Source organism: Novispirillum itersonii subsp. itersonii ATCC 12639 (assembly GCF_000381985.1).
In the GTDB taxonomy this organism is placed as follows: Bacteria; Pseudomonadota; Alphaproteobacteria; order Rhodospirillales; family Rhodospirillaceae; genus Novispirillum; species Novispirillum itersonii.
This window is the reverse complement of the sequence record NZ_KB907338.1, coordinates 457090-512694: the sequence shown is the minus strand read 5'-3', so window position 1 is coordinate 512694 and position 55605 is coordinate 457090. Positions and strand designations below refer to the sequence as shown.

Genomic DNA, 55605 nt, shown 5'->3' with positions numbered 1-55605 from the left:
AATCGACCGCTCCTCAATCCGGTCAAAAGCATGTTCCGACAGTTTGACATTTTCGGTCTTTTCTGACCGCTCACGAACAATTCTTTCGGCATCCGAGGCCCGCAGGGCCTGCCAGTTCACCGGGCGCCGGAACGGGATCGGATCAGGCATTCATGGTCTCCGTTATGCCGGAGACATGTATCAATATGATACATCCGTCCGGCCCGTCAAGCGCGGGAAATACTGACAGGACACCCCCGGCCCGCAACACCAACAAGGGAGTCTGCGCGACGGTATCGCCCTAAAGTCAGAAAAGCTACTGCAAGTAGCCCCTTCCCAGAAAGTCACTTTTTCCGGCATTGTCGTCAAATACTTCCCGCCGCTGCCGGAGCCTGCCCGCATGGACCCCATCACCCTTGCCCTGCTCTCCGTCGCCGGGGCTGTGCTGAAGGACGCGGTCGGCGAGTTCGCCGGGGATGTGCTGAAAGATCTGGCGAAAGATCTGTGCAAGGAACAGGCGCGGTCACTGGCGGGCAAAGCCGCCGGGCAGATTGCCGACACCATCAGCGCCACGCCACAGGGGCGGCGGCGGCTGTGGGCCGCCCGGCTTGTGGTGCGGATTGCCCCGGCCAAAGCCATCAGCCTGCTGCGTCCGGTGGCAGAAAAACAGGCAGCGGCCCTGCGGGCCAATGATGCGCTGCTGGCCGACCTGCGGGCCCTGCCGAAGCAGATTGTGGCCCCCGCAGTCACCCTGCCCGCCCCGCCACCGGGGCAGAGCGCCGCCCTGAAGGCCGGGGAACGCCACCTTGAAACCCGGCTGGACTCCTCCGGGTCCGCCCCGCTGACCGACGCCCATCGCCACCAGACCCGCCTGACCTTCACCACCCGCCTGACCGGCTTCCGGGGGCGGGAGCAGGAGTTTGCCGCCCTGACCGCCTTTGCCGGTGATGCCGCCGCCTTCCGCTGGTGGCTGGTCACCGGCAACGGCGGCGCGGGCAAGTCGCGGCTGGCGCTGGAGCTGTGCCTGACGCTGGCGCAGCAGGGCTGGCACACCGGCTTTCTGCGCGGCAGCCCGGCCCCGCTGGCCGCCGCCCTGACCGCCAGCGACGGGGGGATTGCGTCGGAAAAACCGGTGCTGCTGGTGGTCGATTACTGCGAACAGCACGCCGAAGACCTGCGCCGCCTGATCGCCTGCCTGCACGCCCGGCGCGGCGATGATCTGCCCACGGTGCGGCTGCTGCTGCTGGCGCGTGACCACCGCCAGTCGTGGTATGAAACCACCCTGACCGGCCACACCGACGACCGGCAGGCGGTGGAGGCCAGCCGCCATGCTGCCCCGCTGGCGCTGCCCGATTATGACGCCACGCAGGCATGGGCGATGGCGGAAGGCTATATCGCCAGCGTCGCCCGGCTGGCGGAGACCGCTGCGGCACCGGTGGAGCGCGACACCTTCCTGACCCACGCCCGCGCCGCAGACCCGGCCCTGCGCCCGCTGGCGGTGCTGCTGCTGGCCGACGGCCCGGCGCATGGCATCCCTCTGGCCAGCGGCACCCCGGCACCGCTGATGACCCTGCTGGAAGACCACCTCGCCCGGCTGGAACAACGCTACTGGCAGGGCGTGAACGTGCAGCACCGCACCCTGCTGTGCGCCGCCACCCTGTTCCGGGGCCTGCCGGCCACACTGCTGACCACCCCGTGGCCGGGGCTGGAAAAAGCATTGCCCTACGGCGAAGACTACGACCCGGCCCAATACCGCCACCTCAGCGGCTCCGGCGATGCCGATACGGTGCTGGCCCCGCTGCAACCGGACCTGCTGGGCGAATATTACGTGCTGGCAACCCTGCACCGGCGGTCAACCGGGGCCTTTGACCTGCAATCCCTGCTGCTGACCGCCCGGCCCGAGCCCCCGGCACAGGAAGGGGCAATCCTGTTCGCCCACCTGTGTACCCGCGACTTCGCGGCAATCAACAGCCCCACAGCGCAGGGACTGATCCCGGCACAGGCCGCCGCAGACCTGCTGCTGGCAATCCACCCCAAAACCCGCGATCTGACGCTGCTGAAGGCGAGGGTGACGGCCAATGCGATAGGCTTTTATGCCAACGCCGAAAGGCCGGATCTCTGCCAGGCGTTCCTGAACGCGCTGACCGACGCCCGCACCGCTCACCCCGAGGATACAGACCTGCGGCTGGCATGGGCAGTAGGCACGTACAATATGATCAACGCGCTCGGCGCTGCCGGGGATCTCCCCGCCGCCACGGCCCTGCTGAACACGCTGACCGAAGCCCGCACCGCTCACCCCGAAGATGCAGACCTCCGGCTGGAATGGGCGCGGGGGGCTTTCAATATGATTACTAGCCTCGGCAGTGCCGGGGATCTCTCCGCAGCCACCACCCAGATGAACGCGCTGACCGACGCCTACACCGATCATCCCGATGAGGCAGAGCTGCGACTGAGATGGGCGCGGGGAGCCGTCAATATGATCAATGCCCTCGGCACTGCCGGAGACATCCCCGATGCCGCCGCGCTGATGGACGCGCTGACCAACGCCCGCACCGCTCACCCCGAAGATGCAGAGCTGCGGCTGAGATGGGCGCAGGGGGCCGCCAATATAATCATTGACCTCGGCACTGCCGGGGATCTCCCCGCCGCCGCCGCCCTGCTGAACGCGCTGACCGAGGCCCGCACCGCCGCGCCCGAGGATACAGAGCTGCGGCTGGCATGGGCACGGGGGACCGTTAATATGATCCTTACCCTCAGCTCCGGTGGAAACATCCCCGCCGTCACGGCCCTACTGACCGCACTGATCAGTGCCCATACCGCTGCCCCCGAGGATACAGACCTACGGCTGACATGGGCGAAAGGGGCTGTCAACGTCGCAGTCGCTTACGCAAAGTCCGGCGACTTCCCCGAAGCCCTGACCCGTCTTGACGCCCTTCTGTCCACCCCCGGTCTGCCGGAGGAGTTTCTGGCGCAGGTTCAGGACTTTCGTCAGAAGATGCTGAGCCTGCTGACGGTTCAGAACGCCTGAAACCTCCCCCCCCTTCCCGAACACAAGGAGCCTGAAGCTCCTTGAGGCCCGAGGTCAAGGAGCCTGAGGCTCCTTGTGGGGTATGGGGCAAAGCCCCACGGGGTGGGGTATGGGGCAAAGCCCCACGGAAGAGCCCCCCTTAAGGACACAGCCCGATATGGCAGGGCGGGCATGCAGCACCACCCTTTCCGGTTGCGCCCTCAAAGGGAGGCCTTTACTGTCTCCGCACATCCTGAAGCTGCTTATTGCCGCACAGATCCCGCTTATTTCTCCGCGAGCCTGCCCCAATGCCAAAAGACAGCACGCCCCCGGCAGCGTCAAAGCCGCGTACTCTTCTGAAGAATGGCAGGACCGTGATTGTCTGTGGGGCAATGATCTGGGTCGGGAGAGAGGTCTATCAGGCCGGGCAGCATAATGCCCCCGGTGCGACACGCTATCCGATGGCGGTGGAATACGCGCTGGCAAAGTCCTGCGCCGAAGAAACCGACATATGGATGACAGCCAGACAGAAGCAGAAGCTGGAACAGCAGTGCCTGTGCGCGGTGGAACGGGTCGAACACACGGTATCCTTCACCGCGATGAAGGATGATCCGGGCATTTTTGCCGCCGCTTTCAAAAAGGCCGGCAAGGCCTGCTCGTAAACAGGACCGCCAGCAGGAGGAGCCGCCCCGCATGCCGGAGCAGCCCCCCCCCTTGCTCAGCCGCTCAGCCCGACCGTCACTTGCCCTTCGGCGGGTTGTTGCCACGCCCCAAGCCCGACACCCTGCCGGTGGTGCTGGGGCCATTGGGCGGGCGCGGGGTGGACGGGGTCGACGGGGTGGACGGGGTGGACGGGGCTTTTGCCATTTGAAATTCTCCTTGCTGAGACCGCCCCGCCGCACCGGCAGCGGGGACAAGACCATGGATACACCCCGTACCGGGACATTTTGGGACATGACCACCCCTGAGTTGCAAAAAGAAATCAAACGGCTGCTTGACCGCCTGAACTGGCCGCAGAGTCAGGCGGCGCGGATTGTCTACTGCGCGCAGAACGAGGATGACGACGACGAAAGCATCAGCCGGTTCTGTGAGACATTCCGCAAAAAGCTGAACCGCCCCGGCACACCACCGGAGTGGCTGCGGGAAGTCCTCTCCATCCTGTCAGAGCAACCGGAAACGCGGAGAATTGCTCTTTCTGCCCAGCTCGATGCCCCGTCCCCGCTGCCGGAGGCGGTGCGCCGCGCAGTGCGGCAGACCGGCCACGCAATGGCACGCCAGATCAGGATGACGGACGAAGAGGCCTGATCCCCCCTCACTCCATCCACCCCATGGCTCTGGCGCGGGCTTTGTGGCGGGCGGCGGCTTCGGCGCGGGTTTCCGGGCGCAGGCGGCGGCCGGGGGGATGGGGGGTGTCTTCGGCCTGCCGGGCGGCAAGGGTCTGGCGGTGTTCCGCCAGTTCTGTGGCGATCAGGGCCCGCACCTCGCCGGGCAGGGGCAGGCGGAAGCCGTTGCTCCACTGGCGGGTGACGCGGTGCATGGCCAGATCCAGCAGGTCGGGCGGCAGGTCGCCCAGCCCGTCGGCGTAAACGTCGGTCAGGGTCGCCCAGTCAGGGGCCTGTATCTTGAAGGCGTCGGCCAGCCGGCGCATGTGGCCGACCACCACGGCGACCGCCTGCCGCCGCAGGGTTTTTGGTTCTTCCGGCAGCGGGGTGGCATCGGGGCGGGCCGACAGCACGACCGGCAGAACAGTTGCGATAGTTTTCATGGTCAGTCCTCCGGCCACAGGCCAAGGGTGGTCAGGATGATGCGGTCAGCCTCGGCCCCGGTGACGGTGGCGGGGGCTTTCCTGCGGGGTGAGTGTGGGGCAGCGGCAGCGGCAGCACTCCAGCCGTCGCCACCGGTGCAGGTGGTCAGGTGTTCGCACAGGGCGGCCTGAAAGTAGGCCAGTGACACCGGGGCCGGGCGGCCCTTCTCGCGGATGGCGGTCAGCCGCCCGCGCAGATAGTCGCGCACGGTGCCGCGCATCTGCCCCTCTGGCAGGCCAAGGCGGGCGGACAGGGCCAGCACCTGCGCGGCGGCGGCGCGGTCAGCGGGGCTGCACAGCGCACCGGGGGCCGGGCCGCAGCCGGGCCACAGGGCCTGTCGCTCCTGCCGGAATGCGGAGACCAGCGCCGCCTCGTGATCGACGGTCCATGACAGACTGCTGTCGGTGGGGGGGGGCAGCAGCAGCCAGCGGTTTCCCCCCTCCTGCGACCTGCGTTCCTGCGACCTGCGTTCCTGCACCTCGCGTTCCTGCGTCCTGCTTCCCTCCCTCCTTCGCTTCCTCCTTCCTGCTTCTCTTCTGCTCCTGCTTCCCTCCCTCCTTCTCTTCCTCCTTCTCTTCCTCTTCCCTCTGCGGCGCGAGTTCCGCTTTTTGGGCCGTTAAAGGGGGGTGCAGTTCCGTACTCGGGGCAGTTAAAGGGGGGGTCAGTTCCGTACTCGGGGCAGTTAAAGGGGGGGGCAGTTCCTCCGTTTCGCCGGACCAGGGCTCCGCCCGGCCGGAGCCGGGCATGCCGACATAGCCGTACAGCTCAACCGGCAGCGGATGGACGTAGCTGGGCTTTCGCGGGCGCTGATACTTCACAAAGTTGCGCACCACACCAAAAGACCGGCCTTCCGCCTGATAGGCCCGCACGAAACCGGCCTTTTCCAGCTCTGTCAGCAGGGCCGGAAAGCTAACGGAATCAGCGGGGAAGATCCGGGCCTTCAGCGTCACCGGCTTCCATTCAAACACGCCGTGATCATCGGCATAGGCCCACAGGCCGCGCAGGGCTTCCCGCGCGGCGAAGGACAGGGCCATATAGGCTTCATCGGTAAAGATGCCGGGATGCTGAGAGCGGATCCGGGCCATGATGGTGACTCCTCATGCAAACACTGAAACAAAGACAACGGGCCAGACCGGACAGACCCGCCCGCTAAACCCCCAGCGCGAATACCGGGCCATCCCCGGCCCCCCGGCGCGGGGTGGCGATCAGCGCCAGCACCACCGCGTCGCCCCGGTCGGGGGAGCGGCCAATGCGGCTTTTCAGGTCTTCCTTGCGCTCCACCTGAATTCCGGCGGCGGACAGGCCCCACGTCGGGGCGCACAGGTCAGCCCGCAGCTGCGGGTCAGGCGGCAGCGCCAGCGGAACATCCGCCTGCGGGTCGAGCGCCTCGCGCAGCCGCCACCACAGTTCCGCCCGCAGGTTAAGAAAGCTGAGCTGACCATCCCGCGTCACCCCGACCGAGCGCGCCGCCCCGTTGATGCCCAGCGCCTGCACCCCGTTGGACACCAGAAAGTCATACGGGCTGCTGCCCCACCCGACGATGTCGATATGCACCGGCGCCGCATCGCACCGCGCCGCCATCACCTGCCCGGCCAGCGTCGGGCCGTCGGGGCTGGCCGTGCCCGGCAGGCACAGCAGCCGGTCAAACCATGGGCCATGACGGCGGGCGATGATGCTTTGATCCCGCCCGCCGCGCGCCACATCAACCCCCATGCTGTCCATCGGGCCTTTGGTGTCGCGGGGCTGCCAGCGGTCCTGCGCCGCCAGCACCCATGCGGTGGGAATCACCTGCCACGGGTCATCTTCCACCCCCGCCGAAAAGTCGCCGTCCAGCATCTGCGACCGCAGCGGCTCCGGCAGCGATTGCAGCGTGGACAGATAGCCACTGTCCATCAGGTACGGGTTATCGGTGATGCGCGACGGCACAAAGGTGCGGCTGCGCGGGGTGATGATGGCGGTGGCGGAAAAGTCTTTCGGGTCAAACTCATAAACCGGGCTGTCGCCATCCAGCACAAAGGGCCGGGCATCGGGCACCGCCACGTCGCGCCCTTTGACGGTGCCAAACCAGCGGATCTCGCCGGGCCGCGCCGGGGCGGGGTGGGTGCGGTCAAGCCACGGGGCGAAATACTGGATCACCCACTGCCCTTCCGCCGTGGTCGGCGGGTTAAAGGTCAGCAGGGTGGTACACTTCTGCCCCGGTACCGTGGTGCGGTTCCAGCCCATCAGAAACCGCGCCTGCGATTCCAGAAAGTTGGTGGCCTCGTCCAGCACCAGCAGGTCTTTCGCCCGGCCCTGATGGCGGGTCTCGTCCCCGGCGTGCGGGGTCGAGCCAAACTCAAGGCGGCAGCCCCGGCGGCCATGCAGGTCAAGCCGCCACAGGCTGCGGCCATTATAGCCGTCGCGCCCGCCCAGCAGCTCCGTCAGGCGTTCGATGATGCCGTTTAGCTGGGTGGCCTCGCGCCGGAACAGGGCCGACACCCGGTGGCGGGTCAGGGCCAGCCCGCAGGCCAGATCGGTCTTGCCGCCGCCCGCCGCCCCGCCATAGCCGATCACATCCGCCGCACTGGTGTAGGCCACGGTCTGCGGCCCCGGCAGCGGCTGCCACAGCGGCGGGGCGACACCGGCCAGCAGGGCATCCAGCTCCGCCAGTGCGTCGGGGGGCAGGCGGGCCAGCACCGCCGCCAGCGCCTGCGGGTCGGTCGGCAGGGCATCAAGAAGACCGGCGGGCAGCAGGGATCGCAGCGCGGTCATTCCTCGCCCTCCCCGTCTTCTGTCAGGTCGTCGGCCTCTTCGCCCGGTGCCGCCGCCGCATCAGCCGCCACCGCCACCAGCAACCCGGACAGGCGGCGGGCGCGTTCCATCTCCGACAGGGTTTCTGACAGCACGCCGCCGCCATCGGCGCTGCTGCGCCACAGGCCAAGGTGGTGCCCCAGCAGGGTCAGCAGCGGCGTCTTCGGGGCCAGCTTCAGCACAAAATGGCCCTTGCTGTCCCACGCCCAGCCGATAATCGCCCGGCGGGCAGACAGCGGCAGGGCGGCAATATCATCGGGGCTTTGCACCCGCGCCAGATCGGCGGGGTCAAAAAACACCATCGCCATCACCTCGCCCAGCACCGCTTCCGGCGTCAGGCCCAGCCCGGCGGCGACGGTAGGGGTCGGGGCCGGGATGGGGGTGCCGGTGGCGGTGGGGGGGCTGTTGGGGGGCTCCATCTCTGAAGGGTCCATTTGGGGTCGGTCCTCTGTACGCTGATAACCAAAGCGGTTATGATACGGACAGACCCACCCCCCGACCTAACCCCACCGAGTTACCGTCAAGCCACCCCCATGAAAGAACCCCGCCCCATGGCACCCCCATCCCCGGCCCCGTCCCCCCCGGCCCCCGGCCCCCGCAACCGCATCCGCCCCCTGCGCGAGGCACAGGGCTGGACCCAGCGCGATCTGGCCGCCAGACTGGGCTGCACCGGCATGACCGTCTGCCGGTACGAGCAGGACGATGACCGCCTGTACCCGTCGCTGATCCGCCAGCTTGCCGGGATCTTCAACTGCACCCCCGCCGAGGTGGCCGGCTTCGATCATTCCCCTTCCGGAACAACTGCACCTGCGGATGTAGATAAAGCCCTGCTGGAACAGGCCCTGATCACCGCCCATAGCTGGCTAAGCCGCCAGAACGGCCCGGTGGACGTGCCCGACTGGGCCGCCCTTGCCGTCACCCTCTACCGCTCCGGCCCACGCTGAGCGCGGCCTGATTCGATGGCGGAATGAATAATCTGCGACTGTAGGTGAAATGGGGCCTCAGGCAGAAGAACCGCCCGGCGGGCGGTGGGATGCCCCCTTTTTCCAGAAAAAGGGAGCGCCAAAAAGTGGGGATTAGGGGGTGGGGGCTTCTTGATATAGAATCGAAGAATTAATTTTTTTCCAATGCCAAGAATCTGAACACTCAGGCCTCATGTCAAATTTAAATATAGAATTTTTAATACCTACATTATCAATATCTCCATAAAATTTTAATTTAGAATTTGAAAAATCACACCCAATAAATAATGATTTCTCATCAAATTGAATTATAGCATTTAAAAAATAAAAGCCAAGAGCTGAGAAATTTGAATTAATCGCATTAATATTTGATTTAAAAAAATCACATCCAACAAAATCTATCTTTCCATTAAATTCACTTTCAAAATTTGAGTATTTAAAATTTCTCGTTAAAAAATGAGCATCTTTCAAATACGCCCCCGAAAAATCCCGCCGATACGGCTGATGCCCCTCCTCCACATCCCCCCACGGAAAATACGGCCCCACCGACCCCAGCCGGTCCATCGCCAGCTTCACATCCGGCCTGACCGTCTGCGGCTCGCCCTCCCCCGGTGGCTTCGCGTTACGGACAAAGGCGCACAGCACATCCAGCACCATAATCCGGTCTTCGGGATGGGTGCTTTCCGTCGCCACTGCCCACAGCCCGGCGATGCCGCCCATGCGGATTTCCAGCTTGTCATCGCCCAACTGTTTAACCGCTTCGGTGAAGCGTTTGCTCAACTGGTCGCGGCGGGTCAGCTCCATCTGTTCCCGCGTCAGCCTGATCTGATCGGTCTGGCGATCCAGCGCCCGCGTCTGGTTGCGGTTCTGCTGATCCGCCGCCTTCACCCGCCGCCAGCCGAACCATGTCAGCAACCCGGACCCCAGCAGCACCATGGCATCACGGAACAGCCTGTAGGCATTGCTGTCAAACACCAGCCAGCTCGCCAGCAGCAGCCCCAGCAACACCCCGGCCAGCAGGGCCCCGCCAAAGGGCAGCAGCACTTCCCGCTGCCGCCGCGTCATCCGTATCCCCAGCCACCGCCGCTGTCCGCTCATCCCGCACCCTTCCCTCCGGTGGCCACATCCCCTGATCTGCAGAGAAGCCATCCAGATCGTCAACCGCTTGATCTGACACAAGGTACTATCTATGGTGAAAGATAAGAATGCAATTCACCCTTTAACATACGGCAGATCATGGGCCTTCAGCAGCGCATCACCAACCTTCTTCAGACGATTACCCACGGCCTGCAGGAACGCGAAGAGATCATCGCCACCTCCCTGCTCGGCGCCCTTTGCGGGGCCAATACCTTTCTCTATGGACCACCGGGGACCGCCAAAAGCCTGATCTCGCGACGCCTGGCCTGTGCGTTTGCGGATCCCACCTATTTCGAATACCTGATGAACCGGTTCAGCACCCCGGAAGAAGTGTTCGGCCCGGTCTCCATCAAAGCCCTGAAAGAAGACCGTTACACCCGTAAGACCGATCATTACCTGCCCAAGGCGGAGTTCGGCTTTCTCGATGAAATCTGGAAAGCCAGCCCGGCGATCCTTAATACCCTGCTGACCCTGATCAACGAGCGGATCTACCGCAACGGAGAGGAAATCCAGAGCGCCCCCCCTGAAAGCCCTGATCGCGGCCTCTAACGAGATCCCGAAGCCCGAACAGGGGCTGGAAGCCCTGTATGACCGCTTTATCCTGCGCCTTCTGGTCGGGCCGATCGTCAGTCAGGATGCCTTTGAAACCCTGCTGGCCAGCCGCCCGAGCGAAGCCGCGGTGACGGTTGACCCCGACCTCGTCATCAAACCTGAGGAATGGGACCGCTGGCGGGCCGAGATGCACGCCGTCACCCTGTCCCCCGAATGCCTGACCATCATCCGCCTGATCCGTCAGAAACTGGCCGATCAGTTTGAAACCCTTCAGGTTTACGTCTCTGACCGCCGCTGGCAACGGGCCGCCCTGCTGATGAAGGCATCTGCCTACTTCAACGACCGTACCACCACCAACCACAGTGACGCCGTTCTGCTGCAACACTGCCTGTGGACCCAGGGCGACAACCGGGATGCGGTTGCAACAATCGTCGCTGACGCAATCCGTGATACAGGATTTTCCAGCGATGTCGATTTCATGAAAGCAATTCACCAAAAATCAGCAATCGACAAAGAGATACATAATGAACTTTTCCACACATCAGACATATACGAGACCGTAACACTGGAAGATGGAAAAGAATATTTTGAATTTAAAATCAAATACAGAAATGGAACAATATACAATCAATACATTCAAAAAGAACATATATATAAAAATAGCGTCCCCACTCTTGACGAAGATTTGAATCAAAATGATGATTTTTTATTGGATTTTAACAATACAGCTACAGCAAAAATTAAAAAATCACCTTATAATCATTACTCAACACCCACCTTTCAAGACAATTCAGACACATACGTGCTGCCCATTCTTTTCCACAAAGGAGATAAAAAGAAAGATGTCAGCCCCCGCCTGAAGGAGAGCCTGCGCAACAACGTCGAAGACATCCGGTCCCGACTGGAACAGGCCTTAACGCAGGTCCGGATCAATGCAGAGGGATACGAAACCGCACTGACGTCGCCCTTTATCACCACACCCCAGAGGGATCTGGCGTTAACCGGCATCAACAAACAGATTGAGTCTCTTGAGCAGCATATTGCCGACTGCCAGCGGCTGGAGCAGTTATGCGCATAACCCTCCCCTCCGGCCTTACGTGGGACCCGGAAGCGGAGATCCCCGCCCGCCTGCGCGCCCGCATCGGCCAGAAACCCGACATCACGCCCCTGCTGGAACAGGAAGCCGCCGCCCTGCGGATGCAGGCCCTGCGCGTTACCGCTGACGGCTTTCCGTTTGAGGGTGCCGAGCGGGACTATGCCGCAGCACTCCCCCTGCTGACCACTGCGCCCTGCCCGGAGGAGGTTGTGCAGACAGCAGGAAAACAGTATCTGGCCCTGAGGCAGGCCCTGCGCCTGCCCGATGAAAAACACTTCTGGCAGCCTGAAAAAAAGCCGCAAAAGACTGCGCAGCCAGAACAGACCGACCGGGGCCGGGCCACCCTGCTGGCAGAACAGTGGCGCCGCACGCTGGATCAGGCCCGGATGGAGTGGGAACTGGAGCAGATCCGGCAGCTGCGGGAGTCATTTCTGAAATGGCTGGAAACCACCCTCGACCTGCTGGATGAGCTGCAGGGGTACGCCGACGATCTGGGCCTTGACCCCGGCATCCTGCTGGATCTGTCTAAGGGCAGCCTGACCCGGCAGCAGATCGATCAGTTCCGCCGGTGGGCAGGCTACCTGCGCTCTGACCCCGGTGTCCGCAGCCTGTGCGACATGCTGGGCAGACTGCGGCAGGCGGAACAGATCACCCGGATGGAACGGGCGATGATCAGCCGGACAGTGGAAAGCCACCACGCCGATCCCCATGCCCGGGAAGAGATTGTTGGTATCCGGCTAAGCCGGGATATTGAGCATGCCCTGCCGGAAGAACTGGCCCTGCTGTCAGACCCCGATACCGCGCTGCTGTTTGATCTCAAGTTTGTTGAGGCCCGCCTGATGTGTTTTGACATGCAGGGGCTTCAGGGGATCCGCCAACAGCAGGAAGTGGAAGAGGAAAACCCCGTCACTGAAGACGGAACGATGGGGCCGATGATCCTGTGCATCGACACCAGCGGGTCGATGGCAGGATCGCCGGAAACTATCGCCAAGGCAGTGGCGCTGTTTCTGGCCAGCAAAGCCCGGGAACAAAAGCGCGCCTGCCACCTGATCACCTTTTCCACCGATATCAGGACCTTTGATTTTTCTGAAGGGATGGGAATGGACGCCCTGCTGGACTTTCTGGCCCTGTCCTTCCACGGTGGCACAGATGCCGGGCCAGCCCTGTCACACGCACTGAAAACGCTGGAGACGGACACATTTCAGGCTGCGGACGTTCTCATGATTTCCGATTTTGTCATGGCAGGCCTTCCGGGACCGACGCAGACGGCGATCAGCACACAGCGGACCCGGAAAACCCGTTTCTACGCCCTGACCATTGGCAATCACATGCTACAGACACCGCTGCGGACCCTGTTTGATGCAGAATGGATCTATGACCCGGACAAACGGTCTGTGCAGGCCCTGACCCAGATCGCAGATATATTTCTCAAAGGCCCCGGATCAGACCTGTAGCCCCCCCAAAGTCCGGCCGCCCGGCCCACGCTGAACAGTCGGAGCAAGACAACCGACAGGGATCAGAAGGCACCTGCCCTACTGAATACTTTTCCCTTTCGGTATACCTGAAGGGGGATGCCCAGTTTTGTGGAAGCACTTATTGAAATATCCAACACTGCCCCCATCCCCAAGACCAGTAAAATTAGAGCCCGATAAATCTGAATTCACTATAGAATAGCCATGATCTCTTTTTCTTATCAATTTACCATCAATAATTCTAGATTTTAGAATAGATAAATTAATATTGGATAAATCAGAATTTGATACAGATAAAAACTCAATATCATTAAAATTTAAAATAGAGTCAGATAAATTGCATCCCTCAAAATAAATCTTATCCACTTCAAATTCATTAATTATTATGTTTCTTAAATCCATACCAACGAATCTGTATTCAAATAAATACGCTCCCGAAAAATCCCGTCGATACGGCTGGTGCCCCTCCTCCACATTGCCCCACGGAAAATATGGCCCCACCGCCCCCAGCCGGTTCATCGCCAGCTCCACATCCGGCCTGATCTTCTGTGGCTCTGCCTCCTCCGGTGGCTTCGCATTCCTGACAAAGGCGCACAGCACATCCAGCACCATAATGCGGTCTTCGGGATGGGTGCTTTCCGTCGCCACTGCCCACAGCTCGGCGATGCCGCCCATGCGGATCGCCAGCTTGTCATCGCCCAACTGTTTAACCGCTTCGGTGAAGCGTTTGCTCAACTGGTCGCGACGGGAGAGTTCAATCTGTGCTGTCTGCGCCTCAATCGCCTTGGTCTGATTTTTGTTTTGCTCATCAGCCGCCTTCATCCGGCGAAAGGTGAAGTACAAAGCCAGCGCGGCACCGACAAAAAGCACGATATCTTTGACATTCCGGTACGGCGACGTGTCCGGATCTGCGTTCAATAGCCATGACACGCCTGCCGACAGCCAGCCCTGATCAATGCCCCCGCTCATCCCGCACCCTTCCCGATGACGTCGCAGGAACAACGGATAGCTGAAGCAGAGCATATGGAACAACCAAAAACGGGATCAAAGGGCCAATGGCCCTTTGCGGGGCTGACGGGGTGGAACCCCGTCCCTTCTCGCTTGCTGGCAAAGCCAGCGGGGCAGCGCCCCGTTTCTACCCGTTTGCTGGCAAGTCCAAGGCCCGCCCCCCTTACCGCAGATAGCGGATATGCGGCCTGCCGGTCTGGGGGTCCTGCTCCACGGTGGCCTGTACGCTGAACACGTCGCGCAGCAGGGCTTCGGTCAGCACTGTGGCCGGGGGGCCGTCGGCGACGATGTGGCCGTGGTGCAGCACCAGCAGGCGGTCGCAGAACATTGCGGCGTGGTTCAGGTCGTGCAGTGACAGCACGCTGGTGATGCCCAGCCCGGCAATCAGGCGCAGCAGGCCGATCTGGTGCTGGATGTCCAGATGGTTGGTCGGCTCGTCGAGTATCAGTTCGTGCGGGGTCTGGGCCAGTGCCCGGGCGATCTGGGCCCGCTGTTTTTCGCCGCCGGACAGGCTGTGCCAGCCGTCGCGGCGTTTGGCTGTCATCCCGGCGCGGTCAAGGGCGGCCTCCACCGCCTGCGCGTCGGCGGGGCCCCAGCCTGCCAGCGGACGGCGGTGAGGAAAGCGCCCCAGCCGCACCACATCTTCCACCGTCAGGTTGGCGGTGGTGCCGGCGTGCTGCTCGACAAAGGCAACCCGCCGGGCGACGTCGCGGCGGGGCAGGCGCCGCAGGTCGGCCCCATCCAGCAGCACCCGCCCGCCTGCCGGGGTTTTCAGCCCGGCCAGCAGCCGCAGCAGCGATGTCTTGCCCGATCCGTTCGGCCCCAGCAGGCCCAGCATCTGGCCCGGCACCACAGAAAACGTCAGCCCGTGCAGCACGGTCCTGCGCCCGATGCCCCACGTCAGGGAGTCTGCCTGAAAGCTCATGATGCGCGCTGCACCCGATAGAGAATAAGCGAAAACACCGGCACCCCGACCAGCGCCGTCACCACGCCGACCGGCAGAATCTGCTGCGGCACCAGCACCCGCGATGCCAGATCGGCCAGCACCATAAACAGCGCCCCGGCCACCGCGCAGCCGGGCAGAAGCCGCCCGTGCAGCGGCCCGACGGCAAAGCGCACGGCGTGGGGCACCACCAGCCCGACAAAGCCGATTGACCCCACCATGCTGACGATGGTGGCGGTCATCAGGGCGGTGATGGCAAACAGCACCATCCGCGCCCGCCCGGTGTTGACCCCCAAGGCCGCCGCCGCATCATCGCCAAAGGAAAACGCGTCAAGAATGCGCGCATACAGCAGGCACCCGGCCAGCCCCAGCGCCACCGCCGCAGAGACCAGCATAAAGTCCGGCCAGCGCACCCCGCCAAAGCTGCCCAGCAGCCAGAACATCACATCCCGCGCCTGCTGGGCATTGGCCGATGTGGTGACAATATAGGCGGTGACGGCATTAAACAGCTGCGACGCCGCCACCCCGGCCAGAATGGTACGGTCAGCCCCGCTGCGGGTGCCGTCTGACAGCAGCGCGACAAAGGCAAAGGCGGCAAACGCCCCGGCAAAGGCCCCGGCGGACAGCGACGCCGCCCCCAGACCGGCCCCGAAGCCAACGCCCAGAATCACCACCGCCACCGCCCCGGTGGAGGCCCCGGCGGAAATCCCCAGCACATAGGGCTCTGCCAGCGGGTTGCGCAGCAGCGACTGCATCACCGCCCCCGACAGCGCCAGCCCGGCCCCGCAGCACGCCGCCACCAGCGACCGGCTGAGGCGGTAATCCCAGATCACGGTTTCATGAATGCGGTTCAGCGGCTCGGCGGTCCAGCCCAGCGCATTGGTGATGGCGTAAAAGGTGGTCGTCAGCGGTATCCGCAGGTCGCCCACCCCCACATTCAGGCCCACCGCCAGCAGCAGCAGCCCCAGCCCGGCCAGCAGAAAAACCCCGAACGGCAGCGGGGCCGCGCCTGCCGCCCTCACTTCAGCAGGCCCTTTTCTTTCAGCTGCCGGGCCACCTGTTCCGCCCCGTACAGGGTGCGCACCGTGGGGTTCATCGCCTGCCCGTCCATCACCACAATGGCGTTGCGGGCCACGGCAGGCATCTGGCTGACGGCCGGATCTGTGGTCAGAAAGCGGATCTTGGCGTCGGGCCGGTCCAGCGCCCAGCGGTTGCGGTCAAGGGCGGCCACCACGATCACATCCGGGTTGGCGGCAATGATCCCTTCCCACCCCAGCGTCGGCCATTCGGCATCGGCGGTGATGGCGTTGGTGCCGCCCAGCATGGCGGCAATGGCACCCGATGCGCTGTTCCGCCCGCCCAGATAGGCATCCGCCGACGGTGACGGGCTGGAAAACCAGAACAGATACCTCAGCGGGGCGCCATCAGGCCGGGTCAGGGCCCGCACGGCGGCCTCACGCGCTTTCAGGTCGGCGATCAGGGCCTGCCCCCGGTCGGCAACATCAAAGATGCGGGCCAGCTCGTCGATTTCGCGGTACAGCAGGCCGGGGTTCCACAGGGTGTCGCGGCTGCCGTACACATCCTTCGCCCCGGCGGTGGACAGGCAGGTGGACGGCGACAGATAGGCCGGGATGCCGACCTTTTCAAAGTCTTCCCGCTTTGCCACCTTGCTGCCCGGCCCCATCAGGCTGGGCAGGGCGGCGGCGACAAAGTCAGGCTCTTCCGCCAGCAGGCTTTCAAAGGTGGGGAACTCGACCGTCAGCAGCTTGACCCGGGCATTGTCCTTCGCCAGCTCCGGCAGGACGGCGCTGGGCCAGAAGGCGGTGGCGGCCATGCGGTCTTTAAGGCCCAGCAGCAGCAGAATTTCCGCACTGTTCTGCCCCAGCCCGACCGCCCGCTGCGGCGCCCTGGGGATGGTGACGGTGGCTCCGCAGTTTTCCAGCGTCAGCGGGTAGACGGTGGGCGCGGCGGCGGCGGGGGTGGCGGCGGCCACGCACAGCACGGCGGCAACAGCGGCAAAAACCGGACGGAACATCGGGGGAGTCCTGACTGGAGAAGGCGGATGAAAACGATTACCCCCCTGATAACTGCAACTGATTCTGATTACAAGACGCAATCCCCCCTCTTCCCCACCCCTCTGGCATAGTCCATCGGGGGGATACCCTCTGCTGGCAACCCCCGGTACATTAGGACCAGAGGATTGACAGAACCGGCGGCACGAACCGGCGGCATCAAAACGTCTTTGTCCAAAGAGGGGTCCCGTCCATGTTTTTCCGCCGTACCGAGCCCACCGTAGCCGCCACCACCGACACCCCTGCCGCCAACACCCCCGCCGTGCCGGAGAAGGCAGAGGCCGCCGCCGGGGTGGCCCCGGTTGCCGTCTACCGGACCGATGCGGCGCTGACCGGGCTGACCGGCGATGCTTTCCGGCCCGGCGGCCAGACCGCGCCGCTGGCGGTTGCCTTTGTGTCCCCGCACGCCGATTTTGCCGCCGTCACCGCCGCCCTGAAAAAGCTGGCCGGGGCCACCCCGGTCATCGCCCTGTCCTCCGCCGGGGAGCTGTGCGGCAATGCCGCCAACGGCGCAGCGGCAGACCCGCTGTACTGCCCGGCCACCGGCACGGGGTCAGGCGTGGTGGTGCAGGTGTTCGGCCCCGGCCTGATCGCTGCCGTCAGCATCCACGCCATTGACCTTGGCCGGGGCGGCATCGCGCGGGAAGAGCGCGTCGCCGCACTGGCCGACCGCCTGAAGACGGTCAGCCCGCCTTTTCCCGTGCGCCCCGCCGATACCGTCGCCCTGACCTTTATCGACGGCCTCGCCTCGGCCGATCATTACTTCATGGAGGCCGCCTATGCCTCCGGCCGCTTCCCCTGCCTGTTCATCGGCGGGCTGGCGGGCGGCAAGCTTGACTTTAAGGATACCTGGCTGTTTGACGGGCAGCGGGTGCTGCAAAACCACGCGGTGGTGGCGTTCCTGCGGATTCATCCGTCAAAGCGCTATGGCGTGCTGAAAAGCCAGAACTACGAAAAGACCCCGACCTCGTTTGTGATCATTCAGGCCGATGCCGAGCGGCGCACCGCCTCTGCCGTGCTTGACCCCGCCAGCGGCGACGTCATCACCATGGTCGATGCCCTGTGCCGCGCCCTGAAGACCACCCCCGGCGAGATTGAAACCAAACTGGCCGGATACGCCTTTGGCATCGAGATCGACGGCGAGATGTTCGTCCGGTCGGTCGCAACGCTGGATGCCGCCAGCGGGGTAGTGACCTTTTACTGCGACATCAACGCCGGGGATCAGCTTTTTCTGCTGAAGGCGACTGACTTTGCCGCCCAGACCCGTAAGGATCTGGCCGCTTTTCTGCACGGGCGCGGCGCGCCGGTCGCCGCCCTGCTGAATGACTGCATCCTGCGCCGCCTGAAGAACGAACCGGCCCTGAAAGACCTGAACGGCCTGTGGGCCTGCCCGACCGCAGGCTATTCCGCCTTTGGCGAGCTGTTTGGCATCTCGATCAATGAATCGCTGTCGGCGCTGGTGTTCTTTGACGCCACCGATGGCTTCCATGACCCGTTTGTCGAGACCTTCGCCATCCATTACGGGCGGTATCAGAACTACTTCAGCAAAAGCCAGCTGCGCCGGGCCCAGCTGATGAACGGCATGCGCAAAGACCTGATTGCCCGGCTGGTGGACCAGCTGGCGGTCACGCGGGAGATGGAAGGCGTGGCCGCCCGCACCGGCGACATCCGCCATGCGATGGAAGACGTGCGCCACACCCTGACCACCGGGCGCAGCCAGATGGGCGACGGCCACGGCGGTGACGGCGACGCCGCCGCCCTGACGCGGGAATTCGACACGCTGGGTCAGGCCACCTCAGACCTGCGCACCATTGTGTCGGTGATTGACGGCATCACCAGCCAGACCAACCTGCTGGCCCTGAACGCCACCATCGAAGCCGCCCGCGCCGGAGAAGCCGGAAAAGGCTTTGCCGTGGTGGCGAACGAGGTGAAAACGCTGGCCGCCAACACCAAACAGACCCTTGGCCGCACCCAGCAGGCAATCACCGGCATGGAAGCATCGCTGGAAACACTGGGCAGCATCATCGACACCATCCGCAGCCGCTTTTCCAGCGAAGAGGCGCTGTACCAGCAGACGGTGGACCAGATCGAGACGGTGTTCTCCGGCTCCGGGGTGCTGGAAACCACTCTGGCGGAGCTGTCAGCCCTGGCCGACCGCCAGCATCAGGCCATGCAGCGCATCAACCGCGACCTCGACACCCTGAAGAAACTGGACTGAGGGGGCAACTGTCCCCCAGATTGATAGGCTGAAAACACCAAAGCCCCGCACAGGGCGGGGCTTTGGCAACACTGCACAAGGCTTGTTATCGCCGGGCTGCACAGCTGCCCTTCCGGGTCTTGAGTGCGGATGACAGGCAGAGCCGCGAACCCTTTTTATATAGTCCCAGGTAGGTTTTCTGTCAACGAGACAAGCCCAAGACTGGCAAGAAGGCAGCCCCTGATCCGGCGCAAATCGCCATCCGTCACCCGTTGCTCAAGATATTGCCGCTTTCCGTCACGGCGGGGCAGACGGAAAAGATCCAGCCTGCTGAAACTGGCCGCAAAAACCATGTCAGCTTTTACCCAATGGGGTCCGGCATCCCAAGGGGACGGCAAAGGCGGGTCAAGAGTGATCTCCACCTGCCACGGCACTGCGGGAACCGGCACCGTCGTACTGATGGGCACCACCGTACACAGCTCTTTGCGCAACCCTATCGGCGGACTGATCACGACCGCCGGGCGCCTCTTGACCATTTCGGGAGGGAGAAACCCTGTCGTGAAATCACAGAGGACCAGCGTTCCAATCTTGGGATGATATGTAATCGGCATACTTTCTCGGCATCGATCTTCCGGACCGGCGTCTGCCCGGTACTGTCCCCTCACAGTAACCGACCCCTCCCGCCACCGGAAGATGTAACGTGTCAGAGACGATATCCCGGCAGACGCGAAGACCGTAGAAAGCACCGCCCGTTCTCTGCTACAGCAGCGGGGCACCGCCCCTTCTCCCCGCCCGCCCCTGTGCAGGATTCCCCGCTGATGCCCTCCGCCGCCTCTTCCCCTCCGGCACAGATGCTGTGGCCGCTGTTTTTCGTGCTGCTGTGGAGCACCGGCTTCATCGGGGCCCGCTTTGGCCTGCCCTATGCGCCGCCGCTGACCTTTCTGGCGATCCGCTATGCGCTGGTGGTGGCGCTGATGCTGCCCGCCGCCCTGCTGACCCGGGCGGCATGGCCGAAAACCCCGGCGGCGATGGCGCATGTTGCCGTCTCCGGGCTGTTGATGCACGGGGTGTATCTGGGCGGGGTGTTCACCGCCATCGGGCTGGGCCTGCCATCGGGCATCACCGCGCTGGTGGTGGGGATGCAGCCGCTGTTGACCGCGCTGTGCGCCGGGGCGCTGCTGGGGGAACGGGTGCGCCCGGCCCAGTGGGGCGGCCTGCTGCTGGGCTTTGCCGGGGTGGTGCTGGTGGTGCAGTCAAAGTTGCTGGCGGTGCCGCCGGATCAGGCCATCGGCATGATGCTGCCCGCCCTGATCGCGCTGGCGGGCATCACCGCCGGAACCCTGTACCAGAAGCGGTTCTGCCCGTCGTTTGACCTGCGGACCGGGGCGGTGGTGCAGTTCATCCCCTGCCTGATCGCCACCGCCGCCGTCGCCGCCGTGACCGAGCCGCTGACGGTGCAGTGGACCGGCGCGTTCGTGTTCGCGCTCGGCTGGCTGGTGCTGGTGCTGTCGCTGGGGGCGGTGACCCTGCTTAACCTGCTGATCCGCCGGGGCGGCGCGGTCAATGTCGCCAGCCTGTTCTACCTGACCCCGGCCTCCACCGCGCTGCTGGCGTGGGCGCTGTTTGACGAAACCCTCAGCCCGCTGGCCCTGACCGGCATGGCCATCGCCGCCGCCGGGGTCTGGCTGGCCCGGCGCTAAACGCAGGCGGGCCAGCGGGAGAGAGGGGCCGGATCAGGGAGTCACCGGGATGACGATCCGCCCGCGGACTGTTCCGTCAAGAAACTTCGGCGCGGTTTCGATCACCCGGTCAAACGGCACCTCAGACGTCATCTCCGCCAGCCTGTCGAGATCAAGATCCGTGGCCAGCCTTCCCCAGGCTTCAATCCGCTCGGGTCCGGGGCACATGACACTGTCAACCCCCGCCAGAGTCACGCCGCGCAGGATAAACGGGGCCACCGACGCAGGAAGATCCATACCGGCGGCAAGACCGCAGGCCGCCACAACACCCCGGTACGTCATCATCGACAGCATGTTCGCCAGCACGGTGCTGCCCGCCACGTCGATACCGCCGGACCAGCGCTCCTGCCCCAGCGGGCGCACCTTGCCGGTCAGCTCGCTGCGGTCGATCACCGCGTTGGCCCCCAGACCGCGCAGATACTCCGCCTCAGCGGCCCGGCCGGTGACCGCCGCCACCGCATAACCCTTGGCCGCCAGCAGCGCGACGGCCACACTGCCGACACCCCCGGCAGCACCGCTGACGACAATTTCGCCACTGTCAGGCCGCACCCCGTGCCGTTCAAGCGCCAGCACACACAGCATCGCGGTGTACCCCGCCGTGCCGATCGCGGCGGCCTGCCGCATGTCGAGACCCTCAGGCAGCGGCACCAGCCAGTCACCGCTGACCCGCGCCCGCCCGGCCAGACCGCCCCAGTGCTTTTCCCCCACGCCCCAGCCGTTCAGAATCACCCGGTCACCGGGCCTGAAACCGGGATGGCTGCTGTGGGCAACGGTGCCGGTGAAGTCGATCCCCGGCACCATCGGAAACCGCCGCACGACCGGCGCTTTGCCGGTGATCGCCAGAGCGTCTTTATAGTTAAGGGTCGAATAGGCGATATCGACCGTCACATCCCCGTCCGGCAGCCGGTCTTCAGCCACATCCGTCACCGAGACAGACTGGCCATCATCGTTTTTCTCGATCAGAATCGCTTTCATGGGCTTGCCTTTCAGTTATGGTGAGGCCCCACCGTCAAAAAGACGGCTGAACAGTCCGGTAAAAGTGCGCAGGGGGGCGGGGCTTAACTCCAGCTTGGCGCGCAGGATCGCCCCTTCCCATCCGATCCAGAAGGCCTGCGCCAGCGCGTCAGGGTCTAGACCGGCGGACAGCTGGCCGCAGGCCTGCGCATCGCGGAAAAGATCCGCCGTGCGCGTCTGCCATGTTGTCAGCACGCCGATCAGTGCCTGCCGGAAGTCATCGGGCAGCGCCCCCATCTCCTGCCCCAGATTGCCGACCAGACACCCCCGCCGGAACCCATGGCGCGCCATGCCCGCCTCGGCCATTTCGGTGAAATGGCGCAGCCGGTCCAGCGGGCTGCGGCCCCGATCAAGGAAAGCCTGATCCAGAAGCCCGGCGAAATAGCTGTCGTAAGCGGCAATCAGGGCCAGACCAAAATCGGCCTTGCTGCGGAAGTGGTGGTAAAAGCTCCCCTTCGGGACCTTCGCAGCCTTCAGGATTTCATCGACCCCGACGGCGGAATACCCCTTCTCGGTCAGATGCTCCAGCCCGGCCCGGATCAGATCGCGGCGGGCCTGCGACGCATCCGGCGCCCCCCGCGGACGACCCCGGCGAGGCTTTTCGGACACTGCGTGCGGTGTGGTTGTTTCAGTCATGGGGAATTATTAGACGAAACGGTCTAATAAGTAAAGAGCCCCGGAAAAAGCCCCCTTCCCACCCCGCCGGTGGGTGGGGGAAAGAGATGCCGGAGGGAGAGGAAGGGGAGAGGAGAGGAACCGCCCGACGGGCGGTGGGGTGCCCCCTTTTTCCCGGAAAAAGGGAGCGCCAAAAAGGGGGATATGGGGGCGATGGCGCCTACTTTCCTGCCGCCTGTTTTGCTGCCGCCCGCTGATCCTGCTGATCCATATCAAGGATTATAAAGACGATCGAGATCTCGACATCGTGGCGTTCACGGCGATAACGGGCAATAAAACCCGGCGGGAGAGAGGTCTGATCTTTCCCTCCATCAAGACCGCCATCGTCTATATTGTTAAAAGTAAATCCATCTGGATATTGATTTTTTGCAATCTCGATCAGCCCATCCCATACTTTCTTAACCTCTACATCAAAAGCATAGGTCACATGAAAGAGAGTTTTCGCATCGCTATAGCCGAAGAGTTTCTGAAAGTGACTTAACAATGCCTGATTCTGCACACTCCCCCGTGAAATAACCGCTTCGATCACAGCAAGCTCACCGTTGGACCGGGAATCTGTAACGATAAGATCCCGCTCCCCCATATTTCCGCCTCCGCTGTAGCCACCCCTTGACTGACTGCGGACCGACCAGCCCAGATACCGCAGGCAGGCTGAGAGATACCGCTCAAACAGGTCAGTAATGGTGTTTTCGTCTTCTTTCCTCAAAACCTCCCGCAGGGCGGGACGCAGGGACGTAACCCCCACACCCGCGTATCGGACCGCTTCCGTCATAAGCCTCAGCAGCGGCTCTTCTCCACGCTCCAGCACCTTCGCCTGTTCTGGCCCGCTCAGCCCCTTAAACCGGGCCATCGCAGAGGAAATATTATCGAGAAGGTTCTCCCGGACCGACACTTCAGGGGCCATCAGATAGGGCATCTTGTCCGCAATATGTCTCCGGGCCCCTTCCAGCACAGCCCGGTCCTGAAACCGGATGTCTGCGGCATCCAGCACCGCCGTCGCCTCCAGCACGCGATTACAGCGGGCCAAGGCCACTGCCCGGAAGGCTTCTTCCCGCTCGGTCCGCAGGTCCGGATCAAGGGCCGACAGAATTTTGACCGCCTGATCAGCCTCGCCCAGAGACAGCAGCAGAACAGCCCGGTTGCCGTCGAAAATGGGTCCGGACGGAGGCTCCGCCAGACGGCCCCGCATCTGCCCAAGAGTATCCAAAGCGGCCCAGCCCTCGCGCAGAGCATCCCCTTCAAGCAGGGCGAAGGTGTTGTCCGGCAACAGGCAACGGATCACTGCCGCCAGCCAGTTGGTCAGATTTTCAACAGTCGGCCGGGTCTGAAAGCGCCGTTCAAAAAAGGCTTTCGCTTGCGCCGGATCAGCATTTTCCGCTGTGATATGGGTAAGCATCTGATACCAGCCGAGCAGGTCTTCCGCTTCTTGCTGTTCATAGACCGTCAATCCGCGGTCCGGCACTTTTGCCTCGCGGATTGCCTGCCAGTCCCCCCGCAGAAACAGCAGCCGGAACCGCAGCCGCAGCCGTATCAATGCGTCTCCCTTCCGTGCAGGATACGTTTCCTCATGCGCCAGATATATCTCAGCAGCGTTCAAGGCTCCCGCCGTCAGCACCCCGTCAACCCGCTCCAGCCCTGTCGGACACAGGCCACTTTCGTTCGCATCCTCTGGAGGGATTGCGTTAATCCCGTCCTCAAACCGGGATTTGAGATCCTCAGGAACCCGGCTCATCATCTGCGCCAGAAACAGCGGTTCATCTGTTTCCAGAATGCGGGTCAACAGGGCCGCTTTCTGCGCCGCCGAAACCTGCGGTGCGGTTAAAATTGCCGCCAGATCCGCGACCAGCGCCGTATCGAGATGCCCTTCTCTGCCCGCCCGCACAGACAGCGCATAGATCCTGCCCTTTTCGCGACGGTCAATCGCCCCGGCCTGCACCGCCGCCACCAAGGCTGTGAACAGATCCTCCGGCAGATCCCGCAGGCTGCCCAGAACCGCACGGCACAGAACACCGATATGCGCGGCCAGCCCGCGCCGTATCGGAAAAATCTGCTCATACTCCGTCGCTGCGGCAAGCGCCTGCCGGATATCGACGGGCAGTAAAAAGTCAGCGCGCAGACCCGGTTCTCTTGCGGAAAGCTGAGCCAGTACCGCCCCCTCCGCTGACGTCAGCCGCGATCGTAACGGGGGATGATCCCCCGCCCGGATTGACTGCACATAAGCCGTAACCACGCCTGCGGCATCCACCGCCCCCTTGACCGCCCCCAGTGCGCACAGATCCAGCGCCGTCTTAAACTCCGGGTTGCCCATCCCCTGCCCGATGTCGAGGGACGATACCATCGCCGCCAGAACCTCCGGGGGACACAGGCTCAGTTCCCGCCGCAGGATGGCACTCAGGGCGTCAGTCTGATCAACACGCCCTTTGCTCTCCCGGCTCTGATGCAGCCACAGCAGCAGCGCAGCGGCGTCCGCCGGAGGGGCGGTTCCCGCCCGCAAAAACTCGCCAAGGATTGAGACCGCATAGGCAAAGACATCGCGCTGACCGGCGTAGAAGGCCGGTTCGCTCACTTCCTGATCCTCGGCCCCACCGGAATAAGAACAGTCTGCGATCAGGAAACAGGCAAAAGCCGAACCGGGAGGATGCAACAGCAGATCAGCCAGAATGGCCGGTCTTTCTGACACTTTATACTCCAGAGCGGCCAACAGATCGGGGGAGGTCTGGCACAGAGTAACAAGGCCAGAGACCGTTTTTTCCGGTGTTCTTGACCTTCGCTCGGTATCGATCTCCATCAACAGCAGATTGATCAGGGCCAGCACGTCTTCGCAGACAGATCCCGCATCCCAATAAGACCCCAGAATATCAGCATGCCCCCGGGCCCTGCTGATCATAGGGATGCCGGACTCTGACCATCCCCTAAACCCGTTCTCGGTCTGAAGCATCGTCAGGATCAGATCGCGGAATTCCCCGCCCCTGTCCTCGCCCCACACGTCCGACGGGGAAAACTGCGGATAGCCGAGCAGGCGCCAAAGATCAATCCACCGGCGCAGAGCCTGCGGCGTGCCGTCCATCTGCTCCCACAGCCGGGCCGCCACCCATGTGGGGGTCGGGCACAGGAGATCGTTTCCAGTTGCGACAGAAGCGGCGGCGGCGGCTGAAAGCACTGGATCTGCCTTAAGGGCGGGGCTGAGATCATAGCTCCAGCCGGTCATCTCTGGCCATCGGGCTCTCAGCCCGGCCAGATCCTCCGGCCTGTCAGGGTCAACGGATTGTCTCTGTCTCCACGACCACCGCACCCGCCCCCAGATACGGAACACCTCGCCCCGGTCAAGCAATGCCTGCAAGGTGGGCACACTGCCATCCGGCAGCCCCGGCGCGTTATAGGTCTGCTCCGCCTGCGCCCACTCGCCACGGCAGATCAGGGTTAACCCGGACAGCAGGCGCAACGCCTGCTCATCCGTCAGGGTCGCGCCACCGTACTGATCGCCCCCGGACTCCGGCGCACGGTAAAAAGCCCGGTTCAGAAGCCCGCGCAGGGTTGTCCGGGTGGACTGCAACAGATACGGGGCAGTACGGGACCGCGACATGGCACCACCGACACAGGAAAAGACCGCCTATTCTGACGGGCTGCTATGACGATACACAAGTAAAAGAGACAACACCCCCACCCGATAAACTCTAGGTGAAGGAGGCCGCGCCTCCTTCCGGGGTGTGGGGCAAAGCCAGAAAACACGAAAGGGAGCCCGTAAGGGCTCCCTCCGCATTTGAATCACTTTGGGTTATGCAACCCGCAGATCGACGGATACGGCACATAAGGCCGCACCAATGCCATTTACTTTAATGGTGCCACCGCAGACTGTCAATCACGACACAGGAGGCTCTGGCATTTTAAGCGGTGGCATCCACTTTAAGGCCTTTTCCAGAAGGGGGCGGAACTCACTTTCAGTCAGGCGTGGCACCTGCCCCTTAACACTGGAAAGCCTTGCCGTTGCAACAGTCATCAGGTGATTGCAGACAACCCATGTCTCGACTTTCGGATCAACATAGTTAACCGGAAGCCTGTGCGCCCACTTGTTCCCATCCTGCGGTTTGGTTGTCATGGGCAGCACCAGACAGTGACCGTCCAGAGTATTATTATAAGACATCACGACAACAGGCCGCCGTTTCCAGAACTCTGGTCGAACCGCATCGCCCCACAGCCTGCACCAATAAACTGCCCGGACTTTGGGGGCAGACCTGATGACGCCCTTACCGACCGGGGCGTCAACTTCATCAATCAACGGGGTTGTCATTCAGCGGTCTGCCACAGCTTTATCACTCTGAGGCGCATCATAAGAGACACACTCAAAAGGCACAATCACCCCAACACCACCACCCCCCTACACCGCCACCGGCACCATATCGCGCAGGCGTTGCGGCAGGGTGGGCAGCAGGGCGCGGCGGGCGCGGTGCCAGAAGGCGGAGAACAGCAGCAGCACGCTGCCGACCGGCAGGGCCACCAGCGCCCAGCCGATTTCGGCCCCCATCTGTGCCGCCGACTGAGTGACCGCCGAGATCACCGCGTACAGCACATAGGCCAGTGATGACACCAGAATGGCCCGGCGGTCGGTGATCAGCGCCACCACCATCAGCACCGCATAGACCGCCAGCACCAGCAGCGCCCCGGCCAGCGGTGACGGCAGATCGGGCAGCAGGGCAAACACCGGGTGTACGATCATCCCCGCCGCCAGCAGATGCAGCCAGAATGCCACATCCGCCCGCCGCGTGGCGCGCTCGCGGTCGCTGGCATCCCAGCGCATCGCCAGCACAAACACCCCGACCCCGGCGGGCAGGATCACCCAGGCCAGATACGGCGCCACATCCGGCGCAAGGGTCAGCAGCAGCCCCAGCAGGGCCGCCGCCCCGGCTGCGGTGCCCGCCGCCACCGTCACCGGCACCCGGAACCGCCACCAGTGCAGCGCCGCCCCGGCCCCGGCCAGCACCGCCCCGCCCAGCAGCGGCAGGGCCGCCCAGCGCCCGCTGTCTTCCAGCCCCGGCAGCATAAACCCCGCCATCGTCACGCTGGCATACAGCCCGCCGGTAAAGGCCAGCAGCAGCAGAATGGACGGCAGCGCCATCCGGCGGCGGCGGGTAAAGTATTCCGCCAGCCCCCATGCGGCGACAGCCATCAGGGCTGCCCCGGCCCCGGCAAGCAGCGCGGTGCCCAGCCCGTACAGCGCCGCCAGCACCAGCGTGATGGCAACCGACACGAAAATATCGTTAAACCCGGTCAGCAGCCGGAAGTGTTCCTCATCCGCCATCCGGCCATCCTGCCGGGCGGCAACAAAGGTCCGGAAGGCGGCCACCGCCCGCCCGTCCAGCACCCCGGCGCCGACGGCGGCATCCAGATCATCATCGGTGTACATCGGGCCTGCTCCTGCTGTTGGCTGCCCCACAGTGCCCCCGGATCAGCCCCTTGGCAAGCCTTCCGCCCCGTCCCTATATGCGGAAGAGACATCATCACGCCTCGGGCGGAAAGGGGACCATCACATGACCGACACCACCACCGGCCAGACCGGCTGGCAGCCGCCGAAAGTCTGGACCTTTGACGCCGAAACCGGCGGAACCTGGGCCAAGACCAACCGCCCGACCGCCGGGGCCCAGTACGACCGCGCCCTGCCGGAAGGCAGCCACGCCCTGCAGCTCTATTCCCTTGCCACCCCCAACGGGGTCAAGGTCAGCATTCTGCTGGAAGAGCTGCTCGACGCCGGGATCAGCGCCGCCGAATACGACGCGTGGCCGATCCGCATTTCTGACAGCGATCAGTTTTCGTCCGGGTTTGTCGCTGTCAATCCCAACTCGAAGATTCCGGCGCTGGTTGACCGTTCCGGCCCGGCCCCGGTGCGGGTGTTTGAATCCGGGCACATCCTGCTGTATCTGGCGGAAAAGTTCGGCGCTTTCCTGCCTGCCGACCCGGCGCGGAAGACCGAGGTGCTGAACTGGCTGTTCTGGCTGCAGGGCGCGGCCCCGTTTGCCGGGGGCGGCTTCGGCCACTTCTACGCCTATGCCCCGGAAAAGTACGAATACCCGATCAACCGCTACACCATGGAAGTCAAGCGCCAGCTTGACCTGCTGGATCAGCTGCTGGCCGACCGCCCCTATATCGGCGGGGCCGACTACACCATCGCCGACATCGCCATCTGGCCGTGGTATGGCCAGATGGTGCTGAACCGCGTGTATAATGCCGCCGAATTCCTTGATGCCGGCCGCTATAAAAACGTGCTGCGCTGGGCCACCGAGATCGCCGCCCGCCCGGCGGTCAGGCGCGGCCTGATGGTCACCCGCACCTGGGGGGAAGAGGCAGAGCAGGTGCCCGAGCGCCACAGCCCCGCCGATTTCGCCGGAAAAAACCTGTAAGCTAAAGAGCGTGTAAGCCTGTAAGCCCGTTTCTTTTCCGTTACCCAAGGCCGGGCGTGTGGGGGGCACCCCTCACGCCCGGCGGCCCTTCACCCCAGAGTTTCCCGTCAGGCACAAAGCACTCAAAAGGCGTGTTTCATATTGACACACACCCCCGGCGGGCAGAGTGTTTTCCGGCGCTGTACCGGATACCACTGCCAGGGGGTGGGTGATGCCATTCGACCAATTAGCCTATCCGGCCATCAATCAGGGGCCTCACCCCCATTGCGGGGCTGCCTCCGCCGCCTTTGTCGCGCGCTGGTGTCAGTACCAAGCGGTGCCAAACAGCTATAATGATCAGGTCGCGCTCAGCACAACCGTCATGCGGGATACCTGCCTGACCCGCTGCACCTATAGCCTTGGCAGCACACCGGCCAATATCGCCAGTTACATCAAAAAGCAGTGCCCGGCAGCGCGGATTTATGCCCCGACGGAGATCGCGACCAACTGGTCTCTGCGGCCCTGGTATATTTTTCTGCGCCCGGCCTTACACATCAACCTCAGCACCACCAACTTCTCGATGGGCTGGAAATGCCTGATCCCCAACGGCATCATGGGGCAGGATTATGTGGTGATCAAAATGATCAGCAAGCGCCCCTATGAAGGCTGCATGGAATATCTGGGGGCGCATTTTGTGGTGCAGGTTGATGACACCACCATCATGGACCCCGCAGATGGCGACTTTGTCGATGCCGGAACCTACCTGAACGGCGGGTACTGCGCCGCCGGATATGCCTCTGTCGGGCTGGACCTGTATGTCTTCAGGCCGCCGCCGGTCTGATCGTTGTTAGGTGACACTTAGTCTTGGAGGGATCCGGGATTGGGCGGGATAGAACGGGATGTACCGGGACCCCGCACGAACGCAGGCTATCTATGGGTAAGGACAGAAGGGACGCCCCCTTGAGATAATTGGGGGCGTCCCTTCTGTTGATCGTAATCATCAGTTGGTTTTAGAGGCCAGCTGATCAGAGGCTCATCATGCTCTGATAGAGCTCTCAACAATCACCAATCAAGAGCCGGATGGACAGGCGAACTTCCCTGCGCAACTGAGACAGTCGCCATCTGAGGACTGTTCCGCTCCAAGCGACCAACCCACCCCTTTCCATTCACATCTTGAACTTCACCAAGGGCCGTAACATCCAGCTTCTGAGCCAGTAGATCCGGCAGAAAACCGATGTCCGCAATTGCGTTTAAATGAGCTATCGCAGCTTTCTGGTGATGAACGGCACTGCGTGTATCAATCTGGATCTGAATGGCGACAACTCTTCCCTGCTCTTCGATGACCGCAAAAACAATGCCCCCACCCTTGCACTCAGCCCGAACATACCTCGGGTCTTCGGATGATCTTTCAATATTGGCCCCACACCATGACCGCAGGTCCCGATGGTATGGCAGTTCATCCGCATAAGACGTACTGCTGATCACCGCTATTCCGACTGATAGTGCGAAGGTTATCTGAGTGAAGGACATTTACAGAATGGCCCCGATCAAAATTATCACGCCACAAAGGATGATCGTACAATTCACGATAGACAGAGTTGATATCCGTCTCCGTGGCCCTGTATTTGTCAGTACATTAGCGATATCTTCTTGCACAGACATAAGGATGACCCCAGATTTAAGCGCCAGCCTAGGCGGCATCGGCCATACCCGCCGCGACGGCAGTTCAGACGGCGGCGCCCCCCTGCTTCAGCCCCTGTCCGGGATCCTGCCGCAAAAGGCCGCTGGCCGGTAAAGTGCTGTTTCGGGCGTATGTCTCAAGTCAGCTTTTTGGGGGGCTTACTCTGAAATATCCTTTGATATTCGCCGCTGCCCGCACTGCGATCTGCACATGGGTCTTCGCTTTAAAGCCGCTGCCGGGAAAAAGCGCCTCCCCTTCCGTGAACAGGCCCCGGACGGTGTCATACTCCTGAAGGGCAGGGTCACTCTCTTTACCAGCCTCCAGAGCACTGTGCAGATGCCGGATCACAGCACAGTCAAGATAGCGTAACAGGGAATCCTGATCGTGTGGCCCCGCTTTGCGGTTCTCAGGCATACGATCAAGGGTTCCCGCCGCAGAGTGAGTACTTTTAAAAGAGTCATAAGCTGCTGACAGTTCGGACAGACTGTCACGGGACATCAGATCAAGGCATTGACCAAGATCAATAACCGCACCGATCACAAAAGCTTGGCCACAACCTTTACGGGCAACGCGCTGATGCGCCCATTCCCAAGCCCGATGCGGGTCTGCTTCCCAGAAATAAATCCCCGGCCCCAGCCAGTCGTAATCCTGATCGCTCCCGCTCAGAGTCGCGCCGCCGGTCAGAACCTTTTCCCCCACTGAGGCGTCACACCCATGATATCCCAGCACAAAAGAGGCATGAAGGCGACTCATGCCTCTTCTGCCGCCGAAAACTGAATACCGCCGGGAAAATAGCGCGAGTGCCGCCTGCGCTGTTTCCCCGCCTTACGCACACCGGTATGCTGTTCCGCCACATGCATTTTTTTTACGATCAAAACCGCCGCGCGGCTTCTCTTACCTCCGTACTCGAATGTAAGCGCGCCATCCGGTCGGTAAATCCCTTCCCGCACCAGCGTTTTTTTCGCGGCCTCAGGGGATGAGGTCGCCTTGCGGGTATACTCTGCCAGAACCTTTCTGACGATATCCTGACGGGTCAGGGCCATGGGCTTTTTATCCAGTCCTGTGAGGAGGAGGAAGCGCGGCAATGCATAAATCCTCATATGAGTATAAGAAACCCGCATCCGGGAAACAAGACACCCCCCCTTAATACGACCGCCCCCGGTCCACCTGCCCCGGCAGCGGGCTGACCCCGGCCTTCAGCGCGGCGATGCCGTCGGCAATCTGGTCCACCGCCGGGCCGGGCAGCGTGCTGGCCGCCACATGCGGGGTGGCAACCACGCGCGGGTGGCCCCACAGGCGGCTGTCCTGCGGCAGCGGCTCGGTCACGAACACATCCAGCAGCGCCATGCGGATATGGCCGCTGTCGAGCAGCGACAGCAGCGCCGCTTCATCCACCTGATCGCCGCGCGCACAGTTGATAAACGACGCCCCGGCGGGCAGCGCCCCCAGCGTGTCGGCGTTAAACAGCCGCCGGGTTTCCGGCGTTGATGGCAGCACGCTGATCAGAATCTCGGTTTCCGCCAGCAGCCGCAGCAGGGCATCGGCCCCGGCCCGGCAGTCCACCCCCGGCAGGCTGCGGGCAGACCGGCTCCAGCCGCGCACGGCATAGCCCAGCCCGGCCAGCGCCTGCGCCACCGCCCCGCCGATTGCCCCCAGCCCCAGCACCGTCACCCGGGTGTCAGCGGCCAGACGCGGCAGGCGCGGCTGCCAGCGCTTTTCCGCCTGATCCGCGGCATACAGGTCAAAATCGCGCTGATGGCGCAGCACCCCATACAGGGCATATTCCACCATCTGCGGGGCCATCCCGGCATCCTGCAGGCGGATGATCGGCACGGCGGGGTCAAGGTCAGCCCGGGCCAGCAGCTTATCGACCCCCGCCCCCAGATTGAACACCGCCTTCAGGCCGGAAAACCCGGAAAAGCTGGCCGCCGCCGGGGGCGACCACGCCGCGATATAGTCCACCGCCGCCGGGTCCACCGCCTCCGGCCACACCGCCACCCGCAGCGCATCGCCAAAGCGGGCGGCAAACACCCCGCGCCACTGGCCGGGATCATCGCCGCCGGAAATCACATACAGAAGCGGTGAAGAGGAAGACATCAGAAAACTCCATCGCAAGGGCATCCGCCAGACAGTTCTGTCAAAATGGACACCAGACCAGAAGATAACAATACTATAACGTTTTAATAGAGAGTTTTCGTCTATTCATCAGTCTTGATTTAACAGAAAAACCCCCTGCCCCGCGACAATGCCAGAATACTGCCGGATAAAAAAGAGGGCCGCGCCGGAAAAGTCCGGCAGCGGCCCAAAGTGGCAAGGGGAACGCCCCCGGGGCTACGGGCCAGCCAAGCTCAGAGATCGCCGGACCGCAGGCACGCCACCGGAGGGTGGGGGGAACAAAAACGCGCCCGCCACCCCGGAAAAACAGGGGTGGCAGGAGGCTAAACCGCCCCGCCCCCGACAGGGAGAGGGGGGAGAACCGGGGCGGACAACAGCCCGGCAGGCAGGCCGGGCCGGTGTGAAAGACAGGGCGGCGGGGCAGCCCGCCACCCCGGACCCTTATTTCGCAAACAGCTGCGACATATCGCGGAACGACTTGAATTCCAGCGCATTGCCAGCCGGATCGTAGAAGAACATGGTCGCCTGCTCGCCGACCTTGCCCTTAAAGCGGATGTACGGCTCGATCACAAACGTGACGCCCGCCGCCTTCAGCCGGTCGGCCAGAGTGTGGAAGTCATCCCAGTTCAGCACCACGCCAAAGTGCGGCACCGGCACGTCATGGCCATCCACCGGGTTATGGTGCGGGCCTTTTTCCTTCGCCGGGGCCAGATGCGCCACGATCTGGTGGCCGAACAGGCTGAAGTCGATCCATTCATCGCTGGACCGGCCTTCCGGGCACCCCAGCAGGCCGCCGTAAAAGCTGCGGGCCGCCGCAAGGTCATCAACCGGAAATGCCAGATGGAAGGGGGTGATCGTCATGCTCGCAAAGCCTCTCGTCTGCCGGGGCGGGCCAAAATGCAGGGGGTCATGATTTTTTCTCAGGTCTTCTGCCCCGGTGCATGCAGTATTGCCGCTTCCCTGCCCCTCGACAAACGAGATTAAATCTTATCTAAATGAGTTTACCTCATTTAGATAAGATTGTTTTGTTTGGTCCCTCAGGCGGCGGGCGGGGGCATCCGCCCCCTTGCCTCACGCGCGAATGGTCGCGCGGGCCCTCAATGGGCCAGTCGGGCCGTTATACGGCCCTCCGTTTGTTTGGTCCCTCAGGCGGCGGGCGGGGGCGTCCGCCCCCTTGCCTCACGCGCGAATGGTCGCGCGGGCCCTCAATGGGCCAGTCGGGCCGTTATACGGCCCTCCGGGAGTGGGCTCCGCTGGGGTTGAGAAAGACAAAGAAAAAACAAAAAAAGAAAAAGCAAAAGACAAATAAAAAGAAAAAATAAAAAACAACAAACAAAAGAGAGAGTTTATTATGGGATCTGGGCCTAATGACCGCCTGCCGTCGCTGAAAGCGATCCGCTGTTTCGAGGTTGCCGCCCGTCATGGCTCCTTCACGCTGGCAGCGGCGGAGCTGCACGTCACCCAGGGCGCGGTCAGCCGTCTGATCCAGTCCCTTGAAGAAGACCTCGGCACCCCGCTGTTTGACCGGCAGGGCCGCACCCTGCGCCTGACCGCCACCGGCGAGGCCTACGCCCAGCAGGTGCGCGGCGCGCTGGAGCAGATCGCCGCCGCATCCCGCGCCGTCCGCCGCACCCATGACAGCGGGCTGGTGCGCGTCAACGTGCTGCCCACCTTCGCCCTGCGCTGGCTGGTGCCGCGCCTGCACCGCTTCCGGGCCCGCAGCCCGGATATTCTGGTGGATGTCACCTCATCCGAAGCGGTCATCGACTTCCGCACCGACCCGGTGGATGTCGCCGTGCGCAACGGCCTTGCCCCGTGGCCGACCGCCACCGCCCACCGGCTGATGGAAGAGGATGTCGGGCTGTTCTGCGCCCCGGCACTGGCCGCTGCCCTGCCCCTGACCGGCAAGCCGGAAGACCTGCCCACCCTGCTGGCCCAGCCGCTGCTGTACCATTCCACCCGCCCCGACGGCTGGGCGGAATTCTGCGCCGCCACCGGCCAGCCCGTGCCGGACCTGACCCACGCCCCGGCCTTTGAACACTTTTTTATGATCATCGAAGCCGCCGCCGCCGGAATGGGCATCGGCCTGCTGCCGCTGTTTCTCGCCCGTGCCGAGGTCAGCGCCGGGCGGCTGGTGCAGCCGGTGCCGCACACCGCCCGCCGCACCAAGGCCTATTACCTGCTGCACGCCCCCGGGGCCGGGCACAGCGGCCCGGTCCGCGCCTTCTGCGACTGGCTGCGCGAAGAGGTCGCCGCCGAAAGCGGGGGATAAGATCAGGGCAAGAAGACCCCGGCCCACCCCGGTTTTAAAGCGCCCCGGTTTTACAGCGCTCCGGTTTTAAAACGCTCTGGCCTCAGTCCCACTCCCCCGGCAGCGGGCCTTTGCGCGGCGGCGGCGGGGCGAACGGCACCGGGCGGGCACGGTGCGGCGGGTCTTCCGGCCAGCCGTCATCCTGATCGGTATGGCGGCCAAGGGCCTGCTGCATCCGCTCCACCTCCTGCACCGGATTGGCCGGGGGGCGGTGCTTCTGTTTCGGCTGGGGCTGAGGCTGGGGCTGAGGCTTCCGGGCCGGTTGAGCAGGCTGCTGGGCCATCTGGGGCCGGGCGTCGTCTTCCTCCGCCATCCGGGCGCGGGCGGCGGAATAGGCCGCCCCGGTGCGGCGCAGCACAATTTCCTGCACCTGCAACAGCGCCCGCCGGAATGCCACCGGGTTATCAATGCCCTTAATCGACTCTCCGTTTTCGCTGGCCCCCAGAACGGTGACGGTGCCAAAGCCGAACATCCGGCCAAACAGCCCCTGTTCGATCCGCACGCTTTCAACCTTGGCGATATGGAATTCGACGATACGGCGGCGCACCATGCCCAGCCGGGCCACCACCCGGCGGTTGGTCACGCACAGCTCGGTGGAGGAATAATAGGCGCTGGCCGACATCCACAGCACCAGCCCATAGCCGAACAGCGGCAGCAGCAGCAGCCCGGCCATCAGCTTCGGCAGGATCGCCCACAGGCTGACCGCCCCTTCGTAGAGTATTTTTTCCCCATCAAGCAGGGATTCCCGCACATAGCTGGCCACGCCGCATTCCTTGCTGTCTGGCATTCCGCCACCGGGCCCCGGCCCGTCATGGCAGAAACGCATTCGCAGGCCGGACCGATCCCCCGACGGTGTCCGCCCTGCGGCTTTCTATCGCCACAGTATCATACGGGGCCTGCCGCCCGCCGCAAGCACAGGCTGCACCCCTGCCCTGCGTGCCACGCGTTTGGCACAGGGCCGCCGCCCGGCGATACTGCCGCCCCTGTTTTTGGAAAGCAAAGGCTGACGGCGGTGATTGTACGTGACAGACCGGGGCTGGTGACGCTGTTTCTGATCCTGCGAGGCTCGGTGATTCAGCGGATCTGGCCGCAGATGCTGCTGGTGATGGCGCTGTCGCTGGCGGTGGTGCTGGGCCACGCCATCGCGCCGGGGCTGATCCCCACCGTCAACGGGGCACCGTTCGCGCTGGTCGGCATTGCGCTGTCGGTGTTTCTCGGCTTCCGCAACAACGCCTGTTACGACCGCTGGTGGGAAGCGCGGAAAGTGCTGGGCAATCTGGTCACCTACAGCCGCGACCTGATCCGCCGCACCCAGCTTTTGCCGCCGCGCGGCCCCGCCGGGGTGCAGGCGCGCGAGGTGCTGCTGCGGCAGGCGGTGATCTTTGCGCAGGCGCTGGCCGCCCACGTGCGCCCGCCCGCCGGCCTGAGCCCGCCGCCGCACCCCGATCAGCCGTTGCAGGTGATGGGCGACACGCTGGCCGCCCTGCGCAGCCCGGCAGCGCCGCTGGTGTCAGATGTTGAATATACCCTGCTGGACCGCACGGTGTCTGACATGACCGGGGTGCTGACCGCCTGCGAGCGGCTGCGCAACACGCCGGTACCCTTCGGCTATATGCTGCTGCTGCACCGCACCGCCTATCTGTTCTGCTTCATGCTGCCGTTCGGCTTTGCCGATGTGCTGGGGCTGGCGACACCGCTGGCCGCCGGAGTGGTGGCCTATACCTTCTTCGGGCTGGATTCCTTAAGCGAAGAGCTGGAAGAACCCTTCGGCACCCTGCCCAACGACCTGCCGGTGGCAGCGCTGGCGGTGACGGTGGAACGCACCCTGCGCGCCGCCCTCGGCGATACCGACCTGCCCCCGGCCCCGCAGCCGGTGGACGGGATTTTGCTGTAACACCTGCCCGGCCAGAAACAGCCGGAAAATATAGATTGATCCTTCTAGTTCGGCATGCCCTACTCATCCTGCAATCATGAGCTGTGAGGGTGTCATGGCAGGATCGATAGGTGTGCGGACCCTGCTGCTCCTGTCAGCGCTCGCCCCCCTGTCAGCGGGATGCAGCGGCCCGGAAGAGCGGGTGGCCGGGCTGCGGGCCGCGGGCGGTGCCCCCTGCTATCTGGGGGAGGAAACGGTGCCCTGCCACCCCCGGCAGCCGGTGGAAGGGCTGACACCGGCGGGGCTGCGCCAGTCTTACGCCGCCGAGCCGTGGCTGAAGTTTGACGGCAAAGACCGCCCCGCAACCGGGCTGGCGCTGATGGGCGGCGGCGCACAGGCCGGGTCCTTCAGCCTCGGGGTGCTGAAGCGGCTGGTTGATGAGGATCTGCTGCGGGATATCGACGTCCTTTCGGTGGTGTCAGGCGGGGGGTATGCCGCCCTGTACCTCTACACCAGCGCCGATGCCCTGATCGCCCCCGGCACCACCCCTGACGGGGGCGCTGACGGGGCCGCCGCCGCCCTGCGCGGCAACTTCACCCTGCCTTACGCCTATTGCCTTGGCCCGGCCCGGACGAAGAAAGCCCCGGGGCAACAGGAGAAAGAATCCGTCCACGTTCCGGTGCTGTCCACAGACGGACTGCTGGCAACCGGCAGGCTCGACAGCCTGATCTATTCAAAAAGCTACTGCCCCGCAAACCGTAACGACGTGGCCGACAGCGGCGTGCCCGACGGGCCCCTTAACACCGTTCAGCGCCGGTCCGATGTTTTTTCCAATGACAGCACCCGCCCGTCCCGCGCCGAACAGGGCTTTGACATCCCCCGCGCCGGGTGGGAACTGACCAGAACACTGGCCACCGCCCCGGCCTACTGGGCGACCAACCTGCTGTTCGACACCGGGCTGGAGGTTTCGCCGTCAAAGTGGCTTTACCGCGATGGCATCCTGCGCGCCTATGGGTCCTGCCCGGAGAACACGGCCGGGCCGCAGCCGGGGGAACCCGCCGGGGCCCGCAACTGCCTGCAACCGTCCGGGCCGGACAGCCCGCTGTACGGGCTGCGCTTCTCTCACCTCCGGCGGCTTGCCGATCACAGCGCGCCGGACCGGCGGCTGCCGGTGCTGAATGCCACCATCCCCACCCGCCCGGTGTGGGACATGCGCAAAAGCGATGTAACGCGGATGGATGACCACCGCTTTGAGATCACGCCGTTCGGCTTCGGCAACCATCAATACGGTTTTGCCGATGCCTCGCCGGACCGGCTGGGCATCGCGGTCGGCGATGGCGTCGGGGCCGCCGCCGCCTTTATCGACCCGGCCCAGCGGGTCTTCAGCACCGGCCGGAATGCTTTTATCGCCGCAGCCACCAATCTGTTCAATCTGGACTGGTCCGTCTCTCTGCCCAATTACCGGCTGACCCCGCCGCAGCGGGTCGTCGCCGCAGCCGTTCCCGCCCCGCTCCATCTGTTCTCGCGCCTGAACGAGCCGGAGCTGCGGTCCCACATCCACCTTGGGGACGGCGGCGTTTCCCGCGATACCTTCGGCCTTCTGGCCCTGCTGGAACGGGGGACCCGCACCATCTTCATCTCCGATCATGTCGATGACCGCTACGACGACAGGGGCAGCCTGCGGTTTGAGGCCCTGTGCAACGCCGCCACCTTCCTGTCTGACCGGGGATACCGCCTGATCTTTGACGGGCACCCGACCACCCCCCTGGCCGGGGCCGGAACCCCCGAGCCTGAAATCGACATCGCCCGCCACTGCAGCGGCGAGACACCGACCCTGAAATCCGCGCCGGGCGGCGGCAGCTATTCCTTCCGGGACTGGCAGCGCCCGCTGTGGAAAGGCACGGTCCGCACCGCCCGCGACCCCGCCGACATCCGCCCCGGCACCACCGGCCTGCTGGACGGCACCACGCTCTATCTGATGAAAACCGCCATCCCCGGCCACAGCAGGACGATGGACGCCATCCGCCACTGCGCCGGTTCTCTTAAAACGCTGCTGGAAAGCGGGCGCCCGGTCCCCCAGCGGGATCTCGCCCGGACCTGCCCCCTTCTGGATATGGCCGAGGCCGCCAGACGGATCCGCGCGGGGGAGCAGCCGCTGTTCCCCCCGCTGATCACCGCCTGGCTGCTGGACGGCGGCACCACCCCCGACGATAAGGGGCTGGACAGCAGCCTGTTCCCGCAGGATTCCATGTTCACCATGACCGCCTTCAACAGCCAGAACATCTTTGCGGTCTATCTGGAACTGGGGAACTACCTCGCCTATGCCATGGCGCAGCAGATCCGGCAGTCCCGCCCTCCGGCCGGGCGATAAGACAGGCCGGTCAGACTGGCCGGTAAGACTGGGCGGTCAGACTGGGCACGGGCCCTACAGCGGCACATCCTGCCGCCGGTCCCGGGCGATCAGGGCCTGAATCTGCCGCACGATCTGGTCGGCGTGGGCAGCGGCAAGGCGGTCGGCCAGCGGCACATCGCGGGCGGCGATGGCGTCGATCAGGGCGGCATGTTCATCGACATACTGCGGCGGCAGCCGGTCTTCGAAGGAAGAATAATACAGCCGCAGAATCCGCCGCCCCTCATCCAGCACCCGGGTGAACAGGCTGAGGTAATAGGGGTTGCGCCCGGCCTCGGCGATGGCGATGTGAAAATCGCGGTTGGCGGCAATCATCCCCAGCGCATTCTGGGCCTGCACCGCACGGGCGAAATCGGCCTGCCGCGCCCGGATCACCGCCAGATCAGGAGCGGTGTGATATTCCGCCGCCAGACGGGTGGTGACGCGGTACATCAGCGTCAGCGCATCAAAAAAGGTGTGCAGATGCAAAAAGTCAATCACCGCCACCACGGTGGATCGGTTGGGCAGCGTGGTCACCAGCCCGTCACAGGCCAGCCGCACCAGTGCCTCCCGCACCGGGGTGCGGGACATGGCAAAGCGTTCTGACAGCTGCTGTTCGTCCAGCGGGCTGCCCGGTTGCAGGGCAAGATCCAGAATCTCGTCGCGCAGAATGTCATAGACCAGCCGCGCCCCTTCGCCGCGCCTGCGCTCCGGCAGCGCGGACCCGTCCGCAGGATCGGGGGAGGAAGACCGGGGGGAACGCGCCATCGCCGCAACTGCCTTATGCCATCTGTCGACAGGCAGCATACAGGGTTGGGCCTCTTCATCGCCAGACGGATTTTTTGCACCGGCCCGGCACCTCCACGGTGGCTGTGGAACAACCGTGGCATGGTGGCCTCATCCCCGCACAGCGGCCACCGGCACCGCCCCTTTACCGGAGGACACCATGCCCGAGGACACCATGAAGGTCATCATACTCTCGCTTGCCGTCTCGTTCGCCACGGTCATCGCCGCCGCCCTGTGGATGGCACAGATCATCCGCATGCTGATTGCCGGGGCGATTCTGGCGCTGTGTGCTGCCGTATACTGGCTCTATACCTTTTCCCCTGCCGTTGCCGCCGGGGCCATCATACTCATTTTAATTGTGTTTGTTCTTTTCATTCGCGATGATCCTGCGGCTGAATCGTCATGACAGAAGCAACCGCAGACATGCCAAGACCCACCCCGGACCTTCCGGCAACCACACGGATCCTCAGGCTGCAGAAACTGCTTGAGAGCAGCAACCGCACCCTGACCAAGGCCGAGCTGGCGGAACAGCTTGGCTGCACCGTGGAGACCGTGCGCCGCAACCTTCAGACGCTGGAGCAGGAACTCGGCAGCGACAGGCTGATCACCGACAGAAGCGAACGGGCTGAACGCCACAGCCTGCACCCCCCGCCCCAGCGGGCGTCACAGCGGCCGTCACACCCGCTGCATGGGCTGGCGGAAGAGGTGGACCTGTTCGCGCACTGGGTCGAGCTGATGGCCCCGCACCTGCCCGCCAGTCTGGCGGAGCGGGCCCGCCGGGCGATACCGCGTCTGGCGATGGCACTGGGGGAAGGCGGCCCCGGGTATTCCGGCACCCCGCAGACCACCGGCCCCGGGGCAACGACCTTCCGCAGCAAGGGCTACATCGACTATGCCCCGCACAGTGCCACCCTGCGGGCTCTGCGAGACGCCATCCGGGAGAGAAAAGTCTGCCTGATCGACTATCTGGCCGCCGGGCGGGAAACCCCGCGCCCGCACCGGCTGGTGCCGCGCCGGATCGTGGCGCAGTCAGGCACCCTGTATCTTCTGGCAGATCTGCTGGCCGACGGCATGCTGCTGCCGGAATGCGGCACAACGCTGTCAGTCCACCGGATCCGGTCGGTGAGCCTGACCGGCGAATACGGGCCACCGGCGCCGGAGCCGGACGGATCAGCCCGGCACTTCGGGCTGAAGTGGCACGAGCCGCGCCGCCGGTCGGTCTGGATTGCCGCCGCCGCCGCGGATTACGTGCGCGACCGGATCTGGAGCGACGACCAGACCATCACCCCGCATGCGGATGGCAGCCTGACCCTGCACGTCACCACCACCAGCGAGGAAGAGCTTCAGGCGTGGGTGAACAGCTTCAGCGGCCGGGCCCGGCTGGAGGAGACTCCGCAGAGCATCCCCGCCCCCGCCCCCGCCCCCGCCCCCCGGCAGGAGGAAACCGCATAATGGTAATGCCCCGCAAAGACGGAAAAAACTGGGTCTGCCGTGACTGCGGCACCGCCTTCAACCCGACGCCGCTGCTGCTGCGGCTGCTGGGCCTGTCACACCTGCCGCCGCCGTCCGACACCCGCTGCCCCCGCTGCGGCAGTACTCAGGTCTGGCCGCTGATGTTTTAGCAGCTGATGATTTAACAAAACTCAAGGATTTCAGGATCATGGGTCTTCCCATAATACTCGGCGCAATCGCCGCAATCGCCGCACTCGGCGTTGCCGCTTACGTTCTGAACTTTAAATCTGTGGCCGGGAAAAAGCTTGCCATTCTGGGGGCTCAGGGCACGGGGAAAACCACCCTCGCCACGTTTTTAACCTCAGGAGAAATCCCTGAGGATTACGAACAGACGACACGCTCAAAAAAGATCAAATCTTCCGTCAAAATGGCGGACCTGAAGATCGAGATACAGGATATTGAAGACCTTCCCGGCAGCAAGGAAGCGTACCGGGACTGGAAACGGGTATTCATGGAATCCGATATTGTTATTTATATCATTGATGCCCATAAAGTTACCGAATCCAATGATAGAAAATATATCGCCCGCATTGAGAATGATGCCGCCCACATAAGAGACTGGATTCTCGAAGCAAAGCAAAGCGGTCATGAGAAAAAGATATTTCTTCTCAATACGCACTGCGATCTTCTCTCATCGTATGCTGGCATCAAACCCTCTAACCGGGGTGATTTTTACGACACACTGCGTAAAAATCCTAACATCAATAAAGTTTCCTCTTTCCTCAATGCTGCCAACACTCTTTCCGTTTACTCAGGAAGCCTGAAATCAGTCAATGACTGCCGGGACCTGACGATCGACATGTTCTCTGAGGAGAGCTGAAATGTACTTTCAGACAATTTTTAAGGCTCAGGATTTAAGCAACAACGACGATGACATCTATGACATTGACGGAGTGCTATCCAAAAACGAAGACATAAGATCGAATGCTTCTCAGGAGATAAACTCAGTCTCCATTAACGGAAGGCAGATATACAATAATGATGGCTTCTTAATATTTAAGAAGTCACACCTTATTCTTCTGGAAATCCCAACAAAGAACAACGATGGATTAGAAAGAAAAGCCCCTATTATTGCCCTCATTAACACGGCAACAACAAAAAACATCAACATACCAGAGAGAATAAAATCATTCCTCGAAAAAATAGACCGCGAATCAGCCATTGATGTTGACCATATCATCTCAAAAATAGAGATGGAAAATAATAGCATTTTCCAGTCAATATTTTTAATTATCATTACTATATTCAAACAGCTCTCAAGCCTCCTCACCAAAAGACCTTAAACCAGGATATGTATCATGGATCTCATGCCTCAGGACCCGTCAGCCCGCCGGGTCATCATGATCCTCGACAGTCACGATATCGAGAAATGTGAAATCGCCGGGGAATCCCACACCCTGTACGACCGGGAAACATGCGTTATCCCCTTCCCGGTTCTGCCCGAAGGCTCACTCCCTGCGGCAATCCAGAATATCCGGGATGCAAACCTGCTTCGCCCCGGCACAGTCGTCGTGCAGAACCCCTATGACCTTGACAGTTACGAAACCCCCGACGACGCGCCGGAACAGTTTCCACTGCGAAAATACATGCTGTTCTCGGTCTTCTGTCAGGCATTAGGGGCGCGGTCGGTTGACATCGAGCAGATCGATCTGTCAACTCAGAATGGAAAAATGAGCTTCACGGCAGAAGGGAAACGTCTTGGTATCTCAGGAAACCTGAGCATCAACGCCGACAGCTTTGAGAAGGTCCGCTCCAACCTGACCCTCAATGATTCCTTCGACGGCGGCCCGGCTGACCTTGCCGCCGCAGAAGGGCTGCTGCGTCGCACAAAAATGCTGAATGACCCGATCATGGTTGGCCTTCTGGAGGCACGCAAGCTTTCCGGCAACAGCCTCAAAAGCAAGACCGTTCAGGTCAATATCTCGAAAGAAACCAAGTCCAACCTATCCATTGTCGCCGGACTGAAGATTCCGAAAATAATCAGCCTTAAGACTGACTACTCCAAAATAATGGAGAAATTTGTCGAGTATAACTTGAAAATTAATATTAAATTCTAACCCTCCCCATCCAGAACAGTGCAAGGGATACTTTCCCTTCTTTATCAAAGGGCAAGACCCATAGATTGCTCTTTACTGGGCGACAGAGCGCTTCCCCGATCATTTCATCGGGGAAGCGCTCTGTTCAGATAACATGGACCCCGATCAAGGCCGCACCTCTGCCAGCCCCCGCACACCAAAGCCGCCGCACCGCCGACGGTGCCTGAAGAAGACCGGACATTATCGTTTCACCCCTGCCCCTTATCCGGCCACAGCCGCTTCGGCCTTCGCCTCCGGGGCGGTGACGTAGCGGCTGATGTCCACCTCGTCCATCTGTTCCGGCAGCAGGAAGCGTTCGGCATACCGGCGGTAAACGCCGGAGGTCAGGAACAGGTCGAACAGATCGCCGTCGATGTGTTTGTCCTTCTTGAAGAACGACAGGATCTTCACCGATTCCGACAGGCTCTTGGCCTTTTTATAGGGCCGGTCCGATGCGGTCAGCGCCTCGAAGATATCGGCGATGGCCATAATGCGCGCCGGCACCGACAGCGCCCCGGCATCCAGACGGCGCGGATACCCGGTGCCGATCATCGTTTCGTGGTGGGTCCCGGCGTATTCCGGCACGCGCTTCAGATGTTTGGGGAACGGCAGACCTTCCAGCATGGCGATGGTCTGCATGATGTGTTCGTTGATCTTAAAGCGCTCTTCCTCCGACAGCGTGCCCCGGCTGACCGACAGGTTGTAAACCTCGCCGAAGTTATACAGCGCCTCGGGAATCCTGACCTGAAAGCCAAGCCCTTCGTAGCGGTCCAGCCCGCCGGGCGGGCGGGGAATGATGTGCCACGGCTTGTCATCCAGCAGCTTTTCCTGCACCGGCAGCGCCGGGGCGTCGGCGGGGAAGCGCTTCAGCTCTTCATGCGACAGGCCAAGGCGGTCATCCAGCGTGCGGGTCCATTCCTGCTGGCCGATCTGCTTCAGGCGCTCGACCTTTTCCGGGGCCATGAATTCGCCGCCGACGTTGCAGTCGGCGATAAAGGCGAAGTCCTCGCGCAGCCGGGCCTGCCGTTCCTCCAGCCGGGCGCGCAGGGTGGCTTCGTCTTCCTGCCCGGCGATCAGGCCGCGCAGATAGTCAATCATCGCGTCGCGCAGCAGCACTTCAAAGCGGGTGCGCACCTCGTGAATGCGGTTGTAGATGGTTTCCAGCTTGGTGGCCTTATCGACCACGTATTCCGGCGTCACCACCTTGCCGCAGTCATGCAGCCACGCCCCGATCTTGAATTCGCGCCATTCCTCGTCGGTCCTGAACCCGAAGTCGGCCAGCGGGCCGGTCTCGACCTTTCCGGCCTCTTCGGCCAGCATCAGCGCCAGCTCGGGCACCCGCTCGCAGTGGCCGCCGGTATAGGGCGATTTGGCGTCGATGGCCCCGGCGATGATCTTGATCATCGAGTCCATCAGCTCTTCCTGCGCATCCAGCAGCTGGCGGTTATACAGGGCGGTGGCCGCCTGCGCCGCCAGCGCTTCGACAAAGCTCTGAATCCCCGGATCGAAGGGGATGATCTCGCCGCTGCCGGGCACCCGGGCGTTGATCAGCTGCAACGCCCCGATGATGTCACCGCCCCGTGGCTTCAGCGGCACGGTCAGGAACGACTGCGAGCGGTAGCCGTTGCGTTCGTCAAACACCTTGGTGCCGGAGAAGTCAAACTGCGCGGAATCATAGGCGTCAGCGATGTTGACGGTCTTTTCGGTGTTCACGCAGTAGCTGACGACGTTTTTGGTGTTGGGCTGCCCGGCGGCATCGCGCAGCGGCACGGCCGGAATCTGCGGCAGCTCGCCCGAGGCCCCGCCGACCGCCACCTTCAGGGTGTCGTTGCGCAGGATCTGGAAGCGCAGCGTCTCGTCTTCGGTACGGATATACAGGGTGCCGCCGTCGGCGTTGGTCAGATCCTTCGCCCCCATCAGGATCTTTTCCATCAGGGTGTTGCTGTCTTTTTCCGCCGACAGGGCAATGCCCAGCCCGACCAGTTTCTCCAGCTTGGTCTGGGCCACTTCCAGCGCCTGCGCCTTGTGGGCCAGCGACCCTTTCATCGACTCAAACGCCCCGGCCAGCGCGTCGAATTCGACGATCATCGAATCTTTCGGGCTGCTGCCGGAAAAGTCAAAGCCCTGCACCCGCTGCGCTTCTTCCGCCAGCGCCCGCACGGTCTTTGCCAGACGCCCCGACGCAATCACCGCCAGCGGCAAAATAATCAGCATCACCAGCCCGATCAGCAGCAGCGTGCGATGCTGCATCTGGCGGATGTGGCCGGTAAAATCTTCGAACGGGGCAATCACGGCATATGGTCAGCCGCTGGCCGCCGGGGGCGGTCCAGTCACTCAGGCGGGCCATCATCTCGGTTCCGTCGACGGTCAGGTGGCGGGTGTCCTCCCGCCCGGCGCTGCCCAGCATCCCGGCCAGCACGGCCCCCAGCGGCGCGGGGGCGGCGGCGGCCTGCCCCAGCGGGGCCAGCGCGCCCAGCAGGCCGTTGCCTGCCGCCAGCACCTGCCCGCGGTCATCGGTGACCACCACGCCACCACGGTCAGAGATCTTCAGCGTCGAAACAAACTCAGCCATCCCGGACAGGGTAATATCCACCCCCATCACCCCGTCCCCGCCGGTCAGCCGGGCCGAGGCCGAGATGCCCGGTTTCTGCAACGAGTTGAACAGATACGGCGCGCTCAGCACCGGATGGCCCGCCGCCAGCGCCGGTTTATACCAGTCGCGCTCACGCGGGTCATAGGCCGGGGCGGCGTCTTCCTGACGGGCCAGCACCGCGCCCCCGGCATCCAGAAACGCCCAGCGCTGGGTGCGGTCAGCCCCCTGCCCGGTGATGGTGCGCACGATCAGCGCCGTGCCGGACGGGGCCTTGTGGGCATCCAGCACCCCCCGGTCATTGCGGGTGGCGATCACCTGTAAAAAGTCGCCGTTCTGCCGCCCCACGTACAGCGAATACAGGGCCGGGTCAGTTGCCAGCAGCTCCGCCAGCAGCGGCACCGCCGGGTTGGCCGGGCCGTCGGCCTGCACCGGAGCATTCAGCGCCGGGGTCCGCGCCCCCCAGCCGGACAGGGTCAGGGTTTCGCCCATCTCGCGGTCCACCCGCGCCACCACCCGGGCCGAAACCTCGGCAAACAGGCCAGAGGCCGCATCCCGCGCCGCTAAGGTACTGGAATAATAGACATTCCCGATCGCGGCCACCGTCACCAGCGCAATCACCGCCAGAATCGCCGTGGTCACGCTGACCTGAAAGCGCAGCCGGAACCGCTTTTCCTGAGCCATTCCCTGTTCCTATCCCCTTGGAATACCGTGCGTATCAGACTGCAGGCATTCAACCGTCTTCCCACCCGCAGTGTACAGTTCTTCGCACTGCACCGAAAGGCCGAAGCATGCATCTGCGGCATAAACAGGGGCATTTATCGCTTTGCAGAAACACCGGCCATCACTCGACGTATTCCGACACCTCTATCAGGTTGCCATCGGGATCACGGAAGTACACCGACCGGATCGGCCCGGTCGCCCCGGTGCGCATCACCGGCCCTTCCTCCACCGTCACCCCCTGCGCCCTCAGGTGGGCCATCACCGCCGCCGTCCCGCCTTCCGCAATCAGGCACAGATCAGCCGAGCCCGGCACCGGGCGGGTGGCCTTCGGCTCAAATTCCCGCCCCGCCTGATGCAGGTTGATCTTTTGCGCCCCAAAGGTCAGCGCCGTGCGCCCGGCACCAAAGGTCACCACCTGCATACCCAGCACCCGCTGATAAAAGGCCGCCGTGGCATCAATGTCAGCCACCGTCAGCACCAGATGATCCAGCCACAGAATTTTCATCACACGCTTTTCCTGTCAGAGTTCAGACCGTTTCGTTGACCCGGTTACAGCAGCCCGGTTTTCTCCAGCACCAGCAGCCCGGCGGTGGCCAGCAGCATCAGGCCGAACAGCGCCTTCAGCCGGTGTTCGGGCACCGCGTGGGCCACCGCCACCCCGGCGGAGACCGTCAGCACCCCGCCCACCGCCAGCGCCACGCCCATCGGCCAGTCCACCCGCTGGGCGCGGGCATAACTCAGCAGCGCCGCCGCCGAGCTGGGCGACACCATCGCCAGCGCCACCCCCTGCGCCGCCCGCTGCCCCAGCCCGAATAGCCCGGTCAGCAGCGGCGTTGCCACCAGCCCGCCGCCAACCCCCAGCAGGCCCATACACCCGCCCCCGGCCACCCCGACCAGCGGCATCAGCCGCCCCCGGGACGCCAGCCGGTCCGGTCCGGCCTGTGGCCCGCCTTCCGGTCCGCCTTCTGGCCCCTTTCCCGCCCGGCGCCACTGGCCGATGCCGACCAGCGCCAGAAACCCGGCAAACACCAGTTGCAGCACCTGCGGGTTCATCCCCTGCGCCGCCTGCGCCGCGCCATAGGTGGTCAGGGTGCCCGCCAGCGCCACCAGCAGCGTGCCACGCCCCAGCCCACCCGGCCCCCGCCGCCAGTACCGCCACCATGCCATCACCAGATTGGGCACCATCATCGCCAGCGCCGTGCCCTGCGCCAGCGCCTGATCCATGCCAAAGCCCAGCACCAGCACCGGGATGGCAATGATGCCGCCGCCAATGCCGAACAGCCCGCCGAAAAAACCCAGCACCGCGCCGATACCCAGCGCCGCCAGCAGGGGAAAAACAGGCTCCATCACCGTGCCAAACTCCCGCACATCACCACAGGGCGGCCATGCTATTCGTGTTTTTAAACAGCATAAATGCCGCACATCTTCCGTCAGCCGTGCGTCTGGGTTAAGAATAGCCGGATGGATACCCCCTCAGATCTCGCCTTTTTTGCCACCCTCGCCCGTCACGGCACCCTCGCCGCCGCCGCGCAGGATCTCGGCATCACCGCCCCCGCCGTCAGCCGCCGCCTGAGCGCGCTGGAAGCCCGGCTGGGCGTGCGCCTGCTGAACCGCACCACCCGCCGCCAGAGCCTGACCGCCGAAGGCGAACGCTACCTGACCGAAGGCCGCCGCATCCTTGGCGACCTCGACGCGCTGGAACGCAGCCTGACCGCCGCCCGCGACACCCCGCGCGGCCTGCTGCGGGTCAATTCCGGCATCGGCTTTGGCCGCCGCCACCTTGGCCCCGCCGTCAGCGACTTTGCCGCCCTTTACCCCGATGTCGATGTCATCCTGCACCTCAGCGATAAGCCGATGGACCTTGCCGCCGAAGGCTTCGACCTCTGCACCCGCATCGGGCTGGGCGGCGATACCGGCCTGATCAGCCGCAAAATCGCCTCTAACCGCCGCTTTCTGGCCGCCGCCCCCGCCTACCTCGCCCGCCACCCCGCCCCCCAGACCCCGCAGGACCTGCAACAGCACCAGTGCATCGTCATCCGCGAATACTTCGGGGCCTATAACAGCTGGCCGCTGGTCTCCGGCAGCCGCCGCACCACCGTCAAAGTCAACGGGCGGCTGGCCAGCAACCACGGCGAAGTCGCCGTCGATTGGGCCATCGCCGGGCACGGCATCATCCTGCGGTCCCAGTGGGATATCGCCCACGACCTGCGCGCCGGGCGGCTGGTGCGCGTGCTGCCCGACTGGTGCGGCGTCGATACCGATATCTACGCCCTGACCCTGCCCCGCCTGCTGACGTCAGCCAAAGTCACCGCCTTCCTCGACTTCCTCACCGACCGCTTCGCCGATCACCGCCGGTCGGAGGAATACTGGTAAGGCGGGGAGGTGCGGAGAGAGAGGGGGGAGGAAGGGAGGAAAGCGCGGGCGCTGCCCGCCCCCGCCGGGAGGCTCAGCCTCCCGGACCCTGCTGAAATGGGCGCGGGGCTTCGGTTAATGCCGCCCCACGCGCCCGTGAGGGGGCGACAAATTAAACCCAAGGGCAGCCACCAGCATGGGGCTGTTTCAATCCACGCCCCCGTAAGGGGGCGACACGGGTTCCGGGCGATGGCCTCAACGTGGCTGAACGAGTTTCAATCCACGCCCCCGTGAGGGGGCGACCTCGGGCATCAACACGGTGCCCTGAATGCGCACCACGTTTCAATCCACGCCCCCGTAAGGGGGCGACGGCCAGAAATCCTCCAGCAGTTCCGACAGCCGCCCGTTTCAATCCACGCCCCCGTGAGGGGGCGACCGCCGCCGGTCAGGTCGTTAATCCGCTGGATCATGTTTCAATCCACGCCCCCGTGAGGGGGCGACTCACGTCCGAACCGCTGCACCCCTGATAAACTGCCAGTTTCAATCCACGCCCCCGTGAGGGGGCGACTTCCGCGCAAGAGGTGGGTGCCGGAGCCTAAAGCCGTTTCAATCCACGCCCCCGTGAGGGGGCGACCTGGCCCTGCTGGAAATGGATATACGGGATGCTCGTTTCAATCCACGCCCCCGTGAGGGGGCGACTCAGGATTTTTCGCACATATGATGACCGCGTCATGTTTCAATCCACGCCCCCGTGAGGGGGCGACTGGGTACCCGGCAGAGCCTTGACCCGGCTGATAAAATAAACCCTCTACCGCGAACCTCCAAATGCCTGCTGCCAAACGGCGTCATCATTCCGCCATCGAAATTGTTTATGCAGTAAAATCAACAGCTTCCGTCACCGCGAACCCCCCGGAGTCGCAGCGCCAGCTTGGGGTTCGCGGTGAGACGACAAAACCCCCGGCCAGTGCAAGGCACCGGGCCGGGGGGTCTGTGAAACACAGGTCAGCGGGACAGGCTTTTTGGGTCAAGCCTTTTTCCCGAAAAAGGCTTGGTCACACCGCCCCACGGGCGGTTCACCCCGCGCCTTCCGCCCCTGTTACTCCGCCGCAGCGCGGGCTTCGGCGCGGCGGGCGCGGGCGCGGTTGGCGATCTGCCAGCGGACCAGATCGACCAGCAGGAAGACCAGCAGGCTGACGCCCATCACCGGCAGGGCATAGCCGAGACCGGCGGCAATCAGCACGCTGCCTGCCTTCCAGACCGGGGGCAGGCCCTGCCAGGCCCGGATCAGGGTGCGGGCCGGGGTTCCGGCGGCGGGGCGGCGCTGCCACCACAGCCGGTATCCATACAGGATCGACACGCTCAGCGCCGTGCCCAGCACCACCATGACAATCTGGTTAATCAGGCCGAACTTGATGCCCATGTGAATGTCGATGCCCCAGCGGATCAGCTTGGGGATCAGGGTGAAGGTGTCAAAATCGGCGCGGCTGGTGATGGCCATCGTGCGCGGGTCGATGGCAACGGTATCGACCTGCGTCGGGGTGGAGCGGTCATATTCCCGCACCATCCATGCCTTTTCCGGCACCTTGGACGGGCGGATTTCCAGATACGGGCTATCGATGCCCCCGGCGATGGCGGCGGCGTGGACGGCATCAATCAGGGCGGCGGCATCGGGCACCGCCCCGGCGGGGGTGGCTGCCACCGCGGCGGCGGCCATGTGCTGGGCGTGGTCGGCATGGTCTGCCGAAACCGATGCGGCAGCAGGGGCCGGAGTAGCCGGATCAATCTTCAGCGACACCGACGGCGTCACCCAGCCCAGCGACTGGCGCAGGGCGTCGATATTATCCCCGGCGTATTTCGACCACGTCAGACCGGTGACGGACAGAAACGCCAGCCCGGCGGCCACCCACAGGCCGGTGGTGCTGTGCAGGCGGCGGGTGCGGGCCGCCGGGGTCTGCCGGGCACCGGCAGCCGCCGCAGCGGCATCGCCCCGGCGGCGTGACAGCCACAGCACCACCCCGCCCAGCGTTGCAATCCACAGCCACGACGCCGCCAGTTCGCTGTAAATGCGCCCGGCATCGCCCAGCAGCAGAGCCCGGTGAAACTTATCAATCATCAGCCGCAGCGGCAGAATGCCACTGGTGCCATAGACCGTCAGGTTGCCTTTAATCTCCAGCGTCACCGGATCGATGAAAATCGCCTGTGTCTCCGACTCCCCCAGACTGGGGTCGGTGAACATCACCCGGGTGGTGCGGCCGGGGGCGGTGGCCGGGCGCACGGCAAACACCGGGCGGCCATCCTTCAGATAGGCGCGGGCGGCGTTGACCTGATCGCCCAGACTGCGCGCCGGGCCGCTGGAGGGGGTGGTCAGCACATCGCTGTACAGCGCGTTTTCAATCTGCGGGGTCAGCACATACAGGGTGCCGGTGACGGCGGCGATAAAGATGAACGGCCCGACAAACAGACCGATGTAGAAATGCAGCCGCAGGATAAAATCCATGATCTCGCGGCGCAGGCTGGCCTCGGGCGCAGCAGCGGGGGTTTTAGCCATAACAGGGGGCTCCGTGATTACAGGCGGGCTGCCGCAGGGCGGCAGAAGTCAGTCTGAAGATCACAGAAACAGGGGTGGCCCCCGCGCCGTCTGACGCAGCGGCGGATGATCCGGGGCCGGGGTGCGGGCCGCCGTATCCCAATCGCCCCGCAGCGGGGCGGCACCGGGCAGCGGCAGCAGCACCGCCGCCCGCAGCAGCACCGGCGCGGCGGCACAGGCCGTCTGGCAGAACACCCCGCAGTCATGGCGGGCGGCGCTGCCCTCCCCGGCGGCGGCCATCCCGGCATCAGTACAGAGACTGAGGGCGGTATCCCCCAGCCCGATCCCTTTCGGCAGCACCGGGCCACCCAGCAACGCCTGAAACAGCAGAACGCAGACCGTCACAAGGACGATCCACTGGGCTGTCAGCGTGCCACGGGGCAGACTGCGGAGAGGGGGGGCAGACGGGCTGTGCATCCGCCATGCTTTGCCACAGTGGCCCGCCCCTGTCACGCCGGTTTCAGTGCCTGCCCTGCATATTCCTGAACGCTCAGATACAGACCGGTCGGTCACCGGGGCTTGACTCCCCGCGTCTGGCCCCCATTCTTCCTGTGGTTTTGTCTCCGCCCCGCCCCTTTACCAGAAGAGAGTCCCCATGGCTGTACGCTCCCGCCGGTCAAGACGATATGGTTCCTCCCGCCGGGGGGGCGGCGGGCGGCTGCTTGCGGCACTGCTGGGGGCGGCGGTGGCCGGGGGCGCGGCCTATCTGGCCCTGTGGCCGGTGCCGCTGGCCCCGGTGGCGTGGCAGGCCCCGCAGTTTGGCGGCTACACCGGCCCCCATGCCACCAACCGCCAGCTTGCCAACCTACAGGCGCTGTCACTGGGCGGGGCCACCGGGCCGGAACATCTGGCCACCGGCCCCGACGGTGCCCTGTATGCGGCGGTGCATGACGGGCGGATCCTGCGGCTTGATCCGGCAGGCGGGCTGCCGCAGGAAGTGGCGGTGACCGGCGGGCGGGTGCTGGGCTTTGCCTTTGATGCCGACGGGCGGATGATTGCCGCCGATGCCCTGCGCGGGCTGGTCGCCATCGCCGCCAACGGCGCGGTCACCCCGCTGCTGACACAGGTGGGGCCGGGCGACCCGCTGATCTACGCCAACAGCGTGACGGTCGCCGCCGACGGTACGGTGTACTTCACCGCGTCGTCTGACCGGTTTGATCCGGCCCGGGTGGGCGGCACCTTCGAGGCCAGCGTGCTGGATATTCTGGAACAGTCCGCCACCGGGCGGGTGCTGGCCTATACCCCGACCGACGGAAAAGTGCGGGTGGTGGCGCAGGGCTTAAGCTTTGCCAACGGCATCGCCCTGTCAGCCGATGGCACCCGCCTGCTGGTGGCGGAAACCGGGCGCTACCGCATCTGGTCGATCGACATGCAGGCCGATGCGGTCAATGTCAGCACCGCCCTGCCCGACAGTGCGGCGGCCCGCGTGCTGCTGGATAACCTGCCCGGCTATCCCGACAACCTGATGCGCGGGCGTGACGGGCGCACCTGGGTCGGCCTGATCAAGCCGCGCAACCCGCTGCTTGACCGCCTGTCGGCCCTGCCGGAGGTGCGCGCCGCCCTGCTGCGCCTGCCGCGCAGCCTGTGGCCGGTGCCCAAGCCTTACGGTCACGTCTTCGCCTTTGATGCCAACGGCACCGTCACGCAGGATCTTCAGGACCCCACCGGCGCCTACCCCGACACCAGCGGCGCCACCGAAAACGGCAACCGCCTGTACATCCACAGCCTGACCGCCGACCGCGTCGGCTGGGTGGCGCTGCCGTAAGGACAGAAAAAGGCCGGGGCCGGAGAATACCCCCGGCCCCGGCCCTGTGATCCTGTTTCCCCTGTTATCCTGTCATCCGGGGACCGGCGTTCCGTTACAGCGACCGCATCAGGCCGCCGTCCACCCGCAGGCTCTGGCCGGTGATGTACCCGGCCCCGTCAGAGGCAAGGAAGGCGATGGTCGCCGCCACTTCCTCCGCCGTGCCATAGCGCTGCATCGGCACCCCGGCGCGCCGTTCCTCGGTGGCGGGCAGACTGTCGATCCAGCCCGGCAGAACGGTGTTGATGCGCACGTTGTCGGCGGCATAGGTATCGGCCACCAGCTTGACATAGGCCTTCAGCCCGGCGCGGAACACCGCCGAGGTCGGGAACATCGCGCTCGGCTCATCCACCCACGCGGTGGAGATGTTGACGATCGCCCCACTTTTCTGCGCCTGCATCACCGGCACCACCAGCCGCACGGCGCGGATGACGTTCATCAGATAAACATCCATCCCCTTGTGCCAGTCTTCGTCGCTGATCTCGAGAATCTGAGCGCGCGGGCCATGACCGGCGCTGTTGACCAGCACGTCAATCCGGCCCCAGCGCTCCATCGCGCCATCGACAAGACGCCGGAGGTCGTCGTTGGACTGGTTGGACCCGGTGACGCCAAAGCCGCCCAGCTCCGCCCCCAGTGCCTCGCCCTTGCCTGACGACGACAGAATGCCGACGCGGTAACCATCCGCCGCCAGCCGCCGCGCCGCTGCCGCCCCCATGCCGCTGCCGCCGGCGGTGATCAGGGCAACCTTGTCTGCTGTCATCGTCTTTCTCCGTGGAAAGGGGTTCTGTTTCGGTCTGCCTGTTGTACCATGGCCGCCCGGTGGTCACGAACCAGTTCCGCGCCGCTGATGCTGTAGAAAAACTACTGGCAGACTTTCCCTCCCCCTCCCCTGTTCAGGGTGCCCCCGGCTGATGACAGACACGCCCCGCCGCCGCTTTCTTCCCCGGCCCCTGCACATCACCCGGTCTCTGCGTGCCGCCTTGGGCCTGCTGGCGGCGGTACTGGCCGTGTCCGGCTGTGCCGGTCGCAGCCAGACTGCCGACACCGTGGCCCGCGCCGGGGGCCTGACCCGCATCGAGGTGGCCGCCCCGCCGTTCCGGCTGACCGCCTATGCACGCCTGACCGCCCCGCAGCAGCCGCTGACAGTCTACATCGAAGGCGACGGATACGCGTGGCGGTCACGGTCGGAGCCATCGCAGAACCCGACCCCGCACGATGCCGTCGGCCTGCAACTGGCAGCGGCGGATCCGTCGCCCAATGTGCTGTATCTGGCCCGGCCCTGTCAGTTCACCACCGGCGACCCGGCCTGCTCCCCCCCGTACTGGACCAGCCGCCGCTATGCTGAAGAGGTGATCGCCAGCCTGTCACAGGCGATTGACCGGCTGGGCGGGCAACGCCCGCTGCATCTGGTCGGCTATTCCGGCGGCGGGGCGGTGGCGGCCCTGATTGCCGCCCGCCGCAGCGATGTGCTGTCCCTGCGGACACTGGCGGGCAATCTTGACCATCAGGCGGTCAACAGCCATCACGGGGTTTCCCCCATGCCTGCCTCGCTGAATGCCATTGATGTGGCGGCCAGCCTGTCACGGCTGCCGCAGCGGCACTTTACCGGCGATGCCGACACCGTGGTCCCCCCGTTTATCGCTGACCGCTTTGTCGCCCGCCTGACCGACCGCCGCTGTGCGCAGGTCACCCGCCTTGCCGGGGTCAGCCACAGCGACGGCTGGCCCGCGGTCTGGAAGCAGTGGGTCAGCGATCTGCCGCGCTGTCAGGGGCAGCCATAAAAAAGCAGGGCCCCAAAAAAACAGGACCCCAAAAAAACAGGACCCCGGAGAGAAACCGGGGCCCTGCTCAGGTCAGGTGCTTCAGGACAGCCGGATTACCAGGTGATGCGGGCACCGGCGGTCAGGGTATGGTCGGTCTGGCGGCTGCGCACTTCGGTGTCATAATGCGCATACAGCTTCAGGTCATCATTCAGCACCGCCGCAAGG

Annotated in this window: 55 protein-coding genes and 1 CRISPR repeat array (2 of these 56 cut by a window edge); of the genes, 23 read left to right on the top strand and 32 right to left on the bottom strand. The window is 63.9% G+C overall.

Going from position 1 to position 55605, the window contains the following annotated elements; genetic code table 11:
* Positions 1-150: the start of a DUF4258 domain-containing protein gene (locus G365_RS0105630; protein ID WP_019644532.1), read on the bottom strand. 195 nt of this gene lie to the left of the window's left edge; 150 of the gene's 345 nt are visible here — the first part of the coding sequence; it begins with the start codon at positions 148-150; its stop codon lies off the left edge, out of view.
* Between the two features lie 229 nt (positions 151-379).
* Between G365_RS0105630 and G365_RS0105625 the strand changes: the two genes are divergently transcribed.
* Both G365_RS0105625 and G365_RS0105620 read left to right on the top strand, forming a co-directional pair.
* The gene (locus G365_RS0105625) at positions 380-3007 is read left to right on the top strand and encodes a P-loop NTPase (protein WP_026345124.1); all 2628 of its coding nucleotides are present in this window, start codon (positions 380-382) and stop codon (positions 3005-3007) included.
* Positions 3008-3294: 287 nt separating this feature from the next.
* Positions 3295-3648, top strand: coding sequence for a hypothetical protein (locus G365_RS0105620; RefSeq protein WP_155976129.1), 354 nt, complete (start codon positions 3295-3297; stop codon positions 3646-3648).
* 76 nt (positions 3649-3724) lie between these two features.
* Here the strand turns inward: G365_RS0105620 and G365_RS24460 are convergent, their stop codons facing one another.
* The gene (locus G365_RS24460; protein WP_281163894.1) at positions 3725-3853 is read right to left on the bottom strand and encodes a hypothetical protein; all 129 of its coding nucleotides are present in this window, start codon (positions 3851-3853) and stop codon (positions 3725-3727) included.
* Between the two features lie 87 nt (positions 3854-3940).
* On the opposite strand from G365_RS24460, the gene G365_RS0105615 reads away from it, so the two are divergent.
* Entirely contained in the window at positions 3941-4291 is a 351-nt protein-coding gene (locus tag G365_RS0105615; protein WP_019644530.1) for a hypothetical protein, read from the top strand.
* Positions 4292-4298: 7 nt separating this feature from the next.
* Here the strand turns inward: G365_RS0105615 and G365_RS0105610 are convergent, their stop codons facing one another.
* The 4 genes from G365_RS0105610 to G365_RS0105590 form a co-directional block, all read right to left on the bottom strand.
* Positions 4299-4751, bottom strand: coding sequence for a hypothetical protein (locus tag G365_RS0105610; protein WP_019644529.1), 453 nt, complete (start codon positions 4749-4751; stop codon positions 4299-4301).
* 2 nt (positions 4752-4753) lie between these two features.
* A complete protein-coding gene (locus G365_RS0105605; RefSeq protein ID WP_019644528.1) occupies positions 4754-5269 on the bottom strand; it encodes a hypothetical protein in 516 nt (171 codons plus the stop codon).
* 671 nt (positions 5270-5940) lie between these two features.
* Positions 5941-7542 (bottom strand): hypothetical protein, encoded by a 1602-nt coding sequence (locus tag G365_RS0105595; RefSeq protein WP_019644526.1) that lies wholly within the window; start codon positions 7540-7542, stop codon positions 5941-5943.
* Positions 7539-8015 (bottom strand): hypothetical protein, encoded by a 477-nt coding sequence (locus tag G365_RS0105590; RefSeq protein ID WP_019644525.1) that lies wholly within the window; start codon positions 8013-8015, stop codon positions 7539-7541. The genes G365_RS0105595 and G365_RS0105590 overlap by 4 nt, the downstream gene beginning before the upstream one ends.
* A 117-nt stretch (positions 8016-8132) precedes the next feature.
* Here G365_RS0105590 and G365_RS20490 point away from each other — a divergent pair, with 117 nt between their 5' ends.
* Positions 8133-8525, top strand: coding sequence for a helix-turn-helix domain-containing protein (locus G365_RS20490; RefSeq protein ID WP_019644524.1), 393 nt, complete (start codon positions 8133-8135; stop codon positions 8523-8525).
* A gap of 132 nt (positions 8526-8657) precedes the next feature.
* Here the strand turns inward: G365_RS20490 and G365_RS0105580 are convergent, their stop codons facing one another.
* On the bottom strand, positions 8658-9641 hold the full coding sequence (locus G365_RS0105580; protein WP_019644523.1) for a hypothetical protein: 984 nt from the start codon (positions 9639-9641) through the stop codon (positions 8658-8660).
* A 138-nt stretch (positions 9642-9779) separates the two neighbouring features.
* Here G365_RS0105580 and G365_RS24215 point away from each other — a divergent pair, with 138 nt between their 5' ends.
* From G365_RS24215 to G365_RS0105570, 3 genes are all read left to right on the top strand, one after another.
* Positions 9780-10229, top strand: coding sequence for an AAA family ATPase (locus tag G365_RS24215; protein ID WP_211217660.1), 450 nt, complete (start codon positions 9780-9782; stop codon positions 10227-10229).
* 130 nt (positions 10230-10359) lie between these two features.
* Positions 10360-11310, top strand: a complete 951-nt coding sequence (locus G365_RS24210; protein ID WP_211217659.1) for a hypothetical protein — start codon at positions 10360-10362, stop codon at positions 11308-11310.
* The gene (locus tag G365_RS0105570) at positions 11301-12782 is read left to right on the top strand and encodes a VWA domain-containing protein (RefSeq protein WP_019644522.1); all 1482 of its coding nucleotides are present in this window, start codon (positions 11301-11303) and stop codon (positions 12780-12782) included. The genes G365_RS24210 and G365_RS0105570 overlap by 10 nt, the downstream gene beginning before the upstream one ends.
* A gap of 78 nt (positions 12783-12860) precedes the next feature.
* On the opposite strand, the gene G365_RS22745 is transcribed toward G365_RS0105570, so the two are convergent.
* From G365_RS22745 to G365_RS0105550, 4 genes are all read right to left on the bottom strand, one after another.
* Positions 12861-13769 carry a pentapeptide repeat-containing protein gene (locus G365_RS22745; protein ID WP_019644521.1) on the bottom strand — a complete coding sequence of 303 codons (909 nt, stop codon included), beginning with the start codon at positions 13767-13769 and terminating at the stop codon, positions 12861-12863.
* 202 nt (positions 13770-13971) lie between these two features.
* On the bottom strand, positions 13972-14733 hold the full coding sequence (locus G365_RS0105560) for an ABC transporter ATP-binding protein (protein WP_019644520.1): 762 nt from the start codon (positions 14731-14733) through the stop codon (positions 13972-13974).
* On the bottom strand, positions 14730-15773 hold the full coding sequence (locus G365_RS0105555) for a FecCD family ABC transporter permease (RefSeq protein WP_019644519.1): 1044 nt from the start codon (positions 15771-15773) through the stop codon (positions 14730-14732). The genes G365_RS0105560 and G365_RS0105555 overlap by 4 nt, the downstream gene beginning before the upstream one ends.
* On the bottom strand, positions 15770-16786 hold the full coding sequence (locus G365_RS0105550; RefSeq protein WP_019644518.1) for an ABC transporter substrate-binding protein: 1017 nt from the start codon (positions 16784-16786) through the stop codon (positions 15770-15772). Before G365_RS0105550 ends, G365_RS0105555 begins: the two co-directional genes overlap by 4 nt.
* A 230-nt stretch (positions 16787-17016) precedes the next feature.
* Between G365_RS0105550 and G365_RS24455 the strand changes: the two genes are divergently transcribed.
* Positions 17017-19041 (top strand): methyl-accepting chemotaxis protein, encoded by a 2025-nt coding sequence (locus G365_RS24455; RefSeq protein WP_019644517.1) that lies wholly within the window; start codon positions 17017-17019, stop codon positions 19039-19041.
* 155 nt (positions 19042-19196) lie between these two features.
* Here the strand turns inward: G365_RS24455 and G365_RS24550 are convergent, their stop codons facing one another.
* Positions 19197-19631 carry a type II toxin-antitoxin system PemK/MazF family toxin gene (locus tag G365_RS24550; protein WP_026345121.1) on the bottom strand — a complete coding sequence of 145 codons (435 nt, stop codon included), beginning with the start codon at positions 19629-19631 and terminating at the stop codon, positions 19197-19199.
* Positions 19632-19838: 207 nt separating this feature from the next.
* On the opposite strand from G365_RS24550, the gene G365_RS0105535 reads away from it, so the two are divergent.
* Complete coding sequence (locus tag G365_RS0105535) at positions 19839-20720, top strand: DMT family transporter (protein ID WP_019644515.1); 882 nt, start codon at positions 19839-19841, stop codon at positions 20718-20720.
* 33 nt (positions 20721-20753) lie between these two features.
* On the opposite strand, the gene acuI is transcribed toward G365_RS0105535, so the two are convergent.
* From acuI to G365_RS0105515, 5 genes are all read right to left on the bottom strand, one after another.
* On the bottom strand, positions 20754-21734 hold the full coding sequence (acuI, locus tag G365_RS0105530) for an acrylyl-CoA reductase (NADPH) (protein ID WP_019644514.1): 981 nt from the start codon (positions 21732-21734) through the stop codon (positions 20754-20756).
* A gap of 15 nt (positions 21735-21749) precedes the next feature.
* On the bottom strand, positions 21750-22409 hold the full coding sequence (gene acuR, locus G365_RS0105525; protein ID WP_019644513.1) for an acrylate utilization transcriptional regulator AcuR: 660 nt from the start codon (positions 22407-22409) through the stop codon (positions 21750-21752).
* A gap of 199 nt (positions 22410-22608) precedes the next feature.
* Positions 22609-26031, bottom strand: coding sequence for a hypothetical protein (locus G365_RS0105520; RefSeq protein WP_019644512.1), 3423 nt, complete (start codon positions 26029-26031; stop codon positions 22609-22611).
* A gap of 276 nt (positions 26032-26307) precedes the next feature.
* Positions 26308-26736 (bottom strand): type II toxin-antitoxin system PemK/MazF family toxin, encoded by a 429-nt coding sequence (locus tag G365_RS23435; RefSeq protein WP_081628450.1) that lies wholly within the window; start codon positions 26734-26736, stop codon positions 26308-26310.
* 87 nt (positions 26737-26823) lie between these two features.
* Positions 26824-27849, bottom strand: a complete 1026-nt coding sequence (locus G365_RS0105515; RefSeq protein WP_019644511.1) for a hypothetical protein — start codon at positions 27847-27849, stop codon at positions 26824-26826.
* A 124-nt stretch (positions 27850-27973) separates the two neighbouring features.
* On the opposite strand from G365_RS0105515, the gene yghU reads away from it, so the two are divergent.
* Entirely contained in the window at positions 27974-28840 is an 867-nt protein-coding gene (yghU, locus tag G365_RS0105510) for a glutathione-dependent disulfide-bond oxidoreductase (protein ID WP_019644510.1), read from the top strand.
* Between the two features lie 211 nt (positions 28841-29051).
* Positions 29052-29660: a hypothetical protein gene (locus G365_RS0105505; protein ID WP_155976128.1), complete on the top strand. Its 609-nt coding sequence runs from the start codon at positions 29052-29054 to the stop codon at positions 29658-29660.
* A gap of 221 nt (positions 29661-29881) precedes the next feature.
* On the opposite strand, the gene G365_RS23780 is transcribed toward G365_RS0105505, so the two are convergent.
* From G365_RS23780 to G365_RS0105475, 5 genes are all read right to left on the bottom strand, one after another.
* On the bottom strand, positions 29882-30349 hold the full coding sequence (locus G365_RS23780; protein ID WP_155976127.1) for a hypothetical protein: 468 nt from the start codon (positions 30347-30349) through the stop codon (positions 29882-29884).
* A 292-nt stretch (positions 30350-30641) separates the two neighbouring features.
* Positions 30642-31253, bottom strand: coding sequence for a hypothetical protein (locus G365_RS0105490; RefSeq protein WP_019644506.1), 612 nt, complete (start codon positions 31251-31253; stop codon positions 30642-30644).
* Entirely contained in the window at positions 31250-31543 is a 294-nt protein-coding gene (locus G365_RS0105485) for a hypothetical protein (protein WP_019644505.1), read from the bottom strand. Before G365_RS0105485 ends, G365_RS0105490 begins: the two co-directional genes overlap by 4 nt.
* Before the next feature lie 100 nt (positions 31544-31643).
* Positions 31644-32597, bottom strand: a complete 954-nt coding sequence (locus tag G365_RS20470; RefSeq protein ID WP_019644504.1) for a 2-hydroxyacid dehydrogenase — start codon at positions 32595-32597, stop codon at positions 31644-31646.
* Between the two features lie 459 nt (positions 32598-33056).
* On the bottom strand, positions 33057-33476 hold the full coding sequence (locus G365_RS0105475) for a VOC family protein (RefSeq protein WP_019644503.1): 420 nt from the start codon (positions 33474-33476) through the stop codon (positions 33057-33059).
* 490 nt (positions 33477-33966) lie between these two features.
* On the opposite strand from G365_RS0105475, the gene gcvA reads away from it, so the two are divergent.
* Positions 33967-34887, top strand: coding sequence for a transcriptional regulator GcvA (gene gcvA, locus G365_RS0105470; RefSeq protein ID WP_019644502.1), 921 nt, complete (start codon positions 33967-33969; stop codon positions 34885-34887).
* Positions 34888-34969: 82 nt separating this feature from the next.
* Here the strand turns inward: gcvA and G365_RS22740 are convergent, their stop codons facing one another.
* Entirely contained in the window at positions 34970-35713 is a 744-nt protein-coding gene (locus G365_RS22740; RefSeq protein ID WP_019644501.1) for a PH domain-containing protein, read from the bottom strand.
* A 225-nt stretch (positions 35714-35938) separates the two neighbouring features.
* On the opposite strand from G365_RS22740, the gene G365_RS0105460 reads away from it, so the two are divergent.
* The gene (locus G365_RS0105460; protein ID WP_019644500.1) at positions 35939-36820 is read left to right on the top strand and encodes a bestrophin family protein; all 882 of its coding nucleotides are present in this window, start codon (positions 35939-35941) and stop codon (positions 36818-36820) included.
* A gap of 94 nt (positions 36821-36914) precedes the next feature.
* The gene (locus G365_RS0105455; RefSeq protein ID WP_155976126.1) at positions 36915-39170 is read left to right on the top strand and encodes a patatin-like phospholipase domain-containing protein; all 2256 of its coding nucleotides are present in this window, start codon (positions 36915-36917) and stop codon (positions 39168-39170) included.
* A gap of 54 nt (positions 39171-39224) precedes the next feature.
* On the opposite strand, the gene G365_RS0105450 is transcribed toward G365_RS0105455, so the two are convergent.
* Positions 39225-39956, bottom strand: coding sequence for a GntR family transcriptional regulator (locus G365_RS0105450; protein WP_051089850.1), 732 nt, complete (start codon positions 39954-39956; stop codon positions 39225-39227).
* A 178-nt stretch (positions 39957-40134) separates the two neighbouring features.
* Between G365_RS0105450 and G365_RS0105445 the strand changes: the two genes are divergently transcribed.
* From G365_RS0105445 to G365_RS0105420, 6 genes are read left to right on the top strand one after another with little or no spacing between them, the layout of a single operon-like run.
* Positions 40135-40380, top strand: a complete 246-nt coding sequence (locus G365_RS0105445; protein ID WP_019644497.1) for a hypothetical protein — start codon at positions 40135-40137, stop codon at positions 40378-40380.
* A 17-nt stretch (positions 40381-40397) separates the two neighbouring features.
* The gene (locus tag G365_RS20460; protein ID WP_019644496.1) at positions 40398-41426 is read left to right on the top strand and encodes a helix-turn-helix transcriptional regulator; all 1029 of its coding nucleotides are present in this window, start codon (positions 40398-40400) and stop codon (positions 41424-41426) included.
* A complete protein-coding gene (locus G365_RS23775) occupies positions 41426-41596 on the top strand; it encodes a hypothetical protein (protein WP_019644495.1) in 171 nt (56 codons plus the stop codon). The genes G365_RS20460 and G365_RS23775 overlap by 1 nt, the downstream gene beginning before the upstream one ends.
* 38 nt (positions 41597-41634) lie before the next feature.
* Positions 41635-42306, top strand: a complete 672-nt coding sequence (locus G365_RS22735; RefSeq protein ID WP_019644494.1) for a GTPase domain-containing protein — start codon at positions 41635-41637, stop codon at positions 42304-42306.
* Between the two features lies 1 nt (position 42307).
* Positions 42308-42769, top strand: a complete 462-nt coding sequence (locus tag G365_RS0105425) for a hypothetical protein (protein WP_019644493.1) — start codon at positions 42308-42310, stop codon at positions 42767-42769.
* A 57-nt stretch (positions 42770-42826) separates the two neighbouring features.
* Positions 42827-43543, top strand: coding sequence for a hypothetical protein (locus G365_RS0105420; RefSeq protein WP_169545050.1), 717 nt, complete (start codon positions 42827-42829; stop codon positions 43541-43543).
* A 240-nt stretch (positions 43544-43783) separates the two neighbouring features.
* On the opposite strand, the gene G365_RS22730 is transcribed toward G365_RS0105420, so the two are convergent.
* The 4 genes from G365_RS22730 to G365_RS0105400 all read right to left on the bottom strand — a co-directional run bounded on the left by G365_RS22730 (position 43784) and on the right by G365_RS0105400 (position 48221).
* On the bottom strand, positions 43784-45607 hold the full coding sequence (locus tag G365_RS22730; RefSeq protein ID WP_155976148.1) for an HD domain-containing phosphohydrolase: 1824 nt from the start codon (positions 45605-45607) through the stop codon (positions 43784-43786).
* A 70-nt stretch (positions 45608-45677) separates the two neighbouring features.
* Positions 45678-46835 carry a cache domain-containing protein gene (locus tag G365_RS23430; protein ID WP_026345118.1) on the bottom strand — a complete coding sequence of 386 codons (1158 nt, stop codon included), beginning with the start codon at positions 46833-46835 and terminating at the stop codon, positions 45678-45680.
* 160 nt (positions 46836-46995) lie between these two features.
* Positions 46996-47379, bottom strand: a complete 384-nt coding sequence (locus tag G365_RS0105405) for a VOC family protein (protein WP_019644490.1) — start codon at positions 47377-47379, stop codon at positions 46996-46998.
* Positions 47380-47423: 44 nt separating this feature from the next.
* A complete protein-coding gene (locus G365_RS0105400) occupies positions 47424-48221 on the bottom strand; it encodes a sulfite exporter TauE/SafE family protein (protein ID WP_043741466.1) in 798 nt (265 codons plus the stop codon).
* A gap of 114 nt (positions 48222-48335) precedes the next feature.
* Here G365_RS0105400 and G365_RS0105395 point away from each other — a divergent pair, with 114 nt between their 5' ends.
* Positions 48336-49247 carry a LysR family transcriptional regulator gene (locus tag G365_RS0105395; protein WP_019644488.1) on the top strand — a complete coding sequence of 304 codons (912 nt, stop codon included), beginning with the start codon at positions 48336-48338 and terminating at the stop codon, positions 49245-49247.
* A gap of 183 nt (positions 49248-49430) precedes the next feature.
* A CRISPR array of direct repeats spans positions 49431-49990; the repeat unit is 31 nt; unit sequence GTTTCAATCCACGCCCCCGTGAGGGGGCGAC.
* A 332-nt stretch (positions 49991-50322) separates the two neighbouring features.
* Here G365_RS0105395 and G365_RS20450 read toward each other — a convergent pair.
* A complete protein-coding gene (locus G365_RS20450; RefSeq protein ID WP_019644487.1) occupies positions 50323-51774 on the bottom strand; it encodes a PepSY-associated TM helix domain-containing protein in 1452 nt (483 codons plus the stop codon).
* 60 nt (positions 51775-51834) lie between these two features.
* Entirely contained in the window at positions 51835-52230 is a 396-nt protein-coding gene (locus tag G365_RS0105385) for a hypothetical protein (protein ID WP_019644486.1), read from the bottom strand.
* A gap of 178 nt (positions 52231-52408) precedes the next feature.
* On the opposite strand from G365_RS0105385, the gene G365_RS0105380 reads away from it, so the two are divergent.
* On the top strand, positions 52409-53578 hold the full coding sequence (locus G365_RS0105380) for an SMP-30/gluconolactonase/LRE family protein (protein WP_019644485.1): 1170 nt from the start codon (positions 52409-52411) through the stop codon (positions 53576-53578).
* A 94-nt stretch (positions 53579-53672) separates the two neighbouring features.
* Here G365_RS0105380 and G365_RS0105375 read toward each other — a convergent pair whose 3' ends face one another.
* Positions 53673-54377: an SDR family oxidoreductase gene (locus G365_RS0105375; RefSeq protein ID WP_019644484.1), complete on the bottom strand. Its 705-nt coding sequence runs from the start codon at positions 54375-54377 to the stop codon at positions 53673-53675.
* Between the two features lie 151 nt (positions 54378-54528).
* On the opposite strand from G365_RS0105375, the gene G365_RS0105370 reads away from it, so the two are divergent.
* Positions 54529-55398, top strand: a complete 870-nt coding sequence (locus G365_RS0105370) for an alpha/beta fold hydrolase (protein ID WP_019644483.1) — start codon at positions 54529-54531, stop codon at positions 55396-55398.
* 95 nt (positions 55399-55493) lie between these two features.
* On the opposite strand, the gene G365_RS0105365 is transcribed toward G365_RS0105370, so the two are convergent.
* Positions 55494-55605 carry the 3' portion of an autotransporter family protein gene (locus G365_RS0105365; protein ID WP_155976124.1) on the bottom strand. It continues 1499 nt past the right edge of the window, so only the last 112 of its 1611 coding nucleotides appear in the window; the start codon falls outside the window, past its right edge; the stop codon is at positions 55494-55496.

Bases quoted from the DNA above. Each gene is read 5' to 3' on its own strand.
- G365_RS0105625 (WP_026345124.1), top strand. From the start codon at position 380: ATGGACCCCATCACCCTTGCCCTGCTCTCCGTCGCCGGGGCTGTGCTG.
- G365_RS0105620 (WP_155976129.1), top strand. From the start codon at position 3,295: ATGCCAAAAGACAGCACGCCCCCGGCAGCGTCAAAGCCGCGTACTCTT.
- G365_RS24460 (WP_281163894.1), bottom strand. From the start codon at position 3,853: ATGGCAAAAGCCCCGTCCACCCCGTCCACCCCGTCGACCCCGTCCACC.
- G365_RS0105615 (WP_019644530.1), top strand. From the start codon at position 3,941: ATGACCACCCCTGAGTTGCAAAAAGAAATCAAACGGCTGCTTGACCGC.
- G365_RS0105610 (WP_019644529.1), bottom strand. From the start codon at position 4,751: ATGAAAACTATCGCAACTGTTCTGCCGGTCGTGCTGTCGGCCCGCCCC.
- G365_RS0105595 (WP_019644526.1), bottom strand. From the start codon at position 7,542: ATGACCGCGCTGCGATCCCTGCTGCCCGCCGGTCTTCTTGATGCCCTG.
- G365_RS0105590 (WP_019644525.1), bottom strand. From the start codon at position 8,015: ATGGACCCTTCAGAGATGGAGCCCCCCAACAGCCCCCCCACCGCCACC.
- G365_RS20490 (WP_019644524.1), top strand. From the start codon at position 8,133: ATGGCACCCCCATCCCCGGCCCCGTCCCCCCCGGCCCCCGGCCCCCGC.
- G365_RS0105580 (WP_019644523.1), bottom strand. From the start codon at position 9,641: ATGAGCGGACAGCGGCGGTGGCTGGGGATACGGATGACGCGGCGGCAG.
- G365_RS24215 (WP_211217660.1), top strand. From the start codon at position 9,780: ATGGGCCTTCAGCAGCGCATCACCAACCTTCTTCAGACGATTACCCAC.
- G365_RS0105570 (WP_019644522.1), top strand. From the start codon at position 11,301: ATGCGCATAACCCTCCCCTCCGGCCTTACGTGGGACCCGGAAGCGGAG.
- G365_RS22745 (WP_019644521.1), bottom strand. From the start codon at position 13,769: ATGAGCGGGGGCATTGATCAGGGCTGGCTGTCGGCAGGCGTGTCATGG.
- G365_RS0105560 (WP_019644520.1), bottom strand. From the start codon at position 14,733: ATGAGCTTTCAGGCAGACTCCCTGACGTGGGGCATCGGGCGCAGGACC.
- G365_RS0105550 (WP_019644518.1), bottom strand. From the start codon at position 16,786: ATGTTCCGTCCGGTTTTTGCCGCTGTTGCCGCCGTGCTGTGCGTGGCC.
- G365_RS24455 (WP_019644517.1), top strand. From the start codon at position 17,017: ATGTTTTTCCGCCGTACCGAGCCCACCGTAGCCGCCACCACCGACACC.
- G365_RS24550 (WP_026345121.1), bottom strand. From the start codon at position 19,631: ATGCCGATTACATATCATCCCAAGATTGGAACGCTGGTCCTCTGTGAT.
- G365_RS0105535 (WP_019644515.1), top strand. From the start codon at position 19,839: ATGCCCTCCGCCGCCTCTTCCCCTCCGGCACAGATGCTGTGGCCGCTG.
- acuI (WP_019644514.1), bottom strand. From the start codon at position 21,734: ATGAAAGCGATTCTGATCGAGAAAAACGATGATGGCCAGTCTGTCTCG.
- acuR (WP_019644513.1), bottom strand. From the start codon at position 22,409: ATGACTGAAACAACCACACCGCACGCAGTGTCCGAAAAGCCTCGCCGG.
- G365_RS0105520 (WP_019644512.1), bottom strand. From the start codon at position 26,031: ATGTCGCGGTCCCGTACTGCCCCGTATCTGTTGCAGTCCACCCGGACA.
- G365_RS23435 (WP_081628450.1), bottom strand. From the start codon at position 26,736: ATGACAACCCCGTTGATTGATGAAGTTGACGCCCCGGTCGGTAAGGGC.
- G365_RS0105515 (WP_019644511.1), bottom strand. From the start codon at position 27,849: ATGTACACCGATGATGATCTGGATGCCGCCGTCGGCGCCGGGGTGCTG.
- yghU (WP_019644510.1), top strand. From the start codon at position 27,974: ATGACCGACACCACCACCGGCCAGACCGGCTGGCAGCCGCCGAAAGTC.
- G365_RS0105505 (WP_155976128.1), top strand. From the start codon at position 29,052: ATGCCATTCGACCAATTAGCCTATCCGGCCATCAATCAGGGGCCTCAC.
- G365_RS23780 (WP_155976127.1), bottom strand. From the start codon at position 30,349: ATGTCCTTCACTCAGATAACCTTCGCACTATCAGTCGGAATAGCGGTG.
- G365_RS0105490 (WP_019644506.1), bottom strand. From the start codon at position 31,253: ATGAGTCGCCTTCATGCCTCTTTTGTGCTGGGATATCATGGGTGTGAC.
- G365_RS0105485 (WP_019644505.1), bottom strand. From the start codon at position 31,543: ATGGCCCTGACCCGTCAGGATATCGTCAGAAAGGTTCTGGCAGAGTAT.
- G365_RS20470 (WP_019644504.1), bottom strand. From the start codon at position 32,597: ATGTCTTCCTCTTCACCGCTTCTGTATGTGATTTCCGGCGGCGATGAT.
- G365_RS0105475 (WP_019644503.1), bottom strand. From the start codon at position 33,476: ATGACGATCACCCCCTTCCATCTGGCATTTCCGGTTGATGACCTTGCG.
- gcvA (WP_019644502.1), top strand. From the start codon at position 33,967: ATGGGATCTGGGCCTAATGACCGCCTGCCGTCGCTGAAAGCGATCCGC.
- G365_RS22740 (WP_019644501.1), bottom strand. From the start codon at position 35,713: ATGCCAGACAGCAAGGAATGCGGCGTGGCCAGCTATGTGCGGGAATCC.
- G365_RS0105455 (WP_155976126.1), top strand. From the start codon at position 36,915: ATGGCAGGATCGATAGGTGTGCGGACCCTGCTGCTCCTGTCAGCGCTC.
- G365_RS0105450 (WP_051089850.1), bottom strand. From the start codon at position 39,956: ATGGCGCGTTCCCCCCGGTCTTCCTCCCCCGATCCTGCGGACGGGTCC.
- G365_RS0105445 (WP_019644497.1), top strand. From the start codon at position 40,135: ATGCCCGAGGACACCATGAAGGTCATCATACTCTCGCTTGCCGTCTCG.
- G365_RS20460 (WP_019644496.1), top strand. From the start codon at position 40,398: ATGCCAAGACCCACCCCGGACCTTCCGGCAACCACACGGATCCTCAGG.
- G365_RS23775 (WP_019644495.1), top strand. From the start codon at position 41,426: ATGGTAATGCCCCGCAAAGACGGAAAAAACTGGGTCTGCCGTGACTGC.
- G365_RS22735 (WP_019644494.1), top strand. From the start codon at position 41,635: ATGGGTCTTCCCATAATACTCGGCGCAATCGCCGCAATCGCCGCACTC.
- G365_RS0105425 (WP_019644493.1), top strand. From the start codon at position 42,308: ATGTACTTTCAGACAATTTTTAAGGCTCAGGATTTAAGCAACAACGAC.
- G365_RS0105420 (WP_169545050.1), top strand. From the start codon at position 42,827: ATGATCCTCGACAGTCACGATATCGAGAAATGTGAAATCGCCGGGGAA.
- G365_RS22730 (WP_155976148.1), bottom strand. From the start codon at position 45,607: ATGAAAGGGTCGCTGGCCCACAAGGCGCAGGCGCTGGAAGTGGCCCAG.
- G365_RS23430 (WP_026345118.1), bottom strand. From the start codon at position 46,835: ATGGCTCAGGAAAAGCGGTTCCGGCTGCGCTTTCAGGTCAGCGTGACC.
- G365_RS0105405 (WP_019644490.1), bottom strand. From the start codon at position 47,379: ATGAAAATTCTGTGGCTGGATCATCTGGTGCTGACGGTGGCTGACATT.
- G365_RS0105400 (WP_043741466.1), bottom strand. From the start codon at position 48,221: ATGGAGCCTGTTTTTCCCCTGCTGGCGGCGCTGGGTATCGGCGCGGTG.
- G365_RS0105395 (WP_019644488.1), top strand. From the start codon at position 48,336: ATGGATACCCCCTCAGATCTCGCCTTTTTTGCCACCCTCGCCCGTCAC.
- G365_RS20450 (WP_019644487.1), bottom strand. From the start codon at position 51,774: ATGGCTAAAACCCCCGCTGCTGCGCCCGAGGCCAGCCTGCGCCGCGAG.
- G365_RS0105385 (WP_019644486.1), bottom strand. From the start codon at position 52,230: ATGCACAGCCCGTCTGCCCCCCCTCTCCGCAGTCTGCCCCGTGGCACG.
- G365_RS0105380 (WP_019644485.1), top strand. From the start codon at position 52,409: ATGGCTGTACGCTCCCGCCGGTCAAGACGATATGGTTCCTCCCGCCGG.
- G365_RS0105375 (WP_019644484.1), bottom strand. From the start codon at position 54,377: ATGACAGCAGACAAGGTTGCCCTGATCACCGCCGGCGGCAGCGGCATG.
- G365_RS0105370 (WP_019644483.1), top strand. From the start codon at position 54,529: ATGACAGACACGCCCCGCCGCCGCTTTCTTCCCCGGCCCCTGCACATC.